General features: G+C 71.7%; 30 protein-coding genes and 1 pseudogene (1 of these 31 only partly in view). 25 read left to right on the top strand and 6 right to left on the bottom strand.

Going from position 1 to position 43,602, the window contains the following annotated elements; genetic code table 11:
* The 8 genes from LLS1_RS13165 to LLS1_RS13200 form a co-directional block, all read left to right on the top strand.
* A protein-coding gene (locus LLS1_RS13165; RefSeq protein WP_226656150.1) for an isochorismatase family protein crosses the window boundary here: on the top strand, positions 1 to 352 show its 3' portion. The gene continues 230 nt to the left of window position 1, outside the view; the window shows 352 of its 582 coding nt (coding positions 231-582); its start codon lies off the left edge, out of view; its stop codon occupies positions 350 to 352.
* 123 nt (positions 353 to 475) lie between these two features.
* Entirely contained in the window at positions 476 to 2,707 is a 2,232-nt protein-coding gene (locus LLS1_RS13170; RefSeq protein WP_374758272.1) for an efflux RND transporter permease subunit, read from the top strand.
* A gap of 68 nt (positions 2,708 to 2,775) precedes the next feature.
* Positions 2,776 to 3,555 carry a thiamine pyrophosphate-dependent enzyme gene (locus LLS1_RS13175; RefSeq protein ID WP_226656151.1) on the top strand — a complete coding sequence of 260 codons (780 nt, stop codon included), beginning with the start codon at positions 2,776 to 2,778 and terminating at the stop codon, positions 3,553 to 3,555.
* A gap of 31 nt (positions 3,556 to 3,586) precedes the next feature.
* Positions 3,587 to 4,339, top strand: a complete 753-nt coding sequence (locus tag LLS1_RS13180) for an alpha/beta fold hydrolase (protein ID WP_226656153.1) — start codon at positions 3,587 to 3,589, stop codon at positions 4,337 to 4,339.
* Between the two features lie 48 nt (positions 4,340 to 4,387).
* Positions 4,388 to 4,861 carry an Lrp/AsnC family transcriptional regulator gene (locus LLS1_RS13185; RefSeq protein ID WP_223359919.1) on the top strand — a complete coding sequence of 158 codons (474 nt, stop codon included), beginning with the start codon at positions 4,388 to 4,390 and terminating at the stop codon, positions 4,859 to 4,861.
* Positions 4,862 to 4,875: 14 nt separating this feature from the next.
* Entirely contained in the window at positions 4,876 to 6,339 is a 1,464-nt protein-coding gene (locus LLS1_RS13190; protein ID WP_226656155.1) for an NAD-dependent succinate-semialdehyde dehydrogenase, read from the top strand.
* Position 6,340: 1 nt separating this feature from the next.
* A complete protein-coding gene (locus LLS1_RS13195; protein ID WP_226656157.1) occupies positions 6,341 to 7,531 on the top strand; it encodes a thiolase family protein in 1,191 nt (396 codons plus the stop codon).
* A gap of 20 nt (positions 7,532 to 7,551) precedes the next feature.
* Positions 7,552 to 8,325: a 3-hydroxyacyl-CoA dehydrogenase gene (locus tag LLS1_RS13200; RefSeq protein ID WP_223359923.1), complete on the top strand. Its 774-nt coding sequence runs from the start codon at positions 7,552 to 7,554 to the stop codon at positions 8,323 to 8,325.
* 41 nt (positions 8,326 to 8,366) lie between these two features.
* On the opposite strand, the gene LLS1_RS13205 is transcribed toward LLS1_RS13200, so the two are convergent.
* Positions 8,367 to 9,821: an XRE family transcriptional regulator gene (locus tag LLS1_RS13205; protein WP_226656159.1), complete on the bottom strand. Its 1,455-nt coding sequence runs from the start codon at positions 9,819 to 9,821 to the stop codon at positions 8,367 to 8,369.
* 116 nt (positions 9,822 to 9,937) lie between these two features.
* On the opposite strand from LLS1_RS13205, the gene LLS1_RS13210 reads away from it, so the two are divergent.
* Positions 9,938 to 11,827, top strand: coding sequence for a phosphoenolpyruvate carboxykinase (GTP) (locus LLS1_RS13210; RefSeq protein WP_226656161.1), 1,890 nt, complete (start codon positions 9,938 to 9,940; stop codon positions 11,825 to 11,827).
* Between the two features lie 105 nt (positions 11,828 to 11,932).
* On the opposite strand, the gene LLS1_RS13215 is transcribed toward LLS1_RS13210, so the two are convergent.
* Positions 11,933 to 13,933, bottom strand: coding sequence for an ABC transporter ATP-binding protein (locus LLS1_RS13215; protein ID WP_226656163.1), 2,001 nt, complete (start codon positions 13,931 to 13,933; stop codon positions 11,933 to 11,935).
* A gap of 56 nt (positions 13,934 to 13,989) precedes the next feature.
* The gene (locus LLS1_RS13220) at positions 13,990 to 14,205 is read right to left on the bottom strand and encodes a hypothetical protein (protein WP_226656165.1); all 216 of its coding nucleotides are present in this window, start codon (positions 14,203 to 14,205) and stop codon (positions 13,990 to 13,992) included.
* A 98-nt stretch (positions 14,206 to 14,303) separates the two neighbouring features.
* Between LLS1_RS13220 and LLS1_RS13225 the strand changes: the two genes are divergently transcribed.
* Genes LLS1_RS13225 through LLS1_RS13235 form a run of 3 tightly spaced genes read left to right on the top strand, consistent with a single transcriptional unit; the run spans position 14,304 to position 16,905 of the window.
* Positions 14,304 to 15,230, top strand: coding sequence for an ABC transporter ATP-binding protein (locus LLS1_RS13225; RefSeq protein WP_226656167.1), 927 nt, complete (start codon positions 14,304 to 14,306; stop codon positions 15,228 to 15,230).
* Positions 15,227 to 16,078: an ABC transporter permease gene (locus tag LLS1_RS13230; RefSeq protein ID WP_226656169.1), complete on the top strand. Its 852-nt coding sequence runs from the start codon at positions 15,227 to 15,229 to the stop codon at positions 16,076 to 16,078. Before LLS1_RS13225 ends, LLS1_RS13230 begins: the two co-directional genes overlap by 4 nt.
* Before the next feature lie 17 nt (positions 16,079 to 16,095).
* On the top strand, positions 16,096 to 16,905 hold the full coding sequence (locus tag LLS1_RS13235; protein ID WP_226656211.1) for an ABC transporter permease: 810 nt from the start codon (positions 16,096 to 16,098) through the stop codon (positions 16,903 to 16,905).
* Positions 16,906 to 16,926: 21 nt separating this feature from the next.
* Here the strand turns inward: LLS1_RS13235 and LLS1_RS13240 are convergent, their stop codons facing one another.
* The 3 genes from LLS1_RS13240 to LLS1_RS13250 form a co-directional block, all read right to left on the bottom strand.
* The gene (locus LLS1_RS13240; protein WP_226656170.1) at positions 16,927 to 17,229 is read right to left on the bottom strand and encodes a hypothetical protein; all 303 of its coding nucleotides are present in this window, start codon (positions 17,227 to 17,229) and stop codon (positions 16,927 to 16,929) included.
* A gap of 9 nt (positions 17,230 to 17,238) precedes the next feature.
* Positions 17,239 to 17,652, bottom strand: a complete 414-nt coding sequence (locus tag LLS1_RS13245) for a hypothetical protein (RefSeq protein ID WP_223359934.1) — start codon at positions 17,650 to 17,652, stop codon at positions 17,239 to 17,241.
* A 110-nt stretch (positions 17,653 to 17,762) separates the two neighbouring features.
* A complete protein-coding gene (locus tag LLS1_RS13250; RefSeq protein ID WP_226656172.1) occupies positions 17,763 to 19,343 on the bottom strand; it encodes a hypothetical protein in 1,581 nt (526 codons plus the stop codon).
* 200 nt (positions 19,344 to 19,543) lie between these two features.
* On the opposite strand from LLS1_RS13250, the gene LLS1_RS13255 reads away from it, so the two are divergent.
* The 13 genes and pseudogenes from LLS1_RS13255 to LLS1_RS13315 all read left to right on the top strand — a co-directional run.
* Positions 19,544 to 20,791, top strand: coding sequence for a S8 family serine peptidase (locus tag LLS1_RS13255; protein WP_226656174.1), 1,248 nt, complete (start codon positions 19,544 to 19,546; stop codon positions 20,789 to 20,791).
* The gene (locus LLS1_RS13260) at positions 20,788 to 22,119 is read left to right on the top strand and encodes a hypothetical protein (protein WP_226656176.1); all 1,332 of its coding nucleotides are present in this window, start codon (positions 20,788 to 20,790) and stop codon (positions 22,117 to 22,119) included. The genes LLS1_RS13255 and LLS1_RS13260 overlap by 4 nt, the downstream gene beginning before the upstream one ends.
* Before the next feature lie 80 nt (positions 22,120 to 22,199).
* Positions 22,200 to 23,624, top strand: a complete 1,425-nt coding sequence (locus tag LLS1_RS13265; protein WP_226656178.1) for a hypothetical protein — start codon at positions 22,200 to 22,202, stop codon at positions 23,622 to 23,624.
* Entirely contained in the window at positions 23,624 to 24,919 is a 1,296-nt protein-coding gene (locus LLS1_RS13270) for an RDD family protein (protein ID WP_226656180.1), read from the top strand. Before LLS1_RS13265 ends, LLS1_RS13270 begins: the two co-directional genes overlap by 1 nt.
* Positions 24,916 to 28,884: a type VII secretion protein EccCa gene (gene eccCa / locus LLS1_RS13275; protein ID WP_226656182.1), complete on the top strand. Its 3,969-nt coding sequence runs from the start codon at positions 24,916 to 24,918 to the stop codon at positions 28,882 to 28,884. Before LLS1_RS13270 ends, eccCa begins: the two co-directional genes overlap by 4 nt.
* 136 nt (positions 28,885 to 29,020) lie before the next feature.
* Positions 29,021 to 30,157 carry a serine/threonine-protein kinase gene (locus LLS1_RS13280; protein WP_226656184.1) on the top strand — a complete coding sequence of 379 codons (1,137 nt, stop codon included), beginning with the start codon at positions 29,021 to 29,023 and terminating at the stop codon, positions 30,155 to 30,157.
* Positions 30,154 to 36,189: an Ig-like domain-containing protein gene (locus LLS1_RS13285; protein ID WP_226656186.1), complete on the top strand. Its 6,036-nt coding sequence runs from the start codon at positions 30,154 to 30,156 to the stop codon at positions 36,187 to 36,189. The genes LLS1_RS13280 and LLS1_RS13285 overlap by 4 nt, the downstream gene beginning before the upstream one ends.
* A 49-nt stretch (positions 36,190 to 36,238) precedes the next feature.
* Positions 36,239 to 37,204: a MoxR family ATPase gene (locus LLS1_RS13290; RefSeq protein WP_223359947.1), complete on the top strand. Its 966-nt coding sequence runs from the start codon at positions 36,239 to 36,241 to the stop codon at positions 37,202 to 37,204.
* A gap of 5 nt (positions 37,205 to 37,209) precedes the next feature.
* On the top strand, positions 37,210 to 38,583 hold the full coding sequence (locus LLS1_RS13295) for a DUF58 domain-containing protein (RefSeq protein ID WP_226656187.1): 1,374 nt from the start codon (positions 37,210 to 37,212) through the stop codon (positions 38,581 to 38,583).
* Positions 38,580 to 41,123 carry a transglutaminase domain-containing protein gene (locus tag LLS1_RS13300; protein WP_226656189.1) on the top strand — a complete coding sequence of 848 codons (2,544 nt, stop codon included), beginning with the start codon at positions 38,580 to 38,582 and terminating at the stop codon, positions 41,121 to 41,123. The genes LLS1_RS13295 and LLS1_RS13300 overlap by 4 nt, the downstream gene beginning before the upstream one ends.
* On the top strand, positions 41,120 to 42,361 hold the full coding sequence (locus LLS1_RS13305) for a DUF5684 domain-containing protein (protein ID WP_226656191.1): 1,242 nt from the start codon (positions 41,120 to 41,122) through the stop codon (positions 42,359 to 42,361). Before LLS1_RS13300 ends, LLS1_RS13305 begins: the two co-directional genes overlap by 4 nt.
* On the top strand, positions 42,358 to 43,170 hold the full coding sequence (locus tag LLS1_RS13310) for a PP2C family serine/threonine-protein phosphatase (RefSeq protein WP_226656192.1): 813 nt from the start codon (positions 42,358 to 42,360) through the stop codon (positions 43,168 to 43,170). Before LLS1_RS13305 ends, LLS1_RS13310 begins: the two co-directional genes overlap by 4 nt.
* Positions 43,167 to 43,602 (top strand): annotated as a pseudogene (locus tag LLS1_RS13315) (hypothetical protein); the annotation flags it as partial. The gene LLS1_RS13310 and the pseudogene LLS1_RS13315, both read left to right, overlap by 4 nt.

Below are 43,602 nucleotides of genomic sequence, written 5' to 3' on the forward strand. Positions count from 1 at the left end.
GCACTGCGTGGCGGGGACTCGCGGTGCCGACTATCACCCCGACCTCGACACCTCCCGTGTGGACTACCACGTGCTCAAGGGGCAGGGCGTGCCCGCCTACTCGATCTTCGAGGGACGGACCGATGCCGGATCGACCGTCCACAACCTCCTGGACGAGCACGGCATCGACACCATCGATGTGGTGGGCATCGCCACGGACTACTGCGTGCGGGCGTCCGCCCTCGACGCGATCGCGCACGGTCAGCACGTGCGCGTGCTGACCGGACTGGTGGCCGGAGTCGCACCGGCGTCGTCGGATGCAGCGTTGGCGGAGCTGGCCCACGCCGGCGCGGAGCTCGTCACCGCCTCCTGAGCGATCGCGGTCGCGCGCACCTCGTCGCTCCTCCGCGACGGGGTGGTCTGGCGTGTCGAGAAAGTAAGCGCTAGGCTGATTACTCACCAAGCTAGCTAAAATCTTCACGCTCATGGAGGCGACGTGCCGCAATCCGCACCGGTCCAGCCCAGCCCGGCCCGACCCACCCGGTCGGCGACGCGCCCGCCGCGCTGGCTGCGCGTCGTGCTGCCCACGGTCCTCCTCCTGGTCTGGCTCGTGCTCGCCGGTCTCGGCGGTCCCACGTTCGGCAAGCTCTCCGGCGTCTCGAGCAATGATCAGGCGGCCTTCCTCCCGGCCAGCGCGGAGTCCACCGAGGTGCAGGCCTGGCAGGAGAAGTTCACCGACTCCGAGGCGATCCCGGCGATCGTCGTCATCCGCTCCGACGAGAAGATCCCCACCGCGGACCTCCGCCAGTACGCCGCGATCGGGGCGAAGCTCGGCGCGGTCGACGGCGTGCAGAAGCCGCAGAGCGGTCAGACGACGAGCGTCGCGGGCCCGATCCCGTCGGAGGACGGCCTGGCGGTCGAGTTCATCGTCCCGATCGCCGACTCGAACTCTGTCAAGTCCGTCGTCGCCGACCTGCGCTCGACCCTGGCGGATTCCATCCCCAGCGGCACCACAGGGTGGGTCACCGGACCCGCGGGTCTGACGGCCGACCTGGTGAACGCGTTCGGCGGGATCGACGGCATCCTCCTGCTGGTCGCGGTCGCGGCGGTCTTCGTCATCCTGCTGCTGGTCTACCGCGCGCTGCTGCTGCCCTTCCTGGTGCTGCTCACATCGGTGTTCGCGCTGTGCGCCGCCATCCTCGTCGTCTACCTCTTCGCCCTGTGGGGATGGATCAAGCTCAGCGGTCAGAGCCAGGGCATCCTGTCCATCCTCGTCATCGGCGCAGCCACCGATTACTCGCTGCTCCTCGTCGCTCGCTATCGCGAGGCGCTCGAGCAGGTGGACTCCCGCTGGACCGCGATCCTCCGCGCTTGGAAGGCGGCGTTCGAGCCGATCGTGGCCTCCGGGGTGACGGTGATCCTCGCCCTCCTGTGCCTGCTGTTCTCCGACCTCAACTCGAACAAGAGCCTCGGCCCGATCGCCGCGATCGGCATCGTCTTCTCCTTGCTCTCTGCGCTCACACTGCTGCCGACGCTGCTCGCCGTCTTCGGCCGCGCATCGTTCTGGCCGTTCCGGCCGAAGGTCGTCGGCGAGCACGACCGGCGGCACGAGCACGAGGCCGGGCAGCGCGTCGCCGGTCTCGAGGGTGTCCGCGGGGTGTGGCTGCGCGTCGGCCGCGTGATCGCCCGCCGTCCCCGGGTCACCTGGATCGTGGCGTTCGTGCTCCTCGCCGCGTGCGCGCTCGGGTTGACGCAGCTCAAGGCCAACGGCGTCTCGCAGACGGACGTGGTGCTCTCGCAGTCCGACGCCGCCGACGGTCAGAAGGTGCTGGCCGAGCATTTCGACGCCGGCTCCGGCTCGCCCGTGCTGATCGTGACGACGGAGGCCGACGCCGACGCCGTGCTCGCCGCGGCGAAGAGCACCGACGGCATCGCCACGGCCACGCTCTACGCGGGGAACACGCGCCCCTCCACGACGGGGCAGGCGGCGGAGCCGATCGTGAAGGACGGTCGCGTGCTGGTGCAGGCGACCCTCGCCGACGAGCCGGACTCGGCGGCGGCCGAACAGGTCGTGCGCACGCTGCGCTCGACGCTGCCCGCAGAGGATCCGGACGTGCTCGTCGGCGGAGTCACGGCCATCGCGCTGGATACCAACGACACCGCGCAGAGCGACCTCGTCAAGATCATCCCCATCGTCCTCGGCGTCATCCTCCTCATCCTCATGCTCCTGCTGCGGTCGATCCTCGCTCCCGTGCTGCTTATCGGCAGCGTGGTGCTGTCGTACGCCGCGGCGCTCGGCGTCTCGGCGCTCGTGTTCGACCACGTCTTCGGCTTCCCCGGCGCGGATGCGTCCGTGCCGCTGTTCGGGTTCGTGTTCCTCGTGGCGCTCGGGGTCGACTACAACATCTTCCTGATGACACGGGTGCGGGAGGAGTCCCTGCGGATCGGGACGAGGCCGGGCATCCTGCGCGGGCTCGGGATGACGGGCAGCGTCATCACGTCGGCCGGCATCGTGCTGGCGGCGACCTTCGCAGCGCTCGCGGTCATCCCCATCCTGTTCCTGGTGCAGATCGCGTTCATCGTCGCGTTCGGCGTGCTGCTGGACACGGTGATCGTGCGATCGCTGCTCGTGCCGGCGGTGTCGTACGACATCGGCCGGGCGATCTGGTGGCCGTCGCGGCTCTGGAAGCACACGATGCACAGCGAACGGGCCGAATCCATCGACTGAGTGGACAACGTGTGCGGCGATCCTGCCGCGCGTTGCCCGGTGCGCGCTCGGTCGGCAGAGTTGTCGCCATGCCTTTGACCACCCTCGAGACGGTCACCGTCGCGCCCTCCGGCCTCCCGGCGCTGCTGAGACGTCTCTACCGCACGCTGGCGACCGTCCGCCGCATCGATGCCGGCGCCCGCGATCTGGAGCGTCGCGGACTCCTGACGGGCCACCGTCCGGTCGCGGGACGCGACGCCGTCCAGGTCGGTGCCGCCGCCGCTCTCGACGTCACGCGCGACCTGGCCTTTCCGGCGGCCCGCGATCTCGGTGTCGCCGTCACGACCGGCGCCGACGCCGCCTTCGCACTGCGGTCGGGCGGCGCGCGGGCGGCGGACGGGTCCGCGGTCACGCACGCCGTCGCGTGGGCGCTCGGCGCGAAGCTCGACCGGACCGGCGGGGTCGCGCTGGCCGTCCTCGGCCCCGGGAGCACGCCGCGTGAGATCGACGAGGCCATGACCACGGCCGCCGTGTCCCGGCTCCCCGTCGTGTTCGTCGGAGCCGCCGGTGGCACGCGGGTGCAGGGGATGCCGGTCACCCTCGTGGACGGAGCCGACGTTCTCGCGATCCATGACGCGACCGCCCGCGCGCTCGACCGCGCCCGCCGCGGCGGCGGCCCGAGCGTCGTCGAGCCCGTGCTGCCCGAGCCGGGCGCCTGGCCGGGACGCGACGCGCTGCTGGTCTGCGAGCAGAGGCTCCGCGAGACCGGCACCGTCGGCGACGGCTTCTTCGCCGACGTTGCCGACGCGGCCGACGTGATCGCGGGCTCGGTGCTCTCGCGGATCCGCTCCACGCGCACGGCAGGGTGACCCCGGCCCGTCCGAGGGACAGGATGGAGGCATGACCGGCCCCGTCCGCCTTCACGTCACCCGCCATCCTGGCGACGACCCCGTCCTGCTCGTACACGGGTTCGCCACGACCGGCGCACTGACCTGGCAGTCGACAGGCTGGGTGGATGCGCTCGCCGCCGGAGGCCGGGGCGCCCTCGTGCCCGATCTCCGGGGGCACGGTGCCAGCGACGCGCCCCACGATCCGGCGGCGTATTCCCCGGCCCTGCTCGCGGCCGACCTCCTGGCCGCACTCGACCAGGAGGGTCTCGGCGCGGTCGACGTCATCGGCTACTCGATGGGGAGCTGGGCGTCCCTCGCGCTCGCAGGACTCGTGCCCGAGATCGCGCCGGGGCGTGTGCGCCGCCTCGTGGTCGGCGGCATCGGCACCGTCGAGCAGTTCGCGCACTGGGGCGTCGCCGCGGTGCAGGCGGCCATCCGGGACGGCGTCGACGTGCCCGATCCGGGGTTCGCCCTCGGCCCGTTGCTGGCGTCCCTCCGCCGTGCTCCGGGCATCGACACGGAGGCGCTGGCGGCGTGCGTCGAGGGCATGGCGCAGCATCCGCTCCCGCTCGGCCCGGTGGGGATCCCGACGCTGCTCGTCGCGGGAGATGTCGATCCGGTCGCCGAGGACGCCGGAGACGCCGCACGTCTCCTCGGGGCGGAGCTCGTCCGCATCCCGCGCCGCGACCACATCACCACGCTCAGCGCCCGCGCCTTCAAGCAGGCTGCGCTCCCATTCCTGGGGATTCCCGCCAGCCTGTAGGCAGTCGCACCTCGGGGTCGTACGATGTGCGAGGACCGAAGGAGGCCGATGATCGACAAGCTGGACGCCGACCTGATCGCACTCCTCACGGCGGAGCCGCGGCTGGGCGTCTTCGAAGCCTCCCGCCGCCTGGGGGTCGCCCGAGGGACGGTGCAGGCCCGTCTCGACCGTCTGCAGCACTCGGGGGTCGTGAAGGATTTCGCGCCGACGATCGACAGCGAGAGGCTCGGCTATCCGGTCACGGCGTTCGTGACGGCCGAGGTGGCGCAGGGCGATTGGCGAGTGACCGTCGTCGATCACCTGCGCGGCATCCCCGAGGTGCTCGAGGTCCACACCATCACCGGCTCGGGCGACCTGCTGATCCGCGCGGTCGCCCGCTCGAACGCCGACCTGCAGCGGGTGATCGACCGCATCGTCGGAGGGCCGGGGATCACGCGGACCTCCACCGTCATCGCGCTGGCCACCACCATCGACCACCGATCGGTGCCCCTGGTGCAGTCGGCGGCATCGGACCGGAACTGAGAGGAAGAGACCACATGGATGAGAACGCCCTGCTCGAGCGCGTCCCCGACGGACTGTTCATCGGAGGGGAGTGGACACCCGGCTCGGCCGGGACCCTCGCGGTCTACGATCCCGCCACCGGCGCCCTGATCAAGACGATCGCGGACGCCTCCCCGGAGGACGGAGCCCGCGCCCTCGACGCGGCGGTGGCGGCGGCGGACGACTGGGCGGCGACTCCTCCGCGCACGCGCGCCGAGATCCTGCGCCGCGCGTTCGACCTGCTGCAGGAGCGCCGCGACGACTTCGCTCTGCTGATGACGCTCGAGATGGGCAAGCCGCTGGCCGAGGCCAACGGCGAGGTCACCTACGGCGGCGAGTTCCTCCGCTGGTTCTCGGAGGAGGCCGTGCGCATCTCCGGCCGCTACGGCACCAACCCCGAGGGCACCGGACGGATGATCGTCTCGCAGCACCCGGTAGGCCCGTGCTTCCTGATCACGCCGTGGAACTTCCCGCTGGCGATGGCGACGCGCAAGATCGCGCCGGCACTCGCCGCAGGCTGCACGGTCGTCGTGAAGCCGGCCGAGCTGACCCCGCTCACCACGCTGTACTTCGCCCGGCTGCTGGAGGACGCCGGACTGCCCGCGGGTGTTCTCAACGTGATCACGACCTCCACCTCCGGCAGGGTGTCGGCCCCGATCATCGCCGATCCCCGCCTCCGCAAGCTGTCGTTCACGGGCTCGACCGAGGTCGGCAGGAAGCTCCTCCAGCAGGCGTCGGAGAACGTGCTGCGCACCTCGATGGAGCTCGGCGGCAACGCGCCGTTCGTCGTCTTCGAGGACGCCGACCTCGACAAGGCGGTCGAGGGAGCGATGCTCGCGAAGTTCCGCAACATCGGCGAGGCCTGCACGGCCGCCAACCGCTTCATCGTCCACGAGGACGTCGCCGACGAGTTCGCCCGCCGGGTCACCGAACGCGTCGAGGGGATGCGCGTCGGCCGCGGCACCGAGGACGGCGTGACCATCGGTCCGCTCATCAACTCCGACGCCGTCGACAAGGCCGCCGAGCTCGTCGCCGACGCCGTCGCGCGGGGCGCCTCCGTGCTCACCGGCGGCTCGCGGGTCGAGGGCGATGGCACCTTCTACGAGCCGACCGTGGTCACCGACGTGCAAGCCGGGAGTGACATCCTGCGCCAGGAGATCTTCGGCCCGGTGCTCTCGATCGTGCGCTTCTCCACCGAGGACGAAGCGGTGGCCACGGCGAACGACACCGAATACGGCCTCGTCTCGTACGTCTTCACGAAGGATCTGGCGCGAGGCCAGCGGATGATCGAGCGGCTGCAGACCGGGATGATGGGTCTCAACGTCGGAGTGGTGTCGAACGCCGCCGCGCCGTTCGGCGGTGTCAAGCAGTCGGGGCTCGGACGTGAGGGCGGGCTCGAAGGCATCCACGAGTATCTGAGCACCAAGTACACGCTCACCCCGGACCCGTTCGGAGCCTGACATGCCGCGCACCGAAGCCGTCATCGTCGACGTCGTCCGCACCCCGTCCGGCCGCGGAAAGCCGGACGGCGAGCTGTCCGACATCCATCCCGCCGACCTGCTCGCCGGCGCACTGATCGAGATCGTCAACCGCACGGGCATCGATCCCGCGGTCGTCGACGACGTCATCGGGGGGTGCGTCACCCAGTCGGGCGAGCAGGCGGCCAACGTCACCCGGACCGCCGTGCTCAGCGCCGGCTTCCCGGAGAGCGTCCCTGCGGTGACGGTCGACCGGCAGTGCGGCTCGAGCCAGCAGGCTGCCGCCTTCGCCGCGCACGGCGTGATCGCGGGCGCGTACGACGTCGTCATCGCGTGCGGCGTCGAGTCGATGAGCAGGGCGCCGCTGGGCTCGAACGTCGGCAGCGCCTCCCGGGGCGGCGCGCTCATGCACGCACGCTACCCGGAGGGACTGGTCGGCCAGGGCGTCGCGGCCGAGCTCATCGCCGAACGCTGGGACATCTCGCGCGGAGAGTTGGACGCCTTCGCGGCAGCCTCGCACCAGCGAGCGGCGGAGGCGGCGGCCGGTGGTGCGTTCGACGCCGAACTCGTCGCGGTGCCGACGCCGGACAGCGGCAGCGTCATCGCGGACGAGACGATCCGGCCCGGGACGACCGCGGAGAGGCTCGCGACCCTCCCGCCCGCGTTCCGCACGGAGGAGCTCGCCGCGCGCTTCCCGCAGCTCGACTGGCGCATCACCGCGGGAAACTCGTCGCCGCTGACCGACGGAGCGTCTGCGGCCCTCATCATGAGTCAGGAGGCTGCTGCGCGACTCGGTCTGCACCCGCGGGCGCGCTTCCACTCGTTCGCGGTGGCGGGCAGCGACCCGCTGTTCATGCTCACCGGCATCCTCCCGGCCACTCGCACGCTGCTGAGCCGCAGCGGGGTGCGCCTCGACGAGATCGACGCGTACGAGGTCAACGAAGCCTTCGCCTCCGTTCCCTTGCTCTGGCAGCGCGAGTTCGACGCCGATCCGGCGCGTCTGAACCCGCGGGGCGGCGCGATCGCGCTCGGCCACCCGCTCGGCGCCTCCGGCACGCGGCTGCTCGCCACCCTCCTGAACGAGCTGGAGGCGAGCGGCGGCAGGTTCGGGCTGCAGACCATGTGCGAGGGCGGCGGGACCGCCAACGCCACCCTGATCGAAGTGCTGCGCTGAGGCGCATCGGAAGGAGACCCATGCTGATCGACGGATGCTCGGCCCTCGTCACCGGAGGAGCCAGCGGCCTCGGCAACGCCACGGCCCGCGCCCTCACCGACGCCGGAGCCCACGTCGTGCTCCTCGACCTGCCGAGCTCGCAGGGCGAGAAGGCGGCCACGGCGCTCGGCCCCACCGCCCGGTTCGTGCCCGGCGACGTCACCGATGGCGATCAGGTGCAGGCCGCCGTCGACACCGCCGCCGCCCTCGCGCCGCTCCGCGTCGTGGTGAACTGCGCGGGGATCGCGACGGCGGCACGGATGCTCGGCCGTGACGGCGTGCTCCCGCTGGAGGACTTCGAGCGCGTCGTCCGTGTCAACCTCGTGGGCACGTTCAACGTCATCCGGCTCGCCGCGGCCGCCATGGTCGCCACCGATCCCGTCGAGGGCGGGTACGGTCCGGAGCGCGGCGTGATCGTCAACACCGCGTCGGTCGCGGCCTTCGACGGGCAGATCGGTCAGCCGGCGTACGCGGCGTCGAAGGGCGGTGTCGCCGCGATGACTCTGCCACTGGCGCGGGAGCTCGCCCGTAGCCTGGTCCGGGTCGTCACCATCGCGCCCGGCATCTTCGAGACGCCGATGATGGCCGGACTGCCGCAGGCGGCGCAGGACTCCCTCGCCGCGCAGGTCCCGCATCCGTCCCGGCTCGGCAAACCGGCCGAGTACGCAGCGCTGGTGCGGCACATCGTCGAGAACGCGATGCTCAACGGTGAGACGATCCGGCTCGACGGCGCGATCCGGATGCAGCCGAAGTAGCCGTCGGCGTCAGGCCGCGGCGGCCGCCCGCTGCTGAGCGCTCATGCCCCCGAGTGCTGCTGCAGGAACCCGTAGACGTCCGAGTCGTCGACGCCGGGGAACGAGCCGGACGGCAGCGGCGACAGGATGTGCGCGTGCAGCCGGGCGCTGGGCCAGGCCTTGCCGGCCCAGCGCTCGGACAGGTCGGCCGCGGGCCGCTTGCAGCACGACGGGTCGGGGCAGCGGGACTCCGCGCGGACCGTCGTCTCGCGGCCGCGGAACCACTTGGCCTGATCGAACGGCACGCCGACGCTGATGGAGTAGCCGCCGTCGGCGGTCGAGCCGACCTGGGTCGCGCACCAATAGGTGCCGACCGGGGTGTCGGTGTACTGGTAGAGCTCGGTGGTGCGGTTGGTGTGCGTGAACGCGCCGCGGGCGCCCCACGTGCGGCAGACGATCTGGCCCTCGATGGAGCCGGTCACGTCGGTGGGGAGGGGGAGACCGTCGTTCTCATACCCCTTGTAGAGCGCGCCGTCGTCGCCGACGCGCAGGAAGTGCAAGGTCATGTCGAGGTGCGCCGTCGCGAGGTTGGTGAGGCGCAGCGCTGCCGCCTCGTGCGTGACGCCGAACGCGTCGCGGAAGTCCTCGACAGCGATGTCCTTCTCCTTCTTGGCCTCCCGCAGGAACGCCACGGCGGCCTCCCTGGGCATCAGGCAGCACGCCGCGAAGTAGTTGATCTCGAGTCGCTGGCGCAGGAAGTCCGCGTAGCTCTCGGGCCGCTCGTGCCCCAGGAGCCGGTGCGCCATCGCCTGCAGCGCCATCGAGCGGAGGCCGTGGCCGCCCGGGATGGACGCGGGCGGCAGGTAGATGCGGCCGTTCTCCAGGTCGGTGATCGAACGCGTCGAGCGGGGGAGATCGCTCGCGTAGATGAGCTCGAACCCGAGCTGCTCGGCCATGACGCTCACCTCGCGGTGCGTGAGCGCGCCGCGGGTGTGGCCGGACGCGCGCACGCGTTCCTCGGCGAGCTCTTCGATGGAGGGGATGTAGTTGTCCTGGGCGCGCATCCGCTCCCGCAGCTCGGTGTTCGCGCGGCGCGCCTCCTCCGGCGTCGCGATCGCCTCGGATGCGCGCCGGGCGAGCTCGCGGTGCAGGCCGACCAGCGCCTCCAGCGTCTCCGTCGGCGTGCCCTTGGTCGGCTTGACCGCGGGGAGGCCGAGTGAGCCGTAGAGGTTGCCGCGCTGCGCCCGCGCCAGCTCGATCTCCAGGGCGGCGCGCTCGTCCGGCGGCTCGGAGGAGAGCAGGTCCGCCAGCTGGACCCCGAGAGTGTTCGCGAGGGTGGCGAGCAGGGTGACCCGCGGCTCCCGCTTGCCGTTCTCGATGAGCGAGAGCTGGCTCGGTGCGACGCCGACGGCGCCCCCCAGCTCGTCCAGGGTCAGCCCGCGGCTGGTGCGGAAATGGCGGATGCGGTGGCCGAGCGTGGCGATGTCGGCGCCCGCATCGGTGGTGAGCGGCTCCATGGCTTCACGATAGCGAAAGAATCGCGATTCTTTCCATCATTTCGTCCGTGATGTAGTGCAGAAGGTCGCAGATGCTGGATTCAGACCACTTCTTTCCGACCGAGAGGACGACCGGAATGACCATCGCCGAGTTCCCGCTGACCGACACCGGCCGCGACGACGCGGACCGCGCCGACACCGATCCCCGAACGGCCGCCCCCGACGCGAACGTTCCCGACGGCCTCACCGCCCTGCGGGAGTGGGTCGCCGGCATCGCGGCGCTCACCGAGCCGGAGGACATCGTCTGGCTCGACGGCAGCCTGGCGGAGGCGGATCGCCTCACGAAGCAGCTCGTCGCCGAGGGCAAGCTCATCCGTCTGAACCCGGAGTGGCGGCCCAACAGCTTTCTCGCGCGTACCGACCCCGGCGATGTCGCCCGGGTGGAGGACCGCACCTTCATCTGCTCGGTGGACGAGGCCGACGCCGGGCCGACCAACAACTGGCGGGAGCCCGAGGGGATGCGCGCGGAGCTGCGCGACGTCTTCGCCGGCAGCATGCGCGGTCGCACCATGTACGTCGTCCCCTTCTCGATGGGCCCGGTTGGCGGCCCGCTCTCGCAGGTGGGCATCCAGCTCACCGACTCCGCCTACGTCGCGGTGAGCATGGGCATGATGACGCGGGTCACGACGACCGTGCTCGACCTCATCGCCGCCGGTCAGCCGTGGGTCCCCACCGTTCACAGCGTCGGCGCCCCGCTGATCGACGCGTCCGGGCGGCGTCACGACGACGTCGCCTGGCCGTGCAACGAGACGAAGTACATCGTCCAGTTCCCCGAGACGCGCGAGATCTGGTCCTACGGCTCCGGCTACGGCGGCAACGCCATCCTGGCGAAGAAGTGCTTCGCCCTGCGCATCGCGTCCGTCATGGCGCGGGACGAGGGCTGGCTCGCCGAGCACATGCTCATCGTGAAGGTGACGTCGCCGGAGGGGCGCACGTTCCATTTCGCGGCGGCGTTCCCGTCCGCGTGCGGCAAGACCAACCTCGCCATGCTCAAGCCGAGCATCCCGGGCTGGACGGTCGAGACGGTGGGCGACGACATCGCGTGGCTGCGGCAGGGTCCCGACGGCCGCCTGCGCGCCATCAATCCCGAGGCAGGATTCTTCGGCGTCGCGCCCGGCACCGGCGAGCGGACGAACGCGACCGCGGTCGAGACGCTGTGGGGCAACACCATCTTCACCAATGTCGCCCTGCGTGACGACGGCGACGTGTGGTGGGAGGGGCTGACGGAGGAGCCGCCCGCGCACCTCATCGACTGGCGCGGCGAGGACTGGACGCCCGCATCCGGTCGGCCGGCGGCGCACCCGAACTCGCGCTTCACGGTGTCGGCTGCGCAGTGCCCGGCGATCTCGGACGACTGGGACGCCTTCGACGGCGTGCCGATCGACGCGATCCTGTTCGGCGGGCGCCGCGCGACCAACGTCCCGCTCGTGACGCAGGCCCGCGACTGGAAGCACGGCGTCTTCATGGGCGCGACGATCTCGTCCGAGCAGACGGCCGCCGCCGAAGGGACCGTCGGCGAGCTGCGCCGCGACCCGTTCGCGATGCTGCCGTTCTGCGGCTACAACATGGCCGACTACTGGGGCCACTGGCTCGCGATGGGCGAGCGGCTCGGTGCGGACGCTCCCGCCGTGTTCCAGGTCAACTGGTTCCGCAAGGGCGACGACGGCCGGTTCCTGTGGCCCGGGTTCGGTGAGAACGCCCGCGTGATCGAGTGGATCGCCCGGCGCGTGGAGGGTGCTGCCGGAGCGGTGGAATCGCCGATCGGCCGCCTGCCGCGTGTGGAGGAGCTCGACCTCGAGGGACTCGACCTGCCGGAGGCCGACGTCGAGGCCCTCTTCGAGGTCGACCGTGAGCGCTGGCTCGCCGAGTGCGACCTCACCGACGAGTTCTTCGACCGCTTCGGTTCGCGCGTCCCGGCGGCCCTGCACGCCGAGCTCGCGTCCCTCCGGTACCACCTCCGCGCCTGAAGTCCGGCCGCCGGGCTCGCCGATGCGCGACCGCCGAGCACGCAGAATCTCTGCGCGCTCGGCGGTTTCGGCGTGCTGTCCGCGTCCTCGGCGGTTCGGGAGCGGCTAGACGAGGAGCTGGTGCTTCGCGAGATCGCGGTAGAGCGGCGTGCTCGCGACGAGCTCCGAGTGGGTGCCGACGCCGACGACGCGGCCGTGGTCGAGCACGACGATCTGGTCGGAGTCGACGACGGTGGAGAGCCGGTGCGCGATCACCAGGAGGGTGCGGTCCTCCGCCACCGCGTCGATCGCCTCGCGCATGAGCTGCTCGTTGCGCCCGTCGAGGCTGGACGTGGACTCGTCGAGCAGCAGCACCGGCGGCGCGGCGAGGAGCGCGCGGGCGATCGCGAGGCGCTGGCGCTCGCCGCCCGAGAGCATGATCCCGTCTTCGCCGACCGGGGCCGCGAGTCCCCGCTCGCTGCGCTCCAGCACCTCGGTCAGGTTGACGGCGTGCAGCACGTCGATGCACGCCTCGTCGGTCGCGGATGGCGCCGACAGTGTGAGGTTGTCGCGCAGCGAGCCGGCGAGCACCGGCGCGTCCTGCTCCACGTAGCCGATCTGCTCGCGCAGGGCCGTGCGCTCCAGGCTCCGGATGTCGAGGCCGCCGAAGCGCACCTCGCCCGCCTCCACGTCGTAGAACCGCTCGATCAGGGCCAGGATGGTCGACTTGCCCGCGCCCGACGGTCCGACCAGCGCGGTCCGCTTGCCGCGAGGCACCGCGAAGCTCACGCCGTGGAGCACACCACCCGGGTGGTGCGCGCCGTCAGCGTCCTCTCCGGTGCCGGCCGCAGCCTCCGCCTCGGCGACGACATCCACGCCGCCGAACGCCTCGACCGCTACCCGCTCGACCGTCGGCGGAGCGGACGGCTCCCGGCGCGCGCCCGGAGCGGAGCCGTCGGAGGGGCCCGTCTCCCCAGGCTTCTCCTCGTGCTCGGGATACGCGAAGTGCACGTCGGCGAACTCGATGGCCGGTGCCTCGGGGGCGAGTCCCTCGTTCGCCGCCCCGACCGTCCAGGCGAGGGGCGCGATCTCGCGGTCGTGCTGGTCCTCGGTCGGCAGATCGAGGATCTCCTGGATGCGCCCGAGTGCCCCCAGCGCCGAGTTCACGGCCGCGATCGCTCCGAACGCCTGCCCGAGCGGAAGGATCATCATGAACAGGAAGAGGATGAAGGCCACGAGGTTCGCGACCGTGATCGCACCGCTCGCGACACGGAAGCCGCCGACGCCGAGCACGACGAGGAACGACACCTGCATCGCGATGCCCGCGACCGGGACGACGAGCGCCGAGATCTTGGCGACCCGGATGCCCATCCGGTACGCCCCCGTCGCGTTCTCGTCGACCGCCGCGATCTCGCGCTCGGTGGCGTTGGCCGCCCGGATCGTGCGCACCGAGCTGATCGCCCGCTCGACGGCCGCGGCGAGGTCGCCCACCTTGTTCTGCGCCTTCTGGCTGGCGACGCGGATCCGCCCGGAGAGGAGGGTCACGACCACGATCGACACGGCGACGACCAGCACGGTGAGTCCGAGCAGCACCGGATCGATGATGAGCATCGCGATCAGGGCGCCGATGAAGGTGAGCGCGCCACCGATCGCCTCGACCAGACCCTGGGTCAGGACCGCCCGCAGCAGAGTGGTGTCGGAGCCCACCCGCGACACGAGGTCGCCGGTGCGGCGGGTGTCGAACTCGCTGATCGGCAGCCTGAGCAGCCGGCCGACGAGCTTGCGGCGCGACGACAGCACGACGCCCTCGCCCGTGCGCTGGAGCAGGTAGTGCTGGTAACCGGAGATCAGCCCCGAGACGACCACCAGCGCGACGAGTCCCCAGACCAGCGCGCCCAGCGGCTCGCCCTTGCCGACGATGTCGATCACCTGGCTGACCAGCAGCGGCTGGGCGAGGCTGGCCGCGGCGCCGAGCACGCTGAGCACGACGACCCAGCCGAGCACCTTCTTGTGCTCGAGGAGGTAGGGGAGGAGCTGCCCGAAGCGGGCGCGCGGGCCAGCGTCGTCGGGGCGCCGGGAGAAGGGGGAGCGGCGTCGGGTGGACGCGGCGGGCTGCTCGGAGGTCATGGGTCTTTCCGTTTCGGGCTTCGTCTCGACGAGGGTGCGCGGCCGTGCGGCGCGGTCTACATCCGACCGTACTTCTTGTGGACTGCCTGTTTGCTGACACCCAGGGCCAGCGCGATGAGCTGCCACGTGGCGTTCGCGTTGCGCGCGCGCCGCACGGCGACCGCCTCGATCCGGTCGAGCTCGCGGTGCAGGCGCGAGATGGCCCGGAGGGCGACGATCGGATCGTCGGACCCGGCGTCGCCGGCGAGGGTGCGGAGGGTGCTGCTGTCCATGGCGTCAACCCTAGTTGACTCACTGCCGCTGGTCAACCCCGGTTGACGAGCGGCCGGATCGCCCGCGATGTCTCCGGCCGGGGCTACAGTGCTGAACTATGCCGACGCCCGTCATCACCGCCACCGATCTCGTCAAGACGTACAAGGACGTTCCCGCGGTCGACGGCATCAGCTTCGACGTGGAGGCCGGGGAGTCCTTCGGGCTGCTCGGCCCCAACGGTGCGGGAAAGTCGACGACCATGCGGATGGTCGGAGCCGTCTCGACCCGCTCGGGAGGCGACCTCCGCATCCTCGGTCTCGATCCCGACCGCTACGGCCCCGAGATCCGCTCGCAGCTGGGCGTCGTGCCCCAGGCGGACAACCTCGATACCGAGCTCCGTGTGCGGGACAACCTCATCGTCTACGGCCGCTACTTCGGGCTGCCCGCTGCGCGTGTGCGCCGCCGTGCCGACGAGCTGCTCGCCTTCGCCCAGCTGGAGGACAAGGCGAAGGCCAAGGTCGACGACCTCTCCGGGGGCATGAAGCGCCGCCTCACCATCGCCCGGGCCCTCATCAACGACCCGCGCATCCTGCTGCTCGACGAACCGACCACCGGGCTCGACCCGCAGGCGCGCCACATCCTCTGGGACCGGCTGTTCCGGCTCAAGGAGCAGGGAACGACCCTCGTGCTCACCACGCACTACATGGACGAGGCGGAGCAGCTCTGCGACCGCCTGGTCGTCGTGGACAAAGGCCGCATCATGGCGGAGGGGTCCCCGGCCGCCCTCATCCGCGAGTACTCCACGCGCGAAGTGCTGGAGGTGCGCTTCGGCTCCGACCGCAACGCCGAGGTCGCGGGCCGTCTCGACGGAATCGGGGAACGCGTCGAGGTGCTGCCCGACCGCATCCTCGTCTACAGCGACGACGGGGAGGCCGAGCTCGCCCGCCTCACCGAGCGCGGCCTCCACCCGCTCACCAGCCTCGTGCGCCGGTCGAGCCTGGAGGATGTCTTCCTGCGCTTGACCGGCCGGAGCCTGATCGAATGAGCGCCGAGACCGGCACGGCGATCGGCGACGACGCGCGGGCGGCGCTCGCCGGGGCGGTGCGTCCGCGGAGGTTCGGCGCCTGGTACGTCGCAGAGCACCGCTTCCGGGTGATGCGCTCGTACCTGCAGACGCTGCTCGTCACCGGGTTCGGCAACCCGCTGCTCTACCTCTTCGCCATGGGCGTCGGGCTCGGGAGCCTCATCAGCGCCAACACCGGCCCGGACGCGATCGACGGCGTGAGCTATCTCGCGTTCGTCGCTCCCGCGCTCCTCTGTACGGCGGCGGTGACGGTCGCGAGCGAGGAGTTCACCTACCCGGTCATGCTCGGGTTCAAGTGGAACCCCACCTTCTTCGGCATGAACGCCGCGCCGATCGCGCCGGGCCAGATCATCGACGGCATCGTCATCTCCGTGATCGCGCGGCTGCTCGGCACGAGCATCGTCTACTACGCCTTCATGCTGCTCTTCGGCGCCGTCCCGGGGCCGTGGGGGTGGGTCACCATGTTCGTCGCGACGCTCGCCGGGCTCGCCTTCGGCACGCCGGTCATGGCGTATGTCGCGACCCTCGAGCAGGACACCGGCCAGATCGCCATGCTCATGCGGTTCGTCCTGCTGCCGATGACGCTGTTCTCCGGCACCTTCTTCCCGCTGTCGAACATGCCCGACTTCCTGCAGTGGATCGGCTGGATCTCGCCCCTCTGGCACGCGACGGAGCTCTCGCGCGTGTTCGCGTACGGGTCGCCGGAGCCCCTGTGGCTCACGATCGTGCACATCCTCTACCTGGCTGCTCTCACGGCCGCCTTCTGGCTGTGGGCACGACGCATCAGTGGGCGGAGGCTGAACAAGTGACCGCCACCGACGACCGGATGACCGCGGAGGTCTCTCGCTCGCGTCCGCTGCGCGCCCTCTATGCCGGCAACGCGAGGTCGGTGATGCTGCGCGGCTGGCGGGCGACCCGCAGCACCAACTGGCTCGTGATCGTCTCCGGATTCTTCGAGCCGATCTTCTACCTCCTGTCGCTCGGCATCGGACTCGGGAGTCTCGTGGGCGACGTGCACACCTCGACCGGGCAGCCCGTCTCGTACGCGGCCTTCATCGCGCCCGCGCTGCTCGCCACCGCGGCCATGAACGGTGCCGTGTACGACTCCACCTGGAACGTCTTCTTCAAGATGCACTTCGCCAAGCTCTACGAGGGCATGCTCTCCACGTCGCTCGGCCCGCTGGACGTCGCGCTCGGAGAGATCCTCCTCGCCCTCGCGCGCGGCGCCCTCTACGCCCTCGGCTTCATGCTCGTCATGCAGGCATTGGGCCTCAACCTCTCCTGGTGGGCGCTGCTCGCCCTGCCCGCCGTTCTGCTCATCGCGTTCGGCTTCGCCAGTTTCGGGATGGGGGTCACGAGCTACATGAAGACCTTCCAGCAGATGGACTGGATCAACTTCGTCCTGCTGCCGATGTTCCTCCTGTCGGCCACCTTCTACCCGATCACGGTGTATCCCGAGCCGATCCAGTGGTTCATCCGCGCCCTCCCGCTCTGGCACGGCGTCGAGCTCGTCCGCGGCCTCACCACCGGCGCCGTCGACATCGGGATGCTCTGGCACGTCCTCTACTTCGCCGTGATGGTCGGCCTCGGCCTCGTGCTGACCACGCGACGCCTCCGGGCGCTGTTCCTGGATTGAGGCCGGGCGCGCCGGTCCGCGTCAGAACGCCCGGCTGATCGCCTGCAGATCGGTCGCGCTCTGCTGGTCGGCTCCGAGGAGGGAGTCGACCGTCGCGACGATGTCCTCGGACGTGCCCCTCATCGTCGCAGCGACCGCAGGCAACGTCGCCGCGAGCGCGCTCGCCGCATCGTTGAAGGCGGCGTCGAACTCCTCGGTGCCCTCGGCCCCGGCCGCGAGCCCGCCCGGGAACCTCGTCGCCAGCTCGCGCACCGGGGGGAGGGCGTCGGCGATGCCCTTCGCCGCCTCCGTCGCGACCCTCCGGTCGGCCGTGATCCGTTTCATGTGCACTCCTCAGAACGTGTCGAGCGGCGACATGCCGTCGGGGAGGTGGAAGCAGGGGGAACCGGCGTAGATGCTCACTCCGCTTTGATCCTTCGGCCCCGGCGCCACGAGGTAGTTCGCCCCGTCCTCGCCGGTGAGCGATACCCGGCGGAGACCAGCGGGGTTCTTGTCGATCGTTACGGTGAACGCGGATTCCGAATACGCGGACGCGACTGCTGTGACGAGCTGGTCCGTATCCCGCGTCCCGTTCAGCGACAGTCCGGTGAATCCTGACCACGAGTAGAGGTTGTCCGCCGCGCACTGCCTGAGATGAGCGGTCTGCTGGGTGCGACGCTCGGAGATCCACTCAGTAGGCACAAGCGCGACGAGCTCGTCCTGCATTCGAAGTGACTCGGACTTGGCTTGCTCGGGGGTGAGACTCATGGAGGGCGTGTCCATAGGGGTCGGGCCTTTCGCAGGGAGGGATGGCGCGCAGGCGCTCAGCGTCATCAGGAGAAGCGTGACGGTCGCCAGCGGAAGGAGACGTCGTTGGTTCATTGGCCGAAGATCTCAACTTTCAGATCATCGATGAGTGCATAGTTCGCTTGCGCGTCCGACGCGATGAGGTTGTGGTTGCCGATCAGGTCGAACGCGGAAGGCGCCTCATAGTACGGGTCGTATGCGAATCCGCTGTCGGGCCGGCGCGGAACGTTGTTTCCACCGACCGCACCGAACTCCTGAGCCACCTGGAGCGCGTCGGGATAGGAGAAGTCCGTGTACGACGTCGTCGGGTCCGGGGCCCATCCTTCCGGCATCCACGCGCCGGAGAGCGAGATCACCTGGTCGTAGTGCGCGCCCGCACCCTCGGAGGCGGTGACGTTCACCAAGCCCCAGCTGTGGCCGATGGCCGTGCTCTGCGCGTACGTGTACTCCGGATTCGCGGCGATGCCGTCCTGCAGTGACGCCAGTCGCTCCGCCGTCGTCATGGTGGACGTGGGCGAGTTCGCCTCGAGGATGCGGGTCATGTTCGGCCCACCGAGGTTCGTGTCGTCCTCGCCCGGGAAGATCCCGTCCTTCGTGACAAAGACGATGGCCCCGGGCTGATCCTGAACCAGAGTGACTGCCATCGTCTGCACCCCGCCCTTCCAGAAGTCCGGCATCCCCGTGAACGTCCCCGGGTTGTAGTAGATCACGTTGGTCGGTGTCTGCGAGAGGTCGCCGACCACCTCGACGACCCGGGATGCGTCGCGGTCGTAGAGGTACAGCTGCACCGAGCCGTCGACCGCCCGTTGCAGATATTCGTTCTCGGTCTCGAGGAGCGCGATCGTGTTCGCGTTCTCGGCGCTGCAGGGGAGAGCGCGCAGACGCGCCAGCTCCGCCTCGTTGGCGGCCAGGGCGGTCGCGGCGTTCGTGCGGTTGGCGGCCACGCGGACCGCCGGTGGCAGCCCGTCGAGGCGGCCGAGGAACGGTGCGGCGCTCGTCAGGAGCGCAGCCCGCTGGACCTCGGTGAGGGTCGCCCACCACCCCCACACCTTCTCCGGGTCCTTCGAGAGCATCGCGGCGAGCCGGACGAGCTGCGATGTCGACAGCGCGGCGAGCTGGGCGGGCGTGAGCTGCGCGAGTGCACGCAGGCTCCCGGGTGCCTTCGCCTGTCCGGGCTGCGTGCTGCCGGGGAACGACGTCGAAGTCAGGTCTGCGGCGAGCGGCTTCAGCTCTGCGGCCAGCGCCCGCAACTCCTTCACGATGGCCGCGTAGGCGCGCTTCGCCTCCTGCTCGTTGGTGCGCGCGAGGGCGGCCTTCGCCGCCGCAGCGGCCTCGGCGCGGACCGGCGGTGCGGTGCGCGCGGCGATCTCCTTCGCCACCCGCCGCGCGTAGTCGAGCTGATCGTTCGCCTGCGCGATCAGTGTCGGGACCTTCGTCGCACCATCCGCGATCGTCAGGAGGGCGCGACGGCGGCTCTCCAGCAGCGACTCGGCCGCGCGACCGGCCTCTCCGCTGAATCCGACATCGGAGCGAGCGCGTTGCGCCGCGTGAGCGACCGCGCCCAGCGCCTCCCCGGCCCTCGTGAACGACGATCCCATCCCGTACCGCGGTGCACCCGCGAGTGCCGCGAGCTTCGAAACGTATTCCCCCATACGGCTCGACCCTATCGGCGGATCGGAGTGCTCGACCACAGTGCGGGCGCTCTGTCCTGGTCGAGATTGGCGGTACGTGCGTGATCCGTGATATCCCTGGGAAGGGTCTCGGGGGCGCGCCACGCGCGGCCGGTTCCGGCGGCCGAAGGCAGTGGCCGCACGGATGCGCTGAACGCGCGTCGTCGGCAGGATGGGGTGCGATGAAGTCGAGGGGAGCCCTCCGGGGCATGTTCGCGGGCGCGCTCGCCCTTGCACTGGCGATCGTTCCAACGGTGTCCGCGTCGGCCGACACGACCGACGGCAACTGGTGGTACGACTACTACGACGTCGGACAGGCCCACGCCGAGGGGTGGACGGGCAAAGGCGTGAAGATCACCGTGATCGACGGGCAGATCAATCCGGATCTTCCGGTGTTCTCCGGAACCGACCTGACGGTCGACAAGACCACGTACTGTGCGGCCTCCCCGACCACGACGGACGCGAACGAGGCCTCGGTGCACGGCACCTCTGTGAGCGCACTCCTCATCGGCAACGGCACGGGGGCGGGCGCGGTGAAGGGCATTGTTCCGGACGCATCGGTGCGGTTCGAAGGCTATGGAACGTTGGACTGCGCAGCGAGCGGGGGCAAGACGACCCAATTCGGTCGGGCACTCCAAGCGGCTCTCGACGCGGGGAGCGACATCGTCACCACCTCCGTCGGACTCGGCGTCCTGACTCGGCCGGACCTCGATGTCCTCGCCGAGGCTCTGGCGAAGGGCGTCATCGTCGTCTCATCGATGCCCAACGAACTGACGGATGAGGGAACCCTGCCGTCCGGCGCGAACGGGGTCGTCGGGGTCAACGCGATCGGGCAGGACGGCGCGATCCAGTCGCACGGTGGTGTGGTCGATATCCAGACCGAGGCCACCGTCGTCGCTGCAGGAGTGGGGATCGCGACCAACGGTGACGAGCAGACCGGAAGTTGGGACAGCTCGTACCGTGCGATCGGTTCCTCGATGGCGGCGCCGCTTGTCGCGGGGATGCTCGCAGCTGCAAAACAGAAGTATCCGAAAGCCAGTTCCAATCAGCTCATCCAATCGCTCATCCACAACACGACCGCCGACGACCACGAGTTGATGCGCGATGAGAAGACCGGGTACGGTTACGGGCCGGCGTCCCTGACCCACCTCCTCGCGGTCGACCCGACGAAGTACCCGGACACCAACCCGCTGCTCGACAAGGCGTACGCGAAGCCCACTGCCGAGCAGATCGCGGATGCAGCACACACTCCGGCTCCTTCGACGACGGGTGCGCCGGGGGAGAGCAGCTCGGCGCCTGCTTCCGGTGTGCCGGCCGGCCTGTTCATCGGAATCGGCATCGCGGTCCTTGTGATCATCGCTGTCGTCGTCATCATGATCGTCGTACTATCGCGTCGGAGATCTCCGAACGGAAATGGGGGGAACGCATGAGCAAGGGGCCGTGGGAGAAGAGGCTGGCCGACCTGGCGTCTGCGAAAGCGGACGTCACCCTGCCGAATGCCGCGCAACTCGTCTCGCAACTGAATGCGCTCAAGCGCATCACGAGCGATGCCCAGAGCGGCGTCGGGTTGGAAGGGGAGACGGGCGAGGCCGCCACGTCGGCGCTTCAGTCGGTGGCGTCCAAGGCGGACGATCTCTCGCAGAAGGTGGCGTCCATCCACACGCAGGTCGAGTCCGCCAACTCGACGCGCAAGAATCTGGCGAACAGCGAGCTCGACAAGCTCGACGCGGACGCGCCCGGCGCGCTCTCCAGCGGTCAGGCGAACATCCTGCAGGCGGCCGTGACCGGGGCGACGTTCTTCCTCGGTCCGCTCTCGATCGTCGCCGGCCCGGGGGCGGTCGCCGCTGTCAACAGCTACCTCGCTGCCAACCGCGAATCGACGGCTCGCGCGTCGGTCCAGAAGATCAGCGAGACCATGGACTCGTACAAGCTCAGCGTCAGCAGTGATTTCCAGACCGACGGCCGCCTCCCCGACGGTGGACCCGGCGGCTCGTCGTCCTCTTCCGACCAGACCCCCGGAGGCAGTTCCTCCGGCCCCGGCAATGGCGGCCGTCTCCCCGGTGGCGGCTCCTTCGGCACCTACCCGAACGCGCACGTCGAGCCGCTGTCGCAGGTCGACACCGGCGGCTATGTCAGCATCCCCGGCGGTCACACCGGCACCGGTCACACCGGCACCGGTTCGACCCCCGGTACCGGCATCGACGGCTCCATCACGCCCGACGGACCGATCTCGGGCGGTACGACAACGCCCGGGTGGGGTTCCGGCGGTTCGGGGGGCGGCGGCTCGCTCGGGGGAGGCCTCGGCTCGACACCCGGGCTCGCTGCGGGGGCGGGCGGGGCGCTCGCTCTCGGTGGCGCGAAGCTCGTGGCCGCCCGCGGTGGTTCGATGGTCGGCTCCGGCCTCAACGCGAAGGTGGGCTCGCTCGGTGCGGGTGCGAAGGTGGGCGGCCTGAACGCGGCCGCGGAGTCCGCGGGTGCGCGTACGGGTGCGCTCGCGGGCGCGGGCCGCGCCGGGAGCGGTGGGCTGCTCGGCTCCGGCCAGGGCGGTGCAGGCGGTGCAGGCGCCGCCGCGGAGGGCGCCGCCGCGCGTGGCGGCACCGGTGCGGGCGCGGGCATGATGGGCGGCGCAGGCGGCGCGGGACGATCGGACGAGAAGCGGCAGGGCCGGGGGCTCGGCGGACCGATCGCACCCAAGATCGACGAGGACCAGGACCGCGGGCCCCGCTCGGCCGCGGCGGGTCCCGGCGGCCGCGGCTGAGCCGCGCACGAGGTGCTGCACAGGCCGTGCCGAAGGAAGATGGGCGTGAACACGATCTCGACTGAACCGTGCCGACGGGCGTGACCGAGCGGCGTCGTCTGGCGATCGTCGACGGCCCGCGCGTCCACGAGATCGTGGTGCCTGCAGGCACGGTCATCGAGACGGCCCTCGACGGCATCGGGCTGTGCCTTCAGCCCGGACGGCAGGTGCTCGTCGAACGCACGGGCCGCGAGGTCGCGATCGACCAGCCCGCCTGGCGGCTCGAGGACGGTGCTCTGCTCGCCGTCGTCGACCTCCACGACCGTGTCGACCCGGGCCGGCACCGCCGAACGGACACGAGCACGGCGGCCACGACCGAGACCGTCGCCTGGTGGATCCTCGGTGCGGTCGGCGTCGTCGTCACCGCACTCGTCCTCACCGGCGGGGTGTCCGTCCCGGATGGCGCCCGGCTGACGATGTCCGTCGCGCTGGCGGTGGGCGCCGCCGTCGCGGGAGTGACCTGGTCGGTGCGGGCCCGCGATCCTCGCGCGTCGTCGAGCCGCACACGCGGCGCGAACGCGGACGCCGCACGGGCTGCGACGACGGCGGCTCCCGCCGCCGCCCTCGGCCCGCTGGCCCTGGCCTTCGCGGCCGGCGCGACGGCGATCCCGCCCGCCGTCCATTCCCTCCCGCTCGTCGTGCTCACCGGGCTCGCCGCGGCGGCGGTGCTCGCCGCCGTCATCGCGCTCGTCGCAGGAGCGGAGGCGGTCCGCGACTCCGCGGGTGCTGCGGCCGTGGTGCTGCTGGTGCTCGGCGCGATCTGGGCGCTCGCTCTCCTGCTCGGACTGCCCGCACAGGGGGCCGCGGCCATCACCCTCGGCGCCGCACCGGTGGCCCTGCGGGCGCTGCCGACGATGCTCCTCGATGTGCCGCCCGGGATGTTCATCGACTACCAGCGCTACCAGTCGACGCGCTGGGCCGTCCGCGAACGCGTCCCCGAGCCCGGAGGTCCGGTCACCTTCGCCGGAGCCCGGCGCATCGCCGGCCAATCGACCGCCCGCATGCGCACCGCGACCGGGTTGATCGCCGGTGCCGCGGCCATCTGCGCACCGCTCGCGCTCGTCCCGCTGCAGGCCGCCGATCCGCTGCGGTACTGGGGTCAGCTCGTGCTCGCGGCGACCGCGGGGTTCGCGCTCGTGCTGGGCGCGCGCCGTTCGTCCGTCCCGCTGCTGCGCTGGGTCCCGCGCGCTGCCGCCCTGGTCGTCGCTCTGTCGGTCGCGACGGCGGCCATCCTCGCGTCCGGTGCTCCGGCTACCGGGACCCTGGGTCTCAGCGTGGCCGCCGGGGCGCTGCTCGTCGTGGGCATCGCGACGGCCGCGGTGCTCGTCGCCGTCGGACGAGGCGCCTCCTCGTTGTTCTGGTCGCGCCTCGGCGATCTGATCGAGGCGCTCTGCGTCGTCTTCGCACTTCCCGCCGGGCTGATCGCCGCCGGGATCATCGACCTGATGAGAGGGGTGATGGCGTGATGAGCGCTCTCCCGTGCTGGAACTGCGGGCAGCCGCTGCCCGAGGGCACCGTCCGCTGCCCGTCGTGCGGAGTACCCCAGACCGGTGAGCACCACGGAGGCGCGGTCGCGGTCGCCTCGCCGGGCGGCCGTGCCGCGGTGGGATCCACGCCGCTCGGTCCCGCCTTCGCCGGCTCGCCGGCATCGGTCGGCGCTCGTCTCGCCGCACTCACGATCGACGTCGTGGCCGTCGCCGCGATCGGCGTCGGGGTGGCCCTGCTCACCCGTTCCGTGGTGCTGACCGGCGTGGCCGTCGCCGAGCTCGCCGTCGTCCTCCTCGTGCTCCAGGCGCGCGCCGGCCTCGGCCTCGGGAACGCTCTGCTGCGCCTGCGCGTGGCACGGGAGGACGCTCCCTTCTCGCCCGGGCTGGGGCGGGCGTTCGTCCGCTCCTTCCTCACCGGAGCCGGATCGCTCGTGCTCGGCGTCGGCGCCTGGATCGTAGAGGCGTCGGCGGCCTGGGACGGCAGCGCGCGCCGCCGTTCGTGGGCCGATCGCGCCGCCGGAACGGTCGTCGTCGCCGTCCCGCGTCGCACGGTCGCGGAGGAGGCCGCTCCGCTCGCCCCCGCGATCATCGCGCCCCCGCTGCCCGGGGGCGCCTCGTTCGACCTCTCGGAGCAGGTGACCGTGCTTCCCGGAGCCGCACCGCTCGCCGCGCCGCCGCACGCGTCGGCGCCGACGCCCACGGGCTCGCAGGACGGCATCCCCGCATCGAGCGCACCGGCGGCGCCCGCCTCCCCCGCGGCTCCCGTGCTCACACCGCCGCAGGTCATCCCCGCGCGCGACATCCGCGGTGCGTCCGACGACACAGGCCGGGGCTCCGACACGGGAACGGGCACGGGCACGGGCGTCCCCGGGGCGCCGGGCCCGGTCCCCGTGGAGACCGGCGGGGGAGTCGTCGGCGGCGAGACCGGCGGCGAACTGCTGCTGATCTTCGACACCGGACAGCGCGAGCAGCTGCCCGTCCCCGTCGCGGTCAGCCTCGGCCGTGCCCCCGTGGGCAGCGAACCCGGGGACCGTCTGATCGTGGTGCGGGATCCCGAGCACACGGTGTCGAAGACCCACGCGCGACTCGAGCACTCGTTCTCCGGAACGTGGATCACCGACAACGGCTCGACGAACGGCACGGAGCTGCTCGACGAGACGGGCGACGCCCGACGCCTCGCCGCCGGGGTCCGCACGCTCGTCGAGGACGGCGTCCGTGTCCAGCTCGGCAACCGCGTCTTCACCATCAGCAGGCTTCTCGGAGGTGCGTCATGAGCGCTGGTCCCCGGCTCGCGCCCCCGCGGGTCCCCGGCGGCAAGATCGTCGTCCAGGCCCCGCCCGAGCTCGTCCCGAGCGAGAGCGGCGGTCTGATCACGTCCCTGCTCCCGATGCTGGGCAGCATCGGCGCCATCGTCATGGTCACCATCTCGAACGCCGGGCCCACGGGGTTCATCACGGGCGGGATGTTCCTGCTGTCATCGCTCGGCTTCGTCGCGGTCAACGGCTGGCGCCAGCGTTCGCAGCGCACCTCGCAGGTGCTCGGGAGCCGTCGCGAGTATCTGGCGTACCTCGCCGAGCTCCGCGACACCGTGCGCACGGCGGCGCGCCAGCAGCGGCGCTACGGAAACTGGGTGAACCCCGCGCCTTCCGCGCTGCCGTTCATCACGGAGGACAGGACGCGCGTCTGGGAGCGCATCGCCTCGGACGAGGACTTCCTGCAGGTGCGCATCGGCGTCTCCGACCAGCCGCTCTGCATCACGCTCGAAGCGCCCGAACTCCCGCCGCTCGCACAGCTCGACCCGGTCGCCGCGTCCGCCGCCCACCGCTTCATGCTCACCCACGAGGTGCAGCCGCGCCTGCCGCTCGCCGTTGCCGTGGGGGACTACGCGCGCGTCGAGATCACCGGCGGCGACGAGAACGCCGTGCGAGCCCTGGCCCGCGCCATGCTGCTCGGCGTCGCGACCATGCAGTCGCCGGATGACGTGCGCATCGCCGTGCTCGCCGGCGAGGGGCAGCTCGCGCAGTGGGAGTGGACCAAGTGGCTCCCGCACGTGCAGTCCGTCCGGGTGGAGGACCGCCTCGGGCCGGCGCGTGCGATCTCCTCCTCGATCGAGGAGCTGGCCCGGCTGCTTCCGGCCGACCTGAGCGAGCGTCCGCGCTTCTCGCCGGGAGCGAAGGCCGCGCCGCACGTGATCCTCCTGGTCGACGGAGCGCGGGTCCCCGCGGGCGACCCGCTGCTCGGCGGTGACGGGGTCGCCGGGGTCACCGTCATCGAGCTGCCCACCCGCTGGGGCGCCCTGGAGGACGCAGACGTGCTCCGACTGGCCCTGCCGGGCGATCCGTCGGCGCCCGCCGATCGCGCGGAGGCCATCGACCTCCGCGCCGATACCCGCGTCTTCACCCCCGACACCGTGTCCGTGGTCGAGGCCGAGGCGACCGCCCGCCGCCTGCTGCCGCTGTACGCCGGGCCGGTCGCCGCCGTCGAGGGCGGGGCGACCCGTGCGCAGCGCGAGCTCGTCGAGCTGCTGGGGCTGCCGGACGTGCGCGAGATCGACTTCGACAGGGCCTGGTCGGGTCGTCTGGAGCGCGACCGCCTCCGCGTGCCGATCGGTCAGGACACCGAGGGCGGCACGCTGGTGCTCGATCTCAAGGAGGCGGCCCAGCAGGGGATGGGCCCCCACGGCGTGCTCATCGGCGCCACCGGCTCCGGCAAGTCGGAGGTGCTCCGCACGCTGGTGCTGGCGCTCGCGTTGACGCATTCGCCCGAGCAGCTCAACTTCGTGCTCGTGGACTTCAAGGGTGGTGCGACGTTCGCCGGCATGGCCGGGATGCCGCACGTCTCGGCGATCATCACGAACCTCGGCAGCGAGCTTGCGCTCGTCGACCGCTTCCAGGACGCCCTGCAGGGCGAGGTGGTGCGCCGCCAGGAGCTGCTGCGCGAGGCTGGCAACTTCGCGAACGTATCCGACTACGAGAAGGCCCGACGCAACGGCCGCGCCGATCTCGAGCCGCTCCCGGCGCTGCTGATCGTGGCCGACGAGTTCTCGGAGCTGCTGGCCGCCAAGCCGGAGTTCGTCGAGAGCTTCGTCAGCATCGGCCGTGTCGGCCGGTCGCTGCAGATCCATCTGCTGCTCGCCTCGCAGCGGCTCGAGGAGGGCAAGCTCCGCGGGCTCGACACCTACCTCTCATACCGCATCGGCCTCCGCACGTTCTCGGCGGCGGAGTCGCGCACCGTGCTCGGCGTTCCCGACGCGTACACGCTTCCGCAGGAGCCGGGAGTCGGCTATCTGAAGGCGGACACCGAGTCGATGACGCAGTTCCGCGCCGCCTACGTGTCGGGGGCGCCGAAGACGCGTCGTCGTGGCGGGTCCGGCGACGGGCCGGTCGCCGCCACCGCAGCGGACGTCGCGCTGTTCACGGCCGCCGCGCAGCCGCTCGAACTCCCCGAGCACCCCGACACCCCGGCCGCCCCCGTGGCCGTCGAACCGGCGGAGGAGCGCAGCACGTTCCAGATCGCCGTCGAGCGGATGAGCGGCCGGGGTCCCGCGGCGCACCAGGTGTGGCTGCCGCCGCTGCGCGACCCGGAGCCGCTCGACCGCCTCATGCCCGACCTGGCCGTGGATCCGGCGCTCGGGCTCGTGTCGCCGTCCTGGCGTGCGGCGGGCTCGCTCACCGTCCCGCTCGGCGTGGTCGACGTACCGCTGGAGCAGCGGCGCGAGCAGCTGGTCGTCTCGCTGGGCGGGGCCGGCGGACACGTCGCGATCGTGGGCGGACCGCTCAGCGGCAAGTCGACCATGGCGCGCACGCTCGTCGCGTCGCTCGCCCTCACGGCGACTCCGCTCGAGCTGCAGTTCTACGTGCTCGACTTCGGAGGCGGCAGCTTCGTGGGCATGCAGGGACTCCCGCACGTGGCGGGGGTCGCGACACGCACCGAGGAGGAGTCCGTGCGCCGTACCGTCGCGGAGGTCGAGTCCGTCCTCGACGCCCGCGAGCTGTATTTCCGCCAGCACGGCGTCGACTCGATCGACACCTACCGGCAGCGTCGCGCCGAAGGGCTCGTGGACGACGGCTGGGGCGATGTGTTCCTCGTGGTCGACGGATGGTCGACCCTGCGCACCGAGTACGACGCGCTCGAGCCGCGCATCCAGGCCATCGCCGCCCGCGGACTGAGCTTCGGCGTGCACCTCGTGGTCACCACCAACCGCTGGCTCGAGATCCGTTCCAGTCTGAAGGACCTGCTGCAGACCCGGATCGAGCTGCGCCAGGGTGACGCGAGCGACTCCGAGATCGACCGCAAGGCTGCCGCGAATGTGCCGGCCGACGCTCCGGGCCGCGGTCTCGCGCCGAACAAGCTGCACATGCTCGGAGCCCTTCCGCGCATCGACGGATCGAGCGACTCCGCGCGTCTCGTGGACGGCGTCGAGGGACTGGTCGAGTCCGTCTCCCGTGCGTGGCGGGGGCCTGCCGGCCCGAAGCTCCGGCTGCTGCCGGAGGACATCTCGCTCGACGAGGTGCGCGCCCAGGCGCCCGCCGACGACCGTCGCCTGCTGCTCGGCGTGGACGAGGCCCAGCTTGCGCCGTTCGGCGTCGATCTGACTGCGGAGTCGCACCTCTACCTCTACGGCGACTCGGGGATGGGCAAGTCGTCCTTCCTGCGCGGCATCGTGCAGGAGATCGGGCGGCTCTACACCCCGGAGCAGGCGAAGATCTTCGCGATCGACTACCGGCGGGCGCTGCTCGGGGAGATCCCGAGCGAGTACCTCGGGGCGTACCTGACCTCGCACGACCAGGCGATGTCGGGGATGTCCGAGCTCGCGACGTTCTTCTCGGGCCGTCTGCCCGGCCAGGACGTCACGACGGAGCAGCTGCGCGACCGGTCGTGGTGGAAGGGCGCGGAGGGCTTCGTGATCGTCGACGACTACGACCTCGTCGCGACCAGCCAGGGCAACCCGGTCGCCGGGCTGCGCCCCTTGCTCGCCCAGGCGGCGGATGTCGGCCTCCATGTCATCATCACGCGGCGCACCGGAGGCGCCAGCCGTCAGGCGTACGACCCGATCATCCAGGGCTTCACCGACCTCGGCGTGACCGGCATCCTGCTCGGTGGCAACCCCGAGGAGGGGGCTCTGATCGACCGCGTCAAGCCCATCCCGTCGGTGCCCGGGCGCGCGCAGGTGGTGAGCCGTGAGCGCGGTCTGTTCTCTGCGCAGCTGGCGCTCCCTGCGACCCGAACGGGGCGCTGAGACGACGAGTGGTTTCGATTAGGCTGATCCCGACGCCGGCGCTCCGCCGGCCCTGTGACCAGACCGGGGCCGTGCGGACCGGTTCGTCGGGGGAGAGGATCATCATGCGCGGGCGTGCGGAGCGGGGAGGGGAGGCATGAGCAAGCGGGCCATCGCATCGCCTCCCGTGCTGCCCGGCTACGCCGTGATCCGGCCGCTCGGCTCCGGCGGCTTCGCCGACGTCTTCCTGTACGAGCAGGATCTCCCGCGTCGCGTCGTCGCCGTGAAGGTGCTGGCGGCGGAGGCGGTCAACGACGAGACACTCCGCGCGTTCAACGCCGAGGCGGACATCCTCGCCCGGCTGAGCGCCCACCCGGCGATCGTGACGGTGCACCTGGCGAGCATCTCGTCCGACGGGCGGCCGTTCTTCGTGATGGAGTACTGCCCCGACACGATGAGCGCCCGGCTGCGCCGAGACAGCCTGGCCCTCACGACCGTGCTCGAGACGGGGGTGCGCATCGCCGGCGCCGTCGAGACCGTGCACCGAGCGGGGCTGCTGCACCGAGACATCAAGCCGTCCAACATCCTGATCACCGCGCTCGGGTCTTCCGTGCTCGCGGACTTCGGCATCGCCGCCGCGGGCGACGAGGACGGCGACGTGGCCATGTCCGTTCCGTGGTCAGCGCCCGAGGTGCTGCAGGAGACCACCAACGGCACCGTCGCCAGCGAGGTGTGGAGCCTCGCGGCGACCGTCTACACCCTCCTGACCGGCCGCAGCCCGTTCGAGTCGGACCGTCGCCAGGCGAACACCCGCGACCTCATGACCGCACGCATCATCAAGGCGGTCTACACGCCGACCGGCCGTGACGACGTCCCGCCTCGGCTGGAGGAGGCCCTGCGCGTCGGTCTGTCCAAGGACCCGTCGCGCCGGTTCGCGTCCGCCCAGGCCTTCGCCGAGGAGCTGCGCTGGGTGCAGTACGAACTCGGCATCCCGCCGACGGCGATCGAGGTCGCCTCGCCGGAGTGGGCGCGCGCCGCGGGATTGATCGACCTCGCCGACAGCGGTCGCCGCGGTCCTGTGGTCTCCACCGTCAACCCGGACTCCCGCCGCGCGCAGCGCGAGGCGAAGCAGGCGGCCGCGGCCGCCGAGGCGAAGCGGGACCGCGACGGCCTGGTCGTCCGCGAGCGCCGGTGGGCGGCCAATCCGCTCGTCCCGGCTCTGATCGGCGCCGGTGTCGCCGTGGTCGCTGTGGTCGGCGTCGGTGTCGCACTGATCGCGGGCGGAGTGCTGTGAGGCAGCAGGCACCCCGTCGCCGCTTCGGCCGTGCCGCCTCGGCGGCGGCCGTCGTCGCCGCCCTCGCGCTGGTCGTCACCGGTGCGGTGGTCGCACAGGGGTACGATACGCAGAAGTCCGACGCGGTCGAGAGCTCGGTCTGGGTGACCAAGTCGTCGGGGAAGTACGCACGCGTGGACACCGACCTCGGCCAGCTCAGCACCGTCAAGGATGCGGAGGATCCGAGCGGGGTCGTGCAGCACGGCTCCGACAGCATCGTGTTCACGCAGGGCTACCGCCAGGCCTGGGAAGTGGATCCCGCCGATCCGAAGGCCTTGGTGGAGGGCTCGTCCAATGCCGCGGGGCAGGCGAGCGCCGCCGGGTCACCGGGCGCCTCGTCCACCGGCGGTTCGACCGGCGCGTCCACACCGAGCGGCACCCGCCAGGTCCAGTCCGCCGGCGACTGGGCGCTCTATCTCACGGACACCGGAACGATCTATGTGCAGCAGCTGTCTGCGCGGGGATCGGCGGGCAAGCCCGTGCAGATCGACCCGCTCCAGCAGGAACGTGCGACCGCCGGGCCGGACGCGGCCTCCGGGGCGCAGGGCTATGTCGCCACGACGGCCGCCGTGGGCGCCGACGGCACCGTCGCCGTGTACTCCGCGAAGGAGCGCGCGGTGCGCACCTACGACGCGACGCAGGGCGTGTGGACCGGTGGGGCGGTGAAGCTCGCGTCGCCTCCGGCCGCCGCGGCGAAGGTGGCGCTCGCGCTCGCCGGGGACACCTGGGTGCTGGCCGCTCCCGCGCAGAGCAGGGCCTGGATCGCGGGGAAGGGCGCGCCCGTCGACGTCCGACTCGGCAGCGATGCTGTCGCCGGTTCGACCTCCGACGACGGGACGGCGTACTTCGCCGACGGCTCGGGGCTGGTCTCGGTGCAGGTGCGCAGCGGCCAGTCCGGGCGCACAGTCGAGGCCTCGGGAACCCCCGCAGCGCCGACCGAGGTGGCGGGCACCGTGTACGGAGCCTGGGTCTCCACGACGACCGGACGCCTCTGGTCGTCCGCCGGTGGCGCGAAATCGCTCGTGCTGCCGGACGGCGGCCTCGACGACGCCCGCTCGATCGCGCCGCAGATCTTGAGCAACGGCGATCGGGCGGTGCTGGACGAGACGGACTCGGGGACGCTGTGGACCATTCCCGACGGCACGCTCATCCCGCCGTCGCAGTGGAACGCGGACGACGAGAAGAAGACGCAGCAGACCGAGACGACGACGCAGGTGGAGGAGGTCACGGAGGAGACGCCTCCGGTGGCGCAGCCGTCGAGCTTCGGTGTGCGCGCCGGCGCCACCGCCATCCTGCCCGTGCTGCTCAACGCGCACTCGCCCATGAAGCGTGCCGTCCTGAGCATCGTGCCCGGCTCGGTGAGCGGCCTGAGCGATCCGGGGTTCGGCGATCTCTCCCTCACGGCGGACGACCAGCAACTGGCGATCCATGTGCACGCGCAGAGCGGTTCGGCGACGTTCAGCTACGTCGTCACGGACGGGATCATGCAATCGGACCCGGCGACGGTGACCGTTCACGTCGTGCCGGAGGGCGAGAACAGCGCCCCGGTGTGGTGCGGCATCGAGAACTGCGTGCAGACCTGGCCGACCGTCTCGCTCGCCCCCGGCGGCACGGTGTCCGTCCCGGTGCTGACGGCCTGGGTGGATCCGGACGGTGACCCCCTCGCACTGGCGGACGCCCGCAAGTCCGACGCATCCGCGCCGATCCGCGTCGTCGCGACGGCGGACGGCCGCGTCGCGGTACGGCACACCGACCCCAACGCCGGCGCGGGCACGTACGCGGTCACCGTGACCGTCGTCGACGCCAACGGGGCGGAGACGACGAAGGAGCTCATCGTCTCGGTGGCGGCGGACCCGGCGCTGACGACCGTGCCCGCGGCGGTCGTCACCGGCGTGGGCGAGCCGCGGACCGAGGCGATCGCCGATCACGTGGAGGGCGGCTCGGGGTCGTACCGTCTCACCGACGCGGTCATCACCACGGGCGACAAGGACAACGCCACCGTGACACCGAACGCGGCGGCGGGGACCATCCAGCTGACCGCGAAGGCGGCTGGGGAGTATCTCGTCGGCTACACGGTGCAGGACGCCCAGACGAAGGCCGAGCAGACCGGGGTGCTGCGCTTCAGCGTGGTCCCGGGCGGGAGGCCCCTGACCATGCCTCCGCTCGTCGCCTTCGCGCGCGCTCAAGAGGACACCACCCTGGACGTGCTGCAGGCCGTTCAGAACACCTCCGGACGCGTCCTCGCGGTCCAATCGGTGTCGTCGAACCAGGAGCGGCTCTCCGTGAGCGTGGTCGACAACGCGCAGGTGCGGGTCAGCGGCAGCACCGAGGACGGCCGGCCGGGCAGGATCGGAACGGCCACGGTCACCATCGGAGACGGCGCCGGCCAGACGGTCGAAGGGGAGATCACGGTGTTCCTGGTCGACCCGGCGACGGGCATCGGGCCGATCGCGCGCCCCGATGCCGTCACCGTGCGGGCAGGAACTCAGGTGGACATCCCGGTCACCGCGAACGACATCGCGCCGCGTGGGGAGCGTCTGGTGCTGTCGCCGCAGATCGAGGGCTCCGGTGCTCCGGGCGAGCTCGTCTTCGCCGCGGGGGACACCGTGCGCTACCTGGCGCCGACGAAGCCCGGCTCGTACACGCTGCATTATTCGGACTACGTGGAGTCCGACCCGAGCCGACTCGACTCGACGGAGATCACGGTGACGGTCGTCGCGGACGGCACCAATCATGCGCCGGAGCCGACCACGCTCACCGGGCGGGTGCGCGCGGGCGGGACCGTGACCCTCGACATCCCCTCCGCAGGCCAGGACCCCGACGGCGACGCGACCGTGCTCTCCGCGCTGGCCCAGCCGAAGGCGGGGTCCGGGACGGCCACCATCGGTCCGGACGGCCGCTCGGTGGTCTACGCCGCACCCGCCGGCGGCGTGAGCGGCGGGCAGGTCTCATTCGGCTACACCCTCCGCGACCCGGCCGGTGCGACCGGGGACGGGGTCATCCGCATCGCGGTGCTCGCCGCGGCGGACGCCGACGTCGCTCCGATCACCTACAGCGACGCCGTGCGGACGGTGCGCGGCTCGACGACGCCGCTGACCGTGCAGCCCCTGCTCAACGACCGCGACCCGGCCGGCGGGACGCTGAGCCTCGTGTCGGTGGTGCCCAACGCTCCCGAGCTTCCGGGTGCGAGCGAGTACAACCGTCTGAAGGGTCTCATCGCCCCGGGCACCGATCTGAAGTCGGGCACGGTGCGGCTGCTCCCCGGTGAGGTGGAGGGCGTGCAGTCGTACCTCTACACGGTGCGTTCCTCCGCGACCTCCAGCACCGCCCAGGGCCTGATCGTGGTGACGGTGACCGCGGAGGCCGCGACGGACATCCCTGTCGTCACGGACACCGTGATCGGCACCAGCGATCGCGCCGAGCTGGCGAGCGGCATCGACGTCGTCGCCGGCAAGACCGTGTGGAGCTCGGGGAGCATCTCCGACCTCACCCTCGCGATCTGGGGGCCGTCGGCATCCTCCTACACCGTGAAGGGGCACCGGATCAGCGGACCCGCGCCCAAGGAGGGTGCACTCGTGCCGTTCTCGCTCACCGGCACGGACCAGACGGGGCGGAAGTCGGTCGGCTACGGCTTCCTGCGCATCCCCGCGTTCGACGACATGCGCCTCCAGCTCGCCGGAGGCCTGCAGGCGTACCGCGTCGGGGAGGAGCAGACCGTCTCGATCCCGGTGAAGGAGGCCGTCGACCTGGCGGCGGGCGATACCCTCCAGCTGCGCGACGACGGATCCTTCGCCGTGCAGCGTGCGAACGCCCGCTGCACGCCGTCCGGGAGCACGACCGCTTCGTACGCCGCCGGGCGTGAGGCGCCGTGGACCGACACCTGCACCGTGCAGGTGCGCCTGGCCGGGCAGTCGACGTGGACGGCATTGCCGATCCCGGTGGTCATCCAGCCCAAGAGCCCGCAAGCCCAGCTCAATTCGGTCAGCCGTACCGTGGCCCCGGGCGCTTCGCAGACCATCGACCTCTACAAGGACCTCACGAGCTGGGAGGGCGGCCGCGTCGGCGACCAGAACGCCCTCGACTACGCGATCGCCTATTCCGGCACGAACTTCGCCGTCACCCAGAGCGGTCGCACTCTGACCGCGACCGCGCGCGCGGACGCCCATCCCGGAGCACGGGAGACGGTCGGGGTGACCGTGACGGCGTTCGGCGGACTGGTGGCCAACGTGACGCTCGTCGTCGGAGCAGCGCCGCCGGACGCACCCCGCGCCGCGACCTTCACGCAGACCTGCGCGGTGAGCAGCGGCCCTTCGTGCACAGTGACGGTCATCGGCGTGCCGGGGGAGTACGACCCGTTCCAGGGCAAGCAGGGGTCGGGACTCAAGCTGGTCGGGCTCGGCCAGACGACCTGCGCCGTCGCCGCGATCTCCGCCTCCGGGACCACCGCCGTCACCGCCACCTGGCCGGGCGGAGCGAAGCCCGCGGGCGGCAGCTGCCTCGTGCCGTACATCGTCGCCGACGCCCAGGGCCGCACCGGCGGCGGCACACTGACGCTGGACGTGCAGGGTTATCCCGCACCGCCGAGCTCGATCACGACCACCGGCTACACCGGGTCGAGCGTGACGATGCTCGTGACCCTGGGGGAGGCGGCGCTCGCGCACCCCGGCCTGCGCGGCGTCTCGATCGTCGAGAACGGGCAGCCCGTCTCCTCCAGCTGCTCCCCGGGGGCCGCGGGCACCTACTCGTGCACGGTGGGCGGCCTGGTCAACGGCCAGCGCCATACGTTCACCGCGCGCGCGGTCAACGCGATCGGCGATTCGCTCGACACGACGCCGGTCGTCACGTGGGCGTACCAGCCGCCGGTGATCAGCGGCGGGAGCGCCACCACCTCCTACGACCCGGCTCGCACGACCACGACGCAGGGAGTGCTGAACCTCGCCATCCAGTCGAGCGACGACACCAGTGCATTCCAGATCAGCGTGGACGGGAACGCCGTCGCGCAGATCGCGCGGTCGGGGGCCACGACGACGTGGACGGGCCTCGTCGCACCGGGTTCCCGCAGCGTCTCGGTGATCCCGGTCAGCCAGTTCCAGCCTCCTCTCGGCTCGGGCAACACCGGATCGACCTGGACGCAGACCGCGCAGGTCGCCGGCTCCCCGATCGTCACCTCCAACGGCTCGCTGGTCGCGTCGTCGAACACCTCGCTGCAGCTGCGCGACGTCGCCGTGGACGCGAACAACAGCAGCAAGGGCGTCACGGTGCTGTACGCGGTGTGGAAGAAGGGATCACCGCAGCCGGGGTGCTCGATGGACGGCAACGGCAACCCGGTGATGGCCGGCGGGCAGACGTCGAAGGACTTCAGCGGCCTGGACCAGTACACCCAGTACGACGGACAGGCGTGCGCAGCCAACGGTTTCGGAGCGGTCGCGACGGGCGTCCAGTCGGCGTGGACCTTCCAGACGTCGCCGGGCGGCTCGGCGACCACGTACTCGGTGGGAACCGACCCGTCGCGGACGATCACATCGGGGGCGTACACCTCGGGATACGAGTTCCTGACCGTCAACCCGCCGAACGTGCAGCAGCGACCGGCGTTCACCGTCCTGTACCGGATCAACGGCGCGCTGACCTCGGACTTCGCGCTCTCGAAGGACAGCGACCCGGGAGACATCACCTACAGCTACTGCTTCCTCGGCTCCTCCGGCGCGTGCGGGTCCGAGTCTCCCGTGACGACCACGACGGTGCCGACGACGGTGACCGTGAACGTCCCGACGGATTGCACGGCGACCCCGTCCGCAGACGACGTCGTGCTCTCCAACGCGGTGCGGTCCGCCAACGCCGCCACCGTCACCGTCGCCACCGACGCGACGACGCTGACCGTGACGTACACGGTGAAGTTCACGGGCGCGTACGCGGCGCTCGGCGAGCGGAAGCTGACCCGCTGCGGGGTGGCGGCGCCGACCGACCCCGACCCGGGCGGCGGAAGCACGCCGTGACGCACCGCCGCACCCGCCCATCCCCGCGACCGACGACCGAGGAAGACGCATGACCATCACCCCCGAACAGACCGCCTGGTTCCAGTCGACGTTCGCCCAGCTCGTCGACAACGTCGAGCAGGCCGTGCTCGGCAAGCGGCACATCGTCGAGCTCGTCTTCGCGACCCTCCTGAGCGAGGGCCACGTGCTGCTCGAGGACGTCCCCGGCACCGGCAAGACGGCGCTCGCCCGGGCGCTCGGCCAGACGATCCGCGGCACCTCGACGCGCATCCAGTTCACCCCCGACCTGCTCCCGGGCGACGTGACCGGCATCACCGTCTACGACCAGAAGCGCGGCGAGTTCGAGTTCCACACCGGACCGATCTTCGCCAATGTCGTGCTCGCCGACGAGATCAACCGCGCCAGCCCGAAGACACAGTCGGCGCTGCTGGAGGTGATGGAGGAGGGGCGTGTCACCGTCGACGGCGTGACGCGGCCGGTCGGTGTCCCGTTCGTGGTGATCGCCACCCAGAACCCGGTCGAGCAGGCCGGCACCTACCGCCTCCCAGAGGCGCAGCTGGACCGCTTCATGATCCGCGCCTCCATCGGCTACCCGGACGACGCCTCCACCCTGCGGATCCTCCAGGGGGCGATGCGCCCGCGCCGCGAGGTCCCGGAGATCGTGGATGCACAGCTGATCGTGACGATGTCCGATCTGGTGGGCGGCGTCTACAGCAGCCCCCTGGTGCTCGACTACATCATGCGCCTGATCGCGGCGACCCGGCGGGCGAGCGAGGTGAAGCTCGGCGTGAGCGTGCGCGGCGGACTCGCCCTCGCGCGGCTCGCCTCGACCTGGGCCGTCGCGCACGGTCGCAGCTTCGTCACGCCCGACGACGTGCGCGACCTGGCCCTCCCGGTGCTGGCGCACCGTCTCGTGCTCAACCCGGACGCGGAGTTCGACGGCGTCTCGCCGGACGCCGTGATCGGACAGATCCTGCTCGACGTCGAGGCCCCCGTGGAGAACGGGGCGGCCTGAGCCGGATGACCGAGTTCGACGACACCTCCTCACGGCTGACGCGCACCGTCACCGGCACGCGCACGCGCGCGTCGACGGTGACCAGCGTCACGAGGAGCAGCACCGGCCTCGTCGAGGACGGCGTCTTCTGGGGCCGTGCGGCTGCGGCGGCCGTCGGCTCGGCGCTGCGCGGAGCGGCGCGCTGGCTGGCCGAGACCGTCACCGCACCGGGGTGGCTCGTCGTGTGCGTGCTCGTCGCCGGCGCCGTCGCCGGCTGGGTTGCGGGGTGGAGCATCGGCTGGATCGTCGCCTCCGCGGCCGCCGCGCTCGTCGTGGTCTGCGTGCCCTTCCTGCTGGGCTCCCACGACTACCGCGTGCAGCTCGCCCTCGACCGGGAGCGCGTGGTCGCCGGGGACGACGTGACCGGATCCCTCGTCGTCCGCAACGCGGGCGCTCGCACCTCCCTCCCCGGCCGGGTGGACGTCCCGATCGGGACCGGCCTGGCCGAGGCCTACGTTCCCCTGCTCGCGGCGGGTGCCGAGCACACCGAGCGCCTGTCGATCGCGGCGGCGCGGCGCGGCGTCATCGACGTCGGACCGGTGTCGGTCTCGCGTGGCGACCCGGTCGGGCTGCTGCGGCGCGAGGCGCTCTGGCCGGAGGTCCACACCCTTCACGTGCACCCTGTCACCACTGTCATCCCTGGCACCAGTGCCGGGCTCATCCGCGACCTCGAAGGGCTGCCGACCAGCACCATCGTCGACGCCGACCTCGCCTTCCACGCCATTCGGGATTACGTCCCCGGCGACTCCCGCCGCCACGTGCACTGGAAATCGACGGCCAAGACCGGCCGGCTGATGGTCCGCCAGTACGAGGAGGCCAGGCACTCGCGGATCGCGGTCACGATCGGCATCACCGCGGAGGAGGAGTACGAGTCCGACGACGAGTTCGAGCTCGCCGTCAGCGTGGCCGCCTCGCTCAGCCTGCAGGCGGTGCGCGACGGCCGCGACCTGGTCGTGACGACGAGCGCGGAACGGCCGGAGCTCGTGCGCGGCGAGGTCGTCACCATCCGCACCCTCCCGACGCGCAACGCCGCGACCATGCTCGACGGCTTCTCCGAGATCGAGCTGGCGGAGCGGGCGAGTCGGCTGGAGGACGTCGCCAAGCTGACGGCCCAGTCGCATCCCGACCTCTCGGTCGTCTTCCTCGTGACGGGTGCGCACACTCCGCTCGGGCGGCTGCGCGCCGCCTCGGTGTCCTTCGGTCCGGACACCCGGTGCGTCGGCGTCCGCTGCGACCTCGGCGCCGATCCGGCGTTCCGCCGTCTGGGCCCGCTCAGCATCCTCACCGTCGGCGCCCTCGAGGACCTCGGCAAGCTCATCGCCCGCGGAGCTCTCCAGTGAGCGCCCCGGCGGGCCTCGACGGCGCGCGGGCGGCCGCACGCCGGGCGCGAGCGCGGCGGTCGTCGTCTCTGCGCCTCGACCTGCCCCAGACCGTCCTGGCGTGCGCGTACGTGCTCGTCGCGCTCGGGCTCGCCTGCGCTCTGGCGTGGCCCATCTACCGCACACCGTTGCTGATAGGCGTTGCCGCCTACGCGGGTGTCGTCGGCGTGGGCAGCGCGATCGCCGCCCGGATGCTCCGGTGGCCGTTGTGGCTCCACCTCGTCGCGGTCGCGGGTGCTTATCTGGTCGGAGTCGTCCCGCTCGCCGTGCCCGCGGCCCTCTCGTCTCCGACGGGTGTGCTCCGCGGGCTGCTGGACGGGGTCACCGGAATCGTCCTCGGCTGGAAGCAGCTCCTGACCCTCGACCTCCCCGTCGGGCAGTATCAGGCGGTGCTCGTCCCGGTCTACGCGCTCTTCCTCATCGGCGCCGCCCTCGCGGCCGGCCTCGCCCTGTCGCCCGGTCGCCGCGCGGCCGTCGCCGTCCCCGTCACGCTCGTGATGGGCGTGTTCGGGATCGCCTTCGGGCCGACTGATCCCGGTGCGCCGCTGCTGGTCGCGGGCATCCGGATCGACGCTCCGCGGGAGGTGCTGCTCGGCCTCCTCCTCGTCGCCGTCTCCCTCCTCTGGCTCTCGCTGCGGTCCCGCCTGCGTCGCCGTGCCGCCCTCGCCGCCGCCCGCGGGACCGTCGGCGTCGTGCGCCAGGGTTCGGCGTCGACCGCCGCGGCCGTCCGCCGCCGTCTGCTGGGGGCCGCGCTGATCGTGGTGGCCCTCGTGGCCGGTTTCACCGCCGGGCCGGCGCTGGCGGGCGTGAGCACGCGGGAGACGCTGCGCACCGCCACCGAGCCGCTCCTCGTCGTGCAGCAGCAGACGACTCCGCTCGGCCGCTACCGCGCCTCGTTCGAGAAGGACGCCTACGACCGGGTGATGTTCACGGTGTCGGGCGCCGACGCGAGCATCGACCGGCTGCGGATGGCGACCCTCGACGACTGGGACGGCGAGCACTTCCTCGTCTCCGGGGATGCGCGCTTCTCGCGTCTGCCGGGCGGCTCGCCCGCCGCGTCCGCACGTGCGCTCACGGTCACCATCGGCGAGGGCTATTCGGGGATCTGGCTCCCGATGCCGTCGGACGCCCGCACGGCGCCGTCGTTCTCCGGCTCCCGCGCGGCCGCCCTCGCCGACGCCTTCTACCTCGACAAGCAGACCGGCGCCGGCATCGATGTCGCCCCCGAGCCGGACGGGGCGCGCGGTGTGAGGGCCGGCGACCGCTATCAGGTTCAGGGGACCGGGACGCCGAAAGTCGCGCTCGCCGACCCGGGGAGCAGCAGCCTGCTCGACCTCACGCAGCATCCTCAGCTCGCCGCCTGGGTGAAGGCGCAGCAGCAGCCACGCACTGCGGCCGGGTTCGAGGAGCTCGTGAAGCGGCTCCGCGACCGCGGGTACCTCAGCCATTCCCTCGCCGAGGACGATCAGGCATCGGCGTGGATCTCCGCCTTGCGCCGTCAGTCCGCCTATCCGTTCGAGTCGAGTTTCGCCGGCCACTCGACGGCGCGCGTCGAGGAGCTGTTCAGTCAGCTCCTCGAGCAGCAGAACCGGGTCGGGAGCGCCTCCAGTGCCGACATGCTCGTCGCGGGGGTCGGCGACGACGAGCAGTTCGCGGCCGCGGGGGCTCTGCTCGCGCGGGCGGTCGGGTACGAGTCGCGGGTCGTCGTGGGCGTGCGGATGGGTGCAGGGGAGACCGGCGGGATCCCCGACTGCTCGGGCGAGTGCACGGGGGCGAATCTCGCGGCGTGGATCGAGGTGCGCGCCCCGGGAGCCGCCGACTGGACGACGGTCGACGTCGAGCCCCAGTTCACGAAGGCACCGACCCTGATCTCGCTCGACCACGAGCTTCCCAAGAACCCCACGGTCCCCGAGCAGCCGCAGGTCGGGACGGTGCTCCCGCCCGCGGCGCAGCACGACGACCGCGACGCGACCCGCGCGGTCGTGACCGAGCAGCCTGAGTGGGTGGTCGTCCTCCTGCGGGTGCTCACGATCGTGGGGCTCGCCGTCGCGACGCTCCTGCTGCTGACGTTGCCGTTCCTCGTCGTGCCCGTCGCCAAGCGGATCCGTCGCCGTCGTCGCCGCCGCGCTCCGGTGCCGGAGGTCGCCGTCGTCGGAGCGTGGGCAGAGCTGATGGACGCCCGGACGGATATCGGGGAGGCCGCCTCCACCGGAACGCGGCGCGACGCGGCGGCGGCGATGGACTCCGCCACGGCGGTCGAGCTCGCGGCTCTCGTCGATATCGCCGTCTTCGCCGAGCACCCGCCCACCCGGGATGCGGCCGACCGCGCCTGGGAGCTGGTCGACACCGAGCGCGCGCGTCTGCGGGCCGAGCACGGTCCCGTCCGATCGCTGCTCGCCGCGCTCAACCCGGCGTCGTTCGTCCGTGCACTCGGCCGCCCGCGGCCCGTGTCGTCCTGGCTCGCGTTCGCGACGCCCCGATCGCGGAAGGCGGGCGCATGACCGACAAGACCGCCACTCTGCTCGTCCTCACCGCCGTGATCGCGCTGATCGCGGTCATCGTGGGGCTCGCCGTCTTCCTCTGGTATGCCGCGGCGCTCTCGCGCGTCTTCGCCCGCCGGGGGATCGAGCCGTGGCGCGCGTGGGTCCCGGTGCTCAACGAGGCCGAGATCCTCCGCCTCGGCGGCCGCCCGGCCTGGGGAGTCGTGTTCTTCTTCATCCCGGTCGTCTGTCTGTACGCCGTTGTGCTGCGCGGGATGGCGGCGCACCGAATCAGCGCGACGTTCGGGCGCGGGGCAGGGGCGACGGTGCTGGCCGTGCTCCTCCCTCCGGTGTGGGCGACGGTGCTGGCATCGACGCGCGACCCGCGGCCGGCCGGCGCTCCGCAGTCGGGCGGAGCGGGGAGGCGCGAGGCGGCTGTGCGGCCCGACGCTCCCGCGCAGACCGCGGCCCCATCGCCGGTGTCGCCCGTCCCTGTCGCGCCGCCGGCTCCTGTGCCCGTCGCGGCATCAGAGCCTGCCGCGACGGCGATCGCGGAATCCGACACCCGTGCGCCATCCGGTTCGCCGCCGGCGTCCGAACCTGTGCCGACGCCCGAGCCGGTTTCTGCGCCCGAGCCGGTTTCTGCGCCCGAGCCGCCGCCGATCAGCAGCCCCTTCCTCGATGCGCCGATCGCTTCGCCTGTGGTCTCCGCGCCGGAGCCGGAGGCTTCCGACAGCATCCGGTCGCCGTTCCTCGAGCAGAGCCTCCCGGACGGGCCGCCTGAGCCGCTGCAGCCGGTCGAGCCGACTGAGCCGCCGCAGCCGGTCGATCCGGTCGAGTCGGTCGAGCAGCACGCGATCCTGGAGCCGGGCGAGGTCCTCGAACAGGACGACGAGGCCGGCGAAACGATCGTCGTCGAGCGCCCGGTCGCGGTCGCCTGGTCCCTCGTCACCGATGATGGCGTGCGGTTCCCCCTGGAGGCGGACGTCGTCGTGCTCGGGCGTCGTCCCGCGGGTGACGAGCCGGGCGTGCAGTACCTCGCCGTGCCCGATACGACACGCACGCTCTCCAAGCAGCACGCCTGCCTCACCCGGCAGGGGGACGGCTGGACGGTCGCCGACCTCGATTCCACCAACGGCGTCTTCCTCGAGCAGGACGGCCGGGAGCGACGCATCGCTTCCGGCGAGTCGACGGAGCTGAACGGCAGGCTCCTGCTCGGGTCCGTCGGCCTGCGGCTCGAACGCGAGGAGTCCCGATGACGGCGACGCAGTCCGTCCAGCTGAGCTCCGACGCCCGCAGCGACACCGGTCGAAAGCGCGCCGCGAACGAGGACTCGTTCCTCGCCGTGCCGCCGGTGTTCGCCGTCGCCGACGGTATGGGCGGTCATGAGGCCGGAGCCCAGGCCAGCGCGCACGTCGTGGCCGCCCTGCGCGAGACGCTCTGCACCGGAGGCCCCGTCGACCTGGTGCGCGTCTCGGCCGCGATCGACGAGGCGTCGCGCCGGGTCTCGACGCTCGCCGCGACCCGGGAACGGGGTGCCGGCAGCACGCTCACGGGCGTCATCCTCGTGGTCCACGACGGCCGGCCGCACTGGCTCATCGTCAACGTCGGCGACTCGCGCGTCTACCGCCTCGTCGGCGGCTACCTGGAGCAGCTCACGGTCGACCACTCCCTGGTACAGGAGCGCGTCGATGCGGGGACGCTGCGCCCTGAGGACCGCGGCACCGCACCGGACAAGAACGTCATCACCCGAGCGCTCGGCTCGGTGGACGCGCGTGCCGACAGCTGGCTGATGCCGGTCACGACGGGCGAGCGTCTCCTGGTCTGCTCGGACGGGCTCCACGGCGAACTCAGCGACGAACAGCTCCGCGAGATCCTCGTGGCGGGCGGGCGCCCGGCGGCGACCACGGCTGCGCTCGTGGAGGCGGCGAACCGGGCGGGCGGTCGAGACAACGTCACGGCGGTGGTCGTCGACGTGCTCTCGGGCGGTGACCCCGGCGGCGACGGACCGGCCGACACCCGCGAATCCCACGCCTGGACGGACGACGGGGACACGGTGCCGGTATGACGAGCGAAGACACGGGCGGCCGCGGGCCGAAGCAGGATCCGCGTGAGGAGCTGGATGAGACGGTGATCGTCCGTCGTGCCGATGCGGAGCCGGTGGCGGCGCCGGAGGCCGCTGCGGAGGAGCTGGATGAGACGGTGATCGTCCGTCGTACCGATGCGGAGTCGGAGGCCGCTGCGGAGGAGCTGGATGAGACGGTGATCGTCCGCCGCCCCGATGCGGAGCCGGAGGCCGCTGCGGAGGAGCTGGATGAGACGGTGGTCGTCGGTCGTGCCGATGCGGAGCCGGTGGCGGCGCCGGAGGCCGCTGCGGAGGAGCTGGATGAGACGGTGATCGTCCGTCGTACCGATGCGGAGCCGGAGGTCGCTGCGGAGGAGCTGGATGAGACGGTGATCGTCCGTCGTACCGATGCGGAGCCGGAGGTCGCTGCGGAGG

Origin of the sequence: Leifsonia sp. LS1 (assembly GCF_020521355.1) — a bacterium.
Lineage (GTDB): Bacteria > Actinomycetota > Actinomycetes > Actinomycetales > Microbacteriaceae > Leifsonia.

Bases quoted from the DNA above. Each gene is read 5' to 3' on its own strand.
- LLS1_RS13290 (WP_223359947.1), top strand. From the start codon at position 36,239: ATGACCATCACCCCCGAACAGACCGCCTGGTTCCAGTCGACGTTCGCC.
- LLS1_RS13205 (WP_226656159.1), bottom strand. From the start codon at position 9,821: ATGGAGCCGCTCACCACCGATGCGGGCGCCGACATCGCCACGCTCGGC.
- LLS1_RS13235 (WP_226656211.1), top strand. From the start codon at position 16,096: ATGACCGCGGAGGTCTCTCGCTCGCGTCCGCTGCGCGCCCTCTATGCC.
- LLS1_RS13190 (WP_226656155.1), top strand. From the start codon at position 4,876: ATGGATGAGAACGCCCTGCTCGAGCGCGTCCCCGACGGACTGTTCATC.
- LLS1_RS13240 (WP_226656170.1), bottom strand. From the start codon at position 17,229: ATGAAACGGATCACGGCCGACCGGAGGGTCGCGACGGAGGCGGCGAAG.
- LLS1_RS13180 (WP_226656153.1), top strand. From the start codon at position 3,587: ATGACCGGCCCCGTCCGCCTTCACGTCACCCGCCATCCTGGCGACGAC.
- LLS1_RS13215 (WP_226656163.1), bottom strand. From the start codon at position 13,933: ATGACCTCCGAGCAGCCCGCCGCGTCCACCCGACGCCGCTCCCCCTTC.
- LLS1_RS13230 (WP_226656169.1), top strand. From the start codon at position 15,227: ATGAGCGCCGAGACCGGCACGGCGATCGGCGACGACGCGCGGGCGGCG.
- LLS1_RS13245 (WP_223359934.1), bottom strand. From the start codon at position 17,652: ATGAGTCTCACCCCCGAGCAAGCCAAGTCCGAGTCACTTCGAATGCAG.
- LLS1_RS13250 (WP_226656172.1), bottom strand. From the start codon at position 19,343: ATGGGGGAATACGTTTCGAAGCTCGCGGCACTCGCGGGTGCACCGCGG.
- LLS1_RS13195 (WP_226656157.1), top strand. From the start codon at position 6,341: ATGCCGCGCACCGAAGCCGTCATCGTCGACGTCGTCCGCACCCCGTCC.
- LLS1_RS13255 (WP_226656174.1), top strand. From the start codon at position 19,544: ATGAAGTCGAGGGGAGCCCTCCGGGGCATGTTCGCGGGCGCGCTCGCC.
- LLS1_RS13270 (WP_226656180.1), top strand. From the start codon at position 23,624: ATGAGCGCTCTCCCGTGCTGGAACTGCGGGCAGCCGCTGCCCGAGGGC.
- LLS1_RS13175 (WP_226656151.1), top strand. From the start codon at position 2,776: ATGCCTTTGACCACCCTCGAGACGGTCACCGTCGCGCCCTCCGGCCTC.
- eccCa (WP_226656182.1), top strand. From the start codon at position 24,916: ATGAGCGCTGGTCCCCGGCTCGCGCCCCCGCGGGTCCCCGGCGGCAAG.
- LLS1_RS13280 (WP_226656184.1), top strand. From the start codon at position 29,021: ATGAGCAAGCGGGCCATCGCATCGCCTCCCGTGCTGCCCGGCTACGCC.
- LLS1_RS13200 (WP_223359923.1), top strand. From the start codon at position 7,552: ATGCTGATCGACGGATGCTCGGCCCTCGTCACCGGAGGAGCCAGCGGC.
- LLS1_RS13220 (WP_226656165.1), bottom strand. From the start codon at position 14,205: ATGGACAGCAGCACCCTCCGCACCCTCGCCGGCGACGCCGGGTCCGAC.
- LLS1_RS13295 (WP_226656187.1), top strand. From the start codon at position 37,210: ATGACCGAGTTCGACGACACCTCCTCACGGCTGACGCGCACCGTCACC.
- LLS1_RS13225 (WP_226656167.1), top strand. From the start codon at position 14,304: ATGCCGACGCCCGTCATCACCGCCACCGATCTCGTCAAGACGTACAAG.
- LLS1_RS13310 (WP_226656192.1), top strand. From the start codon at position 42,358: ATGACGGCGACGCAGTCCGTCCAGCTGAGCTCCGACGCCCGCAGCGAC.
- LLS1_RS13260 (WP_226656176.1), top strand. From the start codon at position 20,788: ATGAGCAAGGGGCCGTGGGAGAAGAGGCTGGCCGACCTGGCGTCTGCG.
- LLS1_RS13210 (WP_226656161.1), top strand. From the start codon at position 9,938: ATGACCATCGCCGAGTTCCCGCTGACCGACACCGGCCGCGACGACGCG.
- LLS1_RS13185 (WP_223359919.1), top strand. From the start codon at position 4,388: ATGATCGACAAGCTGGACGCCGACCTGATCGCACTCCTCACGGCGGAG.
- LLS1_RS13305 (WP_226656191.1), top strand. From the start codon at position 41,120: ATGACCGACAAGACCGCCACTCTGCTCGTCCTCACCGCCGTGATCGCG.